This is a genomic window from Micromonospora sp. USAFONa4 (genome assembly GCF_057197825.1).
In genome coordinates this window covers 3,919,888-3,975,012 of record NZ_CM170072.1, presented here as the reverse complement: position 1 = coordinate 3,975,012, position 55,125 = coordinate 3,919,888, and the positions used below count along the sequence as shown (strand labels likewise).

General features: G+C 75.1%; 58 protein-coding genes and 1 riboswitch (2 of these 59 cut by a window edge). Of the genes, 26 read left to right on the top strand and 32 right to left on the bottom strand.

The annotated features are described in order from the left end of the window. From AC0OO9_RS17615 to AC0OO9_RS17605, 3 genes are all read left to right on the top strand, one after another. A protein-coding gene (locus AC0OO9_RS17615; RefSeq protein WP_484511179.1) for a zf-HC2 domain-containing protein crosses the window boundary here: on the top strand, positions 1-104 show its end. It extends 658 nt beyond the left edge of the window; the window shows 104 of its 762 coding nt (coding positions 659-762); its start codon lies off the left edge, out of view; its stop codon occupies positions 102-104. Between the two features lie 36 nt (positions 105-140). Then, positions 141-800, top strand: coding sequence for a copper resistance CopC family protein (locus AC0OO9_RS17610; RefSeq protein ID WP_484511178.1), 660 nt, complete (start codon positions 141-143; stop codon positions 798-800). Positions 801-891: 91 nt separating this feature from the next. After that, complete coding sequence (locus AC0OO9_RS17605) at positions 892-3,036, top strand: bifunctional copper resistance protein CopD/cytochrome c oxidase assembly protein (RefSeq protein ID WP_484511177.1); 2,145 nt, start codon at positions 892-894, stop codon at positions 3,034-3,036. A 32-nt stretch (positions 3,037-3,068) separates the two neighbouring features. Here AC0OO9_RS17605 and AC0OO9_RS17600 read toward each other — a convergent pair whose 3' ends face one another. From AC0OO9_RS17600 to AC0OO9_RS17565, 8 genes are all read right to left on the bottom strand, one after another. Beyond that, positions 3,069-3,794 (bottom strand): ABC transporter ATP-binding protein, encoded by a 726-nt coding sequence (locus AC0OO9_RS17600; protein WP_484511176.1) that lies wholly within the window; start codon positions 3,792-3,794, stop codon positions 3,069-3,071. Positions 3,795-3,816: 22 nt separating this feature from the next. Further along, positions 3,817-4,905: an ABC transporter ATP-binding protein gene (locus AC0OO9_RS17595; RefSeq protein WP_484511175.1), complete on the bottom strand. Its 1,089-nt coding sequence runs from the start codon at positions 4,903-4,905 to the stop codon at positions 3,817-3,819. Beyond that, on the bottom strand, positions 4,902-5,771 hold the full coding sequence (locus AC0OO9_RS17590; RefSeq protein WP_421457045.1) for an ABC transporter permease: 870 nt from the start codon (positions 5,769-5,771) through the stop codon (positions 4,902-4,904). The genes AC0OO9_RS17595 and AC0OO9_RS17590 overlap by 4 nt, the downstream gene beginning before the upstream one ends. Next, entirely contained in the window at positions 5,764-6,828 is a 1,065-nt protein-coding gene (locus AC0OO9_RS17585; RefSeq protein ID WP_484511174.1) for an ABC transporter permease, read from the bottom strand. The genes AC0OO9_RS17590 and AC0OO9_RS17585 overlap by 8 nt, the downstream gene beginning before the upstream one ends. Then, entirely contained in the window at positions 6,825-8,420 is a 1,596-nt protein-coding gene (locus AC0OO9_RS17580) for an ABC transporter substrate-binding protein (RefSeq protein ID WP_484511173.1), read from the bottom strand. The genes AC0OO9_RS17585 and AC0OO9_RS17580 overlap by 4 nt, the downstream gene beginning before the upstream one ends. A 470-nt stretch (positions 8,421-8,890) precedes the next feature. Continuing rightward, on the bottom strand, positions 8,891-9,646 hold the full coding sequence (locus AC0OO9_RS17575; RefSeq protein ID WP_484511172.1) for an SRPBCC family protein: 756 nt from the start codon (positions 9,644-9,646) through the stop codon (positions 8,891-8,893). A gap of 1 nt (position 9,647) precedes the next feature. Then, the gene (locus tag AC0OO9_RS17570; RefSeq protein WP_484511171.1) at positions 9,648-10,256 is read right to left on the bottom strand and encodes an ArsR/SmtB family transcription factor; all 609 of its coding nucleotides are present in this window, start codon (positions 10,254-10,256) and stop codon (positions 9,648-9,650) included. A gap of 65 nt (positions 10,257-10,321) precedes the next feature. Beyond that, positions 10,322-12,430 (bottom strand): heavy metal translocating P-type ATPase, encoded by a 2,109-nt coding sequence (locus AC0OO9_RS17565; protein WP_484511170.1) that lies wholly within the window; start codon positions 12,428-12,430, stop codon positions 10,322-10,324. A gap of 138 nt (positions 12,431-12,568) precedes the next feature. On the opposite strand from AC0OO9_RS17565, the gene AC0OO9_RS17560 reads away from it, so the two are divergent. Further along, positions 12,569-13,660, top strand: a complete 1,092-nt coding sequence (locus AC0OO9_RS17560; RefSeq protein WP_484511169.1) for an L-dopachrome tautomerase-related protein — start codon at positions 12,569-12,571, stop codon at positions 13,658-13,660. Positions 13,661-13,727: 67 nt separating this feature from the next. On the opposite strand, the gene AC0OO9_RS17555 is transcribed toward AC0OO9_RS17560, so the two are convergent. Then, complete coding sequence (locus tag AC0OO9_RS17555) at positions 13,728-14,135, bottom strand: four-helix bundle copper-binding protein (protein ID WP_225852248.1); 408 nt, start codon at positions 14,133-14,135, stop codon at positions 13,728-13,730. Positions 14,136-14,323: 188 nt separating this feature from the next. On the opposite strand from AC0OO9_RS17555, the gene yidD reads away from it, so the two are divergent. The 4 genes from yidD (at position 14,324) to AC0OO9_RS17535 (ending at position 17,199) form a co-directional block, all read left to right on the top strand. After that, positions 14,324-14,740, top strand: coding sequence for a membrane protein insertion efficiency factor YidD (yidD, locus tag AC0OO9_RS17550; RefSeq protein ID WP_225852250.1), 417 nt, complete (start codon positions 14,324-14,326; stop codon positions 14,738-14,740). A 9-nt stretch (positions 14,741-14,749) separates the two neighbouring features. After that, the gene (locus tag AC0OO9_RS17545) at positions 14,750-15,205 is read left to right on the top strand and encodes an ATP-binding protein (protein WP_484511168.1); all 456 of its coding nucleotides are present in this window, start codon (positions 14,750-14,752) and stop codon (positions 15,203-15,205) included. Positions 15,206-15,409: 204 nt separating this feature from the next. Further along, positions 15,410-16,243, top strand: a complete 834-nt coding sequence (locus AC0OO9_RS17540; protein ID WP_484511167.1) for an MEDS domain-containing protein — start codon at positions 15,410-15,412, stop codon at positions 16,241-16,243. Next, complete coding sequence (locus AC0OO9_RS17535) at positions 16,240-17,199, top strand: anti-sigma factor RsbA family regulatory protein (RefSeq protein ID WP_484511166.1); 960 nt, start codon at positions 16,240-16,242, stop codon at positions 17,197-17,199. The genes AC0OO9_RS17540 and AC0OO9_RS17535 overlap by 4 nt, the downstream gene beginning before the upstream one ends. Here AC0OO9_RS17535 and AC0OO9_RS17530 read toward each other — a convergent pair. Together AC0OO9_RS17530 and AC0OO9_RS17525 are read right to left on the bottom strand one after the other, a co-directional pair. Next, entirely contained in the window at positions 17,159-18,061 is a 903-nt protein-coding gene (locus AC0OO9_RS17530) for a cytochrome c oxidase assembly protein (RefSeq protein ID WP_484511165.1), read from the bottom strand. The two genes, AC0OO9_RS17535 and AC0OO9_RS17530, sit on opposite strands and share 41 nt — an antisense overlap. Next, positions 18,013-18,498, bottom strand: a complete 486-nt coding sequence (locus tag AC0OO9_RS17525) for a DUF2243 domain-containing protein (RefSeq protein WP_484511164.1) — start codon at positions 18,496-18,498, stop codon at positions 18,013-18,015. The genes AC0OO9_RS17530 and AC0OO9_RS17525 overlap by 49 nt, the downstream gene beginning before the upstream one ends. A gap of 209 nt (positions 18,499-18,707) precedes the next feature. Here AC0OO9_RS17525 and AC0OO9_RS17520 point away from each other — a divergent pair, with 209 nt between their 5' ends. The 3 genes from AC0OO9_RS17520 (at position 18,708) to AC0OO9_RS17510 (ending at position 21,681) form a co-directional block, all read left to right on the top strand. Further along, the gene (locus tag AC0OO9_RS17520; protein ID WP_484511163.1) at positions 18,708-19,946 is read left to right on the top strand and encodes a DUF2786 domain-containing protein; all 1,239 of its coding nucleotides are present in this window, start codon (positions 18,708-18,710) and stop codon (positions 19,944-19,946) included. 98 nt (positions 19,947-20,044) lie between these two features. Then, the gene (locus AC0OO9_RS17515) at positions 20,045-20,413 is read left to right on the top strand and encodes a YciI family protein (protein WP_484511162.1); all 369 of its coding nucleotides are present in this window, start codon (positions 20,045-20,047) and stop codon (positions 20,411-20,413) included. Further along, the gene (locus AC0OO9_RS17510) at positions 20,410-21,681 is read left to right on the top strand and encodes an RNA polymerase sigma factor (protein ID WP_484511161.1); all 1,272 of its coding nucleotides are present in this window, start codon (positions 20,410-20,412) and stop codon (positions 21,679-21,681) included. The genes AC0OO9_RS17515 and AC0OO9_RS17510 overlap by 4 nt, the downstream gene beginning before the upstream one ends. A gap of 94 nt (positions 21,682-21,775) precedes the next feature. Here the strand turns inward: AC0OO9_RS17510 and AC0OO9_RS17505 are convergent, their stop codons facing one another. From AC0OO9_RS17505 to AC0OO9_RS17485, 5 genes are all read right to left on the bottom strand, one after another. Beyond that, positions 21,776-22,273, bottom strand: a complete 498-nt coding sequence (locus AC0OO9_RS17505) for a hypothetical protein (RefSeq protein ID WP_484511160.1) — start codon at positions 22,271-22,273, stop codon at positions 21,776-21,778. Between the two features lie 182 nt (positions 22,274-22,455). Further along, positions 22,456-22,629 (bottom strand): CsbD family protein, encoded by a 174-nt coding sequence (locus tag AC0OO9_RS17500; protein ID WP_132231820.1) that lies wholly within the window; start codon positions 22,627-22,629, stop codon positions 22,456-22,458. Positions 22,630-22,804: 175 nt separating this feature from the next. Continuing rightward, on the bottom strand, positions 22,805-25,057 hold the full coding sequence (locus tag AC0OO9_RS17495; RefSeq protein WP_484511159.1) for a heavy metal translocating P-type ATPase: 2,253 nt from the start codon (positions 25,055-25,057) through the stop codon (positions 22,805-22,807). A gap of 8 nt (positions 25,058-25,065) precedes the next feature. Beyond that, complete coding sequence (locus tag AC0OO9_RS17490) at positions 25,066-26,064, bottom strand: hypothetical protein (protein ID WP_484511158.1); 999 nt, start codon at positions 26,062-26,064, stop codon at positions 25,066-25,068. Positions 26,065-26,093: 29 nt separating this feature from the next. Continuing rightward, complete coding sequence (locus tag AC0OO9_RS17485) at positions 26,094-26,303, bottom strand: heavy-metal-associated domain-containing protein (protein ID WP_132231826.1); 210 nt, start codon at positions 26,301-26,303, stop codon at positions 26,094-26,096. A gap of 150 nt (positions 26,304-26,453) precedes the next feature. Here AC0OO9_RS17485 and AC0OO9_RS17480 point away from each other — a divergent pair, with 150 nt between their 5' ends. After that, positions 26,454-26,756: a metal-sensitive transcriptional regulator gene (locus AC0OO9_RS17480; RefSeq protein WP_132231828.1), complete on the top strand. Its 303-nt coding sequence runs from the start codon at positions 26,454-26,456 to the stop codon at positions 26,754-26,756. 171 nt (positions 26,757-26,927) lie between these two features. Here the strand turns inward: AC0OO9_RS17480 and AC0OO9_RS17475 are convergent, their stop codons facing one another. Both AC0OO9_RS17475 and AC0OO9_RS17470 read right to left on the bottom strand, forming a co-directional pair. Further along, the gene (locus AC0OO9_RS17475; protein ID WP_484511157.1) at positions 26,928-27,554 is read right to left on the bottom strand and encodes a DUF305 domain-containing protein; all 627 of its coding nucleotides are present in this window, start codon (positions 27,552-27,554) and stop codon (positions 26,928-26,930) included. An 81-nt stretch (positions 27,555-27,635) separates the two neighbouring features. Further along, on the bottom strand, positions 27,636-28,148 hold the full coding sequence (locus AC0OO9_RS17470; protein ID WP_484511156.1) for a hypothetical protein: 513 nt from the start codon (positions 28,146-28,148) through the stop codon (positions 27,636-27,638). A 368-nt stretch (positions 28,149-28,516) separates the two neighbouring features. On the opposite strand from AC0OO9_RS17470, the gene AC0OO9_RS17465 reads away from it, so the two are divergent. Beyond that, complete coding sequence (locus AC0OO9_RS17465) at positions 28,517-29,866, top strand: YibE/F family protein (protein ID WP_484511155.1); 1,350 nt, start codon at positions 28,517-28,519, stop codon at positions 29,864-29,866. A gap of 166 nt (positions 29,867-30,032) precedes the next feature. Then, positions 30,033-30,164: riboswitch (cyclic di-AMP (ydaO/yuaA leader) on the top strand. A gap of 3 nt (positions 30,165-30,167) precedes the next feature. Next, complete coding sequence (locus AC0OO9_RS17460; RefSeq protein WP_484511154.1) at positions 30,168-31,184, top strand: coiled-coil domain-containing protein; 1,017 nt, start codon at positions 30,168-30,170, stop codon at positions 31,182-31,184. Positions 31,185-31,284: 100 nt separating this feature from the next. Here the strand turns inward: AC0OO9_RS17460 and AC0OO9_RS17455 are convergent, their stop codons facing one another. Next, entirely contained in the window at positions 31,285-32,037 is a 753-nt protein-coding gene (locus AC0OO9_RS17455; protein ID WP_484511153.1) for a carbonic anhydrase, read from the bottom strand. Between the two features lie 208 nt (positions 32,038-32,245). Here AC0OO9_RS17455 and AC0OO9_RS17450 point away from each other — a divergent pair, with 208 nt between their 5' ends. After that, positions 32,246-32,587, top strand: a complete 342-nt coding sequence (locus tag AC0OO9_RS17450) for a helix-turn-helix transcriptional regulator (RefSeq protein ID WP_484511152.1) — start codon at positions 32,246-32,248, stop codon at positions 32,585-32,587. Positions 32,588-32,640: 53 nt separating this feature from the next. Then, the gene (mycP, locus tag AC0OO9_RS17445) at positions 32,641-33,888 is read left to right on the top strand and encodes a type VII secretion-associated serine protease mycosin (RefSeq protein ID WP_484511151.1); all 1,248 of its coding nucleotides are present in this window, start codon (positions 32,641-32,643) and stop codon (positions 33,886-33,888) included. 77 nt (positions 33,889-33,965) lie between these two features. Here mycP and AC0OO9_RS17440 read toward each other — a convergent pair whose 3' ends face one another. The 10 genes from AC0OO9_RS17440 to eccCa all read right to left on the bottom strand — a co-directional run bounded on the left by AC0OO9_RS17440 (position 33,966) and on the right by eccCa (position 44,137). Continuing rightward, positions 33,966-35,288 carry a WXG100 family type VII secretion target gene (locus AC0OO9_RS17440; RefSeq protein ID WP_484511150.1) on the bottom strand — a complete coding sequence of 441 codons (1,323 nt, stop codon included), beginning with the start codon at positions 35,286-35,288 and terminating at the stop codon, positions 33,966-33,968. Between the two features lie 16 nt (positions 35,289-35,304). Beyond that, a complete protein-coding gene (locus tag AC0OO9_RS17435; protein ID WP_132231850.1) occupies positions 35,305-35,865 on the bottom strand; it encodes a hypothetical protein in 561 nt (186 codons plus the stop codon). A 33-nt stretch (positions 35,866-35,898) separates the two neighbouring features. After that, positions 35,899-37,428: a S8 family serine peptidase gene (locus tag AC0OO9_RS17430; protein ID WP_484511149.1), complete on the bottom strand. Its 1,530-nt coding sequence runs from the start codon at positions 37,426-37,428 to the stop codon at positions 35,899-35,901. An 82-nt stretch (positions 37,429-37,510) separates the two neighbouring features. Next, positions 37,511-37,789, bottom strand: a complete 279-nt coding sequence (locus tag AC0OO9_RS17425; RefSeq protein ID WP_101413905.1) for a WXG100 family type VII secretion target — start codon at positions 37,787-37,789, stop codon at positions 37,511-37,513. A 28-nt stretch (positions 37,790-37,817) separates the two neighbouring features. Further along, entirely contained in the window at positions 37,818-38,126 is a 309-nt protein-coding gene (locus tag AC0OO9_RS17420; RefSeq protein ID WP_089002280.1) for a WXG100 family type VII secretion target, read from the bottom strand. Positions 38,127-38,296: 170 nt separating this feature from the next. Next, the gene (locus tag AC0OO9_RS17415) at positions 38,297-38,557 is read right to left on the bottom strand and encodes a hypothetical protein (RefSeq protein WP_484511148.1); all 261 of its coding nucleotides are present in this window, start codon (positions 38,555-38,557) and stop codon (positions 38,297-38,299) included. Positions 38,558-38,585: 28 nt separating this feature from the next. Next, entirely contained in the window at positions 38,586-39,314 is a 729-nt protein-coding gene (locus AC0OO9_RS17410; protein ID WP_484511147.1) for a hypothetical protein, read from the bottom strand. A gap of 31 nt (positions 39,315-39,345) precedes the next feature. Beyond that, on the bottom strand, positions 39,346-39,639 hold the full coding sequence (locus AC0OO9_RS17405) for a hypothetical protein (protein ID WP_484511146.1): 294 nt from the start codon (positions 39,637-39,639) through the stop codon (positions 39,346-39,348). Positions 39,640-39,656: 17 nt separating this feature from the next. Further along, positions 39,657-40,079 carry a YbaB/EbfC family nucleoid-associated protein gene (locus tag AC0OO9_RS17400; RefSeq protein ID WP_421457021.1) on the bottom strand — a complete coding sequence of 141 codons (423 nt, stop codon included), beginning with the start codon at positions 40,077-40,079 and terminating at the stop codon, positions 39,657-39,659. A gap of 95 nt (positions 40,080-40,174) precedes the next feature. Beyond that, a complete protein-coding gene (eccCa, locus tag AC0OO9_RS17395) occupies positions 40,175-44,137 on the bottom strand; it encodes a type VII secretion protein EccCa (protein WP_484511145.1) in 3,963 nt (1,320 codons plus the stop codon). A gap of 168 nt (positions 44,138-44,305) precedes the next feature. On the opposite strand from eccCa, the gene eccD reads away from it, so the two are divergent. Then, positions 44,306-45,703 (top strand): type VII secretion integral membrane protein EccD, encoded by a 1,398-nt coding sequence (gene eccD, locus AC0OO9_RS17390; RefSeq protein WP_357580319.1) that lies wholly within the window; start codon positions 44,306-44,308, stop codon positions 45,701-45,703. Between the two features lie 23 nt (positions 45,704-45,726). On the opposite strand, the gene AC0OO9_RS17385 is transcribed toward eccD, so the two are convergent. After that, positions 45,727-46,800 (bottom strand): type VII secretion protein EccE, encoded by a 1,074-nt coding sequence (locus AC0OO9_RS17385; protein ID WP_484511144.1) that lies wholly within the window; start codon positions 46,798-46,800, stop codon positions 45,727-45,729. A gap of 259 nt (positions 46,801-47,059) precedes the next feature. Between AC0OO9_RS17385 and eccB the strand changes: the two genes are divergently transcribed. From eccB to AC0OO9_RS17340, 9 genes are all read left to right on the top strand, one after another. Then, positions 47,060-48,616 carry a type VII secretion protein EccB gene (eccB, locus tag AC0OO9_RS17380; protein ID WP_484511143.1) on the top strand — a complete coding sequence of 519 codons (1,557 nt, stop codon included), beginning with the start codon at positions 47,060-47,062 and terminating at the stop codon, positions 48,614-48,616. Positions 48,617-48,749: 133 nt separating this feature from the next. Beyond that, positions 48,750-49,118, top strand: coding sequence for a hypothetical protein (locus AC0OO9_RS17375; RefSeq protein WP_484511142.1), 369 nt, complete (start codon positions 48,750-48,752; stop codon positions 49,116-49,118). Then, positions 49,111-50,361 (top strand): WXG100 family type VII secretion target, encoded by a 1,251-nt coding sequence (locus AC0OO9_RS17370; protein ID WP_484511141.1) that lies wholly within the window; start codon positions 49,111-49,113, stop codon positions 50,359-50,361. Before AC0OO9_RS17375 ends, AC0OO9_RS17370 begins: the two co-directional genes overlap by 8 nt. A 190-nt stretch (positions 50,362-50,551) precedes the next feature. Then, on the top strand, positions 50,552-50,947 hold the full coding sequence (locus AC0OO9_RS17365; RefSeq protein ID WP_484511140.1) for a hypothetical protein: 396 nt from the start codon (positions 50,552-50,554) through the stop codon (positions 50,945-50,947). Between the two features lie 207 nt (positions 50,948-51,154). Further along, positions 51,155-51,973 (top strand): hypothetical protein, encoded by an 819-nt coding sequence (locus AC0OO9_RS17360; protein ID WP_421457015.1) that lies wholly within the window; start codon positions 51,155-51,157, stop codon positions 51,971-51,973. A gap of 46 nt (positions 51,974-52,019) precedes the next feature. After that, positions 52,020-52,352 (top strand): DUF1232 domain-containing protein, encoded by a 333-nt coding sequence (locus AC0OO9_RS17355; RefSeq protein ID WP_484511139.1) that lies wholly within the window; start codon positions 52,020-52,022, stop codon positions 52,350-52,352. Between the two features lie 31 nt (positions 52,353-52,383). After that, positions 52,384-52,791, top strand: coding sequence for a pyridoxamine 5'-phosphate oxidase family protein (locus AC0OO9_RS17350; protein WP_484511138.1), 408 nt, complete (start codon positions 52,384-52,386; stop codon positions 52,789-52,791). A gap of 300 nt (positions 52,792-53,091) precedes the next feature. After that, on the top strand, positions 53,092-53,763 hold the full coding sequence (locus AC0OO9_RS17345) for a C39 family peptidase (protein ID WP_484511137.1): 672 nt from the start codon (positions 53,092-53,094) through the stop codon (positions 53,761-53,763). A gap of 175 nt (positions 53,764-53,938) precedes the next feature. Beyond that, complete coding sequence (locus tag AC0OO9_RS17340) at positions 53,939-54,541, top strand: hemerythrin domain-containing protein (protein ID WP_484511136.1); 603 nt, start codon at positions 53,939-53,941, stop codon at positions 54,539-54,541. Positions 54,542-54,673: 132 nt separating this feature from the next. Here the strand turns inward: AC0OO9_RS17340 and AC0OO9_RS17335 are convergent, their stop codons facing one another. Then, positions 54,674-54,910 (bottom strand): ferredoxin, encoded by a 237-nt coding sequence (locus AC0OO9_RS17335; protein WP_132231878.1) that lies wholly within the window; start codon positions 54,908-54,910, stop codon positions 54,674-54,676. Between the two features lie 4 nt (positions 54,911-54,914). Continuing rightward, positions 54,915-55,125, bottom strand: partial view of a cytochrome P450 gene (locus AC0OO9_RS17330; protein WP_484511135.1) — the end only. It continues 992 nt past the right edge of the window; 211 of the gene's 1,203 nt are visible here — the last part of the coding sequence; the start codon falls outside the window, past its right edge — the gene reads right to left on this strand; it ends in the stop codon at positions 54,915-54,917.

Genomic DNA, 55,125 nt, shown 5'->3' with positions numbered 1-55,125 from the left:
GCTGGAGCCTGCCCGCCGACGAGCCCACGGAGTCGCCGGGGCTGCGGCTGCTCCCGTCGCCGTATCCCGGCTCCGCCCGCGTCTCCGACCGCCGCGCGGCCTGACCGGCCGACCACCACCAACCAGGAGAAGCGCCAGACATGCACACCCCGTCCCGCCGCCCGACCGTCGCGGCCCTCGTCGCCGCCGCGCTGGCCGCCGCCGCGCTGCTGCTCGTACCGGCCGCCCCCGCCGCCGCGCACAACACGCTGCGGGCCGCCAGCCCCGCCGACGGCGAGCGCCTGACGACGCCGCCGACGCGGGTCACGCTGGAGTTCGCGCAGCGGCTCGACCCGACCTTCACCACCATCGCGCTGACCGATGCCGCCCGACGGAAGATCCCCACCGGTGGGCCCACCGTCGAGGGGACGAAGGGCACGGTGACCGTCGACGAGACGCTGGGCGAGGGCACCTACACCGTCGCCTACCGGATCGTCTCCGCCGACGGGCATCCGGTGCAGGGGTCGTACCGGTTCACCGTCGCCGCCGGCGGGGCGAGCACGGCGACGGGGGCGGTCGCCGATCCGCCGGCCGCCGCCGCGTCTGCCGCCGCCGCGCCGACCGCTGCCGCGGCCCCGTCCGCCGCCGCCACGCCGCCGACCGCTGCCGCCGCCTCGCCGGCCGCCGGGTCGGTCGACCCCGCCGCCGCGACCGGCTCCGGCGGCCTCCGGACGGGCGGCGTGCTGCTGGCCGTCGGGGTCCTGGTGGCCGTCCTCGGCGGGACCGTACTGCTGCTGCGCCGGCGCCGCGAGACCCGCTGACCGGCAGCACCCGACCCCAACCCTTCCGGCGCCGCGCCCGGGCCACCCCGGACGCGAGCCGCCGCCCTCCCCGAACCCAAGGGACACCGACGTGCCAGACACCACCTCCCGCCCCGCCCAGCCCGCCCGGGGCCCGGGCGCCGACTCCGTGGCGACGACGGCGGCCGGTGACCCCGGGCCGGTCGCGGGCCCGCCCGGCGCCGGCGTCCGTCCCGCCTCCCGGGGGCGTGGCGCATGGCTCGTACCCGTCGCGGCCGTGGCGTCGGCGGTGGCCGTACTCCTGCTCGGCCTGCGGGCCGGCGACGCGCTCGCGGTCGCGATCCCCGGGCTGCCGGACCCGGGGCCGGTCACGGCGTGGGCGCTGCCCGTGGTCCGGCTGCTCGCCGACGGCCTCGCCACCCTGACGGTCGGGATGCTGGTAACGGCGGCCTTCCTCCTGCCCGGCGACGGGCGGAGCGTCTCGGCGTACGGCTGGCTGCTGCTGCGCCGCGCGGGCACGGCGGCGGCGGGCTGGGCGGTGGCCGCGGTGACGCTGATCGTGCTGACGGTCTCGGACCTGCTCGGCGTCCCCGTGGACGGGCTCGGCGTCCCCACCGTGGTCAGCTTCGCCACCTCGATCTCGCAGGGGCAGGCGCTGCTGCTCCAGGCGGGGCTGGCGCTGGCGGTGGCGGTGCTGGCCCGGACGGGCGTGTCGCGCGGGCTCGCCGCCGTGACGGCGCTGGTCGCGCTGGTCGGGGTGCTGCCGCCGGCGTTCACCGGGCACGCCGCCGGGGCGGGCAACCACCAGATCGCGGTGTCCAGCCTCGCCCTGCACGTGCTGGCCGCCGCCCTCTGGGTCGGCGGGCTGGTGGCGCTGCTGATGGTCCGCCGCAGCCGGCAGCTCGCCGACGCCGCCCACCGGTACGGCCGCCTCGCCCTGGGCTGCTTCGTGGCCGTCGCGGTGAGCGGATCGGCCAACGCGGCCGTACGCCTCGGCGACGTGGCCCAGCTCTGGCAGTCCCGGTACGGCTGGCTGGTCCTCGGCAAGCTCGTCGCCCTGGCGGTCCTGGGCACCCTGGGCGCCGTGCACCGGTCGCGGACCCTGCCGGCCCTGCGCGCGGGTCGACGCGGCGCGTTCGCCCGGCTGGCCGCCGGCGAGGTGGTCGTGTTCGCCGCCACCGTCGGGCTGGCGGTGGCGTTGTCCCGCAGCCCCACCCCGGTGACGCAGGACCCGCTCGACGCCGATCCGATCACCGAGCTGCTCGGCTTCCCGATGCCCGCCGCGCCGACCCCGGAACGCCTGGTGGGCCAGCCGCTGCCGGACATGTTCTTCCTGACCCTCACCGTCCTCGGCATCGGCGGCTACCTGGCCGGGGTGTGGCGGCTGCACCGGGCCGGGCACCGCTGGCCGCTGGCCCGGACCGCGAGCTGGTCGGCCGGCCTGCTGCTGCTGGCCGCCGTCACCAACCTGGGCGTGGCCCGCTACGCGTACGTGCTGTTCAGCGCCCACATGGTGCAGCACATGGTGCTGTCGATGCTGGTGCCGATCCTGCTCGTCGGCGGCGCCCCGGTCACCCTCGCGCTGCGCGCCCTGCGTCGCCCCGCCGATCCGCAGGTCCGTGGTGCCCGGGAGTGGCTGCTGCTGGCGCTGCACAGCCGGCCCGCGAGGCTGCTCACCCATCCCCTGGTCGCACTGGGCATCTACGCCGGCAGCCTCTTCGGCCTCTACCTCAGCGACCTGCTCGGCACGCTGATGCGCTCCCACCTCGGCCACCTGGCCATGCTCACGCACTTCGTGGTCGCCGGATACCTGCTGTTCTGGGTGCTCATCGGGGTCGACCCGGGCCGACCGAGGCTCCCCCACCCCATCCTGGTGATCATCCACCTCGCGGCGATGATGGCGCACGGCTTCTTCGGCCTCGTGCTGATGCAGACCACCAGCCTCATCGCCCCGGACTGGTACGTCGCCGTCCACCCCGACTGGGCGTCGTCGCTGCTGGAGGACCAGCGGCTGGGCGCGGGCATCGCCTGGGCGTTCGGGGAGATCCCCGCCGCGATCGTCCTGGTCGTGCTGGTCCGCCAGTGGATCCGCGCCGACCGGCGGGAGCAGGCCCGCCTCGACCGGGCCGCCGCCCGCGCCGAGGCCACCGGCGAGCCGGACGACCTGGCCCGCTACAACTCGTTCCTCGCCGCCGCCGGCCGCGCCGACGCCACCGAGTCCGGTGGTCCCGCCGCGACGTCGGGCCGTACCCCGTAGTCGTCGGCGCGCCGCCCTGGGGAGCGGGCCGGTCAGGGCTGCGGCGGGGGCGGCAGGTCGACCACCCGGGTGGCCCAGCGGGCCATCAGCGCCGGGTCGTGGGTGATGAGCAGGACCCCGGCGGCGTGCTCCCGCTGGTAGTCGGTGATGACGGCCGCGAGGTGCGCCTGGGTGGAGGCGTCGAGCATGGCGGTGGCCTCGTCGCAGAGCAGGTAGTCGGGCCGGTGCACGAGCGCGCGGGCGAGGCAGGCGCGTTGCAGCTGCCCGTCGCTGACGGCGTGGGGGCGGCGGGCGAGCAGGTCGGGCGTGAGGCCGACGAGGTCGGCCAGCTCCGCCGCGCGGGCCCGCGCCGGCGCCTCGGGCGTGCCGGTGGCGCGCAGCGGTTCGGCGATGATGTCGGCGAGGCCCAGCCGGGGGTCGGTGGCCGCGCGGGGGCTCTGGAACAGGATCGCGACGCGGGTACGGACGGCGGCGGGCAGCCGGTGCCGGGCCCCCGCCACCCGCTGACCGTCGAGGGTGACGTGCCCGGCCTCGGGGGCGTGCAGCAGGGCCAGCACCCGGGCGAGGCTGGACTTTCCGCTGCCCGAGGGCCCCCGCAGGCCGACCGTCTCGCCGGGGGCGACGCGCAGGTCGACGCCGTCGAGGACACGCCGGCCGCCGTAGGAGACGGCGACCCCGTGGGCGGCGAGCGCGGTGGTGGTCATGCCGGCGGTGTCGGTCGTTCCGGCGGTACCGGTCGTGCCGGCGGTGCTGGTCATGCCGGCGCTCCGGCGGTGCTGGTCATGCCGGCGCTCCGAGGGTCAGCGGGTGGTGACAGGCGATCCGGGCCGGGGCGCCCGCCGAGGGCGCGGGCGGGGTGCGGCAGACGTCGGTGGCGCGGTCGCAGCGCGGGGCGAAGGCGCAGCCGGGAGGCAGGTCGGTGAGCATCGGCGGATGGCCGGGGACCGGCCGGAAGGCCCGCTCGGGCAGGGCGTCGAGCAGGCCGGCGGTGTAGGGGTGGGCGGGTGCCGCGAAGAGTTCGGCCGTCGGCCGCCGTTCCACGATCCGGCTCGCGTACATGACGGCGACCGTGTCGGCGACCCGGCGGGCGGCGGCCAGGTCGTGGGTGATGAGCAGGACGGCGCCGCCGGCGTCGCAGCGGCGGCGCAGCAGGTCGAGGGTGTGGTCGACCAGGGGCCGGTCGAGGCCCGTGGTGGGTTCGTCGGCGAGCAGCAGCGGCGGGTCGGGGGCGAGGGCGAGGGCGGTGGCCAGGCGTTGGGCCATGCCGCCGGAGAGCTCGTGGGGGTAGCGGTCGAGGTCGGCGGGGTCGAGCCCGACGTCGTCGGCGACCCGCTCGGCCGCCGCGGGCGCCTCGCGCCGGGTGCGCCCGTGGGCGCGCAGGGTCTCCTCCAGCAGCCGCCGGCCCGTCCGTACGGGGGTGAGGGCGGTGGCGGGGCTCTGCGGCACCAGCCCGACCGCGCGGCCGCGTACGGCGCGGGCGAGGTGTCGCTCCGAGGAGTTCACCAGGTCGACCTGCGCCCCGGTGGGCGGGCGCAGGCGGGCGTGACCCGTGACGGTGGCGTTGCCGGGGAGCAGGCCGAGCAGGGCGTGCGCGAGCACCGACTTGCCGCAGCCGGACTCCCCGACCACCGCCAGGAGTTCGCCCGGGTGGACGGTCAGGTGCAGGTCGGTGACGGCCTGCACGACGGCGTCGCGGAGCTGGAAGCGGACGGTCAGCCCGTCGACCTCCAACAGGCCCGGCCGACCGTCGGCGGCTCCACCGGCGGGGGCGACGGCGTCGCCCGTGGCGGCGCTGCCGGCGGTGTCGGTCGGGGCGGCGCTGCCGGCGGTGTCGGCGGGGGCGGCGGTGGGCTCGCGGGTGGTGGTCACAGGTGCAGCTCCGCTCGTACGCGCGGGTCGAGGCGGTCGCGCCACCGGCCGGTGAGGGCGGCCAGGGCCAGCGTGACGACGACGAGGAGCAGGCCGGGCACGATGCTGGCCCACCAGGCGCCGGTGAGCAGGGACCGCTGCCCGTCGTTGATCATGTTGCCGATCGAGGCCAGGTGCGGGGGCAGGCCCAGGCCGAGGAAGGACAGCGCGGTCTCGTGCCAGACGGCGTGCGGCACCATCAGCGTGGTGGCCAGCGCCAACCGGGGCAGCACGTGCGGGAGCAGGTGCCGGGTGATCACCCGGGCGCGGCTCGCGCCGCCGGAGATCGCGGCGTCGATGAACGGCCGGGTGCGCAGGCTGAGCAGCTCCGACCGGACGATGCGGGCGGTGGAAAGCCAGTGCGTCAACCCGATCGACAGGATCACCGCGCCCAGGCTCGGGCGCAGCATCGCGACGATGAAGATGCCCAGCAGCAGGTGCGGCAGCGCCGCGATGGTGTCGACCACCCGCATCAGCACGCGGTCGACCCAGCCGCCGAGGGTGCCGGCCACCGCGCCGACGAGGCCGCCGATCACGGTGGCGACGAGCGCGGCGACCGCGCCGACGAGCAGCGAGACCCGCAGGCCGTAGAGGCTGCGGTGGGCCACGTCGCGGCCCAGGTCGTCGGTGCCGGCCGGGTCCGCCCAGGAGGGCGCCAGCCGGGTACGCGCCAGGTCCACCGCGCTCTCGTCGAGCGGCCAGAGGACGGGGGCGAGGAGGCAGGCCAGGCCCGCGCCGACGAGCACGGCCCAGGCGAGGGCGGCACCGACCCGGCCCGTACGCGGCTTCGGCCGCCGGACCCGGGCGGGCAGGGCGAGGTCAGTCATCGAGGCGTACCCGGGGATCGGCGGCGGCGTAGGCGAGGTCGGTGCCCAGGTTCGCGGCCAGCACCACGACGGTGGTGGCCAGGGTCGTGGCGGCCAGCAGCGGGAAGTCGCTGCCCAGCGCGGCCTGTACGGTCACCGCGCCGAGGCCGGGCAGGGAGAACACGGTCTCCACCAGGACGGCCCCGCCGATCAGCTCGGGCAGGTGGGTGCCGACGAGGGTGAGGAACGGCAGCAGGGCGGTACGCAGGGCGTGGCCGAACAGGACGGTGCGGCCGGGTAGTCCCCGGGCCCGGGCGGCGAGGACGTGGTCGTCGCGGAGGCTGTCGGCGACGGCGTCCCGGATGAACAGCACGAACCACGGCGTCTGGGCGATCGCCAGCACCCCCACCGGCAGGATCAGGTGCCGGGCCACGTCGGCGGGGTCGGTGCCGGTGGCGGTGATGTCGGTGAGCCCGCCCGCCGGCAGCCACCCGAGGGTGAGGGCGAACAGGGCGATCGCGGCCAGCCCGATCCAGAACACCGGCATCGACTGCACGGCGTACGCGGTGGCGCGCAGCGCCCGGTCGAACCAGCCGCCCCGCCGGTACGCGGCCAGCGTGCCCAGCAGCAGGCTCGCCACGAGGACGAGGGCCAGGGCGGCGCCGACGAGCAGCAGGGTCCAGCCGGCGCGGGCGGCGAGCACGGAAGTAACCGGTTCGTGGCGGCTGGTGGACCAGCCGAGGTCGCCCTGGAGCAGGTTGCCGACCCAGCGCAGGTACTGCACCGGCAGCGGGTCGTCGACGCCCCAGTTGGCGCGGATCTGCGCCAGGTTCTCCTCGGTGGCGGTGAACGCCGCCGCGCCCGCGTACTGCTGGGCGGGGTCGATGGGCGAGGCCGCGCCGAGGGCGAACATGCCGACGCTGGTGGCGGCGAGGATGGGCACGGCCACCAGCAGCCGCCGGCGGACCACCTTGCCGGCTCCCGCCAGCCGCCGCGGCCGGCGCCGGCCGGTGGTCCTCGCGGGGGGCGGCGCGGCGGCCGGGGCGGGGGTCTCCGCTGTCGGGGCGGGCGTCGTCACGACTTCCGCGTCCAGGTGTGGATGTTCCACCAGAGGCTGTTGGCGACGTCGTGCTCGTGCGGCTCCACCCGGGGGGTCACCCCGGCGACCGCGTCCTTCACCACGTAGGTGTGCTGGAGGTAGGTGAGGAACACCCACGGCATGTCGGTGGCGAGCTGCTTCTGGAACGTGGCGTACGCGGCCTTGCGGGCGGCCGGATCGGCGTTGGCGCGGCCGTCCTGCAACGCCTTGTCCACCACGGGCGACCGGTAGGAGCCGGGGTTGAAGAAGCCCTGGCCGGCGAAGGCGGAGCCGAACAGCTTGTAGGAGACGAAGTCCGGGTCGTACGGGGTGCCGTAGCCCATCATGAGCGCGTCGCTGCCCATCCTGGGGGTGATCGCGTCCCAGGTCAGCCCCTCGGGGGTGATCTTGATGCCGACCTTCTTCGCGTCGGCGGTCACCGCGAGGGCGAGTTCCTTGCGGAGGCTGTCCGTGGCCGGGTACATCAGCGCGAACGCCGCCTGCCGGCCGTCCTTGGCACGGATCCCGTCCGGGCCCGGCTTCCAGCCGGCGGCGTCGAGGGCGGCGGTCGCGGCGGCCGGGTCGGCGGCGGGCCTGCCCACGATCGACGGCTCGGCGAACTCCGACGTCGGCGGGACCGGCCCGAACGCGGGCTCGCCGGCACCCCCGAGCAGCCCGGTGACCATCGCCGCGCGGTCCACCGCCGCGTTCAGTGCCCGCCGCACCGCGAGGTCGGCGGTGACCGGGTTGCCCATCGGCAGCATCACGCCCCGGTAGTCGGCGGTGGGCACCCGTTCCACCCGGTAGCCGGCCTGCCCGTCGAAGCCGGTGGTCAGCTTCGGCGCAAGCTCCGCCGCGTCGAACTCCCCCGCCCGCATCCGCTGCGCGCGCACGTTGTCGTCGGCGACGAACGCCACCACCACGCCGCCGTTGGCGGGCTTGCCGCCCCACCAGCTCTCGTTGGCCGCGAGCACGAGCCGGTCGCCCGGGGTCCACGACGTCACGCGGTACGGGCCGGTGCCCACCGGCTTGCGGTTGAACTCGGCCTTGTTGATGTCCTGCCCGGTCAGCGCCTTGGCCGGCACGATCCCGAGGGCCAGCCGCTGCGCGAAGGGTGCGTAGGCGTACTTCAGGGTGAACACCACGGTCGACGGGTCGGGCGCGGTGACCGAGGCGAGCATGTCCAGGTCGGAGCGGAGCGTGGAGTCGACCTTCGGGTCCAGCACCGCCTGGTAGGTGAAGACCACGTCCTGGGCGGTGAACGGGCTGCCGTCGTGGAACAGCACGCCGTCACGCAGCTTCGCGGTGACGGTCCTGCCGTCGGGCGAGACGGTCGGCAGCTCGCGCGCCAGCGCCGGCACGAGCTGGTTGCGGGCGTCGCGGGCGACCAGCCCGTCGAAGATCAGGGAGCCGCCGTCGACGCCGTAGTTCAGCACCGGGTTCAGCGCGTCCGGCTCGCCCGCCGTCGCCACGATGAGCGTGCCGGCGCCGGCCGCGCCCGTCGAGGTGGTCGTCGGCGAGGAACAGCCGGCCACGGCGAGGACACCGGCGACGGCCATCGCCGCCACGCGCTTGGACACAGGCGTACCCATCACATGCTCCCGGGGCTGTTCTCCGCACGACAGCCCGGCGTCGCACCCGGGCCGGCGTCCTGATCTTGGCCGACGTGCCCGCAGCGGTCCACGGTCACGAGCGGGCGGACGCCCCGGCGATGGTCTGGATCATCGCGCCCGGGCAGCCGGCCACTAACGCCAGCATTCCGCAATTGCCAATCTCGTGCAACAAGCGCCAGGCGGCCATGTAGCCCAGGCCACACCCCGTCCACGTCGGAGCGCGACTGTCAGCCGCAGGGTACGGCCCGGCGCGGGTGATCTCGTAATCGACGCGCACCGGCACCGGCGGCGGGACGGCTCCGGCGCCTCGTCCGCACGCCCCGACCACACCCGGACGCCCGGCGGGGCCGGCCCGGCTCCCACCGGGCACAGCCTGCCGGGCGTCCGGATCGGCCCCCGTTCACCGGGCGTCCGGCCGGGCCGGTCCGCCGGGCGTTCTCGTCGTCGGGTCAGCCGACGGGCAGGGCGGCCAGCCAGTCCTGCCAGGCCCGCTCGGTCGGGGCCGGGTCCTGCCCCGCGAAGACGTGGTGGCCGAGGACCAGGGCGTCGCCGCGCTCGGCACCGGAGTACAGGAACCGGTAGAGCGCGTCGGAGGTGCGGACACCGACGTAGGTCGGCAGGCCGGCCAGGTCGACGACGCCCTCGATCGGCGGCAGCCCGGCGACGGTGAACTGGACGCGCTCCCCCTCGGCGAGCGGACCGGCCACGCCGAGGGCGTCGGCCACGGCCGGCCACACCCGGTCCACGCCGCCCACGCCCGGGCGGAAGGCCGATACCGGGGTCGCGGTCCGGCCGGGGAAGTGGGCGAGGTACGCGGCCAGCGTCCCGAGGTACATGTCCCAGCCGATCCCCATGGCCTCGTACTCGGTCTCCCAGTCGTCCCCGAGGACGCCGCTCTGCACGAGCCGCAGGGTCGTGCTGCCCCGCTCGCGGCCCTCGATCAGATATTCCATGGCCATGAACGTGCCGTCCGGGGCCGGTTCGGTGCGGTCGGCGAGCCGCTTGCCGGGCTCCCACGCGGTGATCGTCGACTCCTCGACGTGGCCGGCCATCGTCAGGCGGGTCCGGCCGCCCTCGCCCGGCTCGACCTCGGTGCGGCCCATGAACCAGGAGTCGATGCCCGGACCGGTGGCGATGGCCTCCCACACCTGCTCGGGCGTGGCTGCCAGCTCGACGTCCTTGCGCAGCTCGAAGTGGTGTCCCATGTCAGTGCTCCTCGTTCGCGGTTCTGTCGTCGGGGTCGGCGCTGGGGTGCAGGGCGACCACCACCCGGTGTTCGCGCCCGCCGGGGGCGTTCTCGTCGTGGTACCTGCCGACCAGGGCGGTGACGGTGGCCGCCAGTTCCTCGGCGAAGGCCGCCCGGTCGCGCGCCGAGGCGAACCGGACAGTGCCGTCGACGGCGAACGTCGCCACCGGCCGCTTCGCCCGCTCCGCGCCGGTGACGAGCGCGCCGACGTCCTGCACCAGGCGGGCGGCCAGCGCCAGCAGCCACCGCGCCGACAGCCGGTCCGGCGACTGCGCCGGGTCGGGCCGGACGGCGGCGAGGGCGGCGGGCGAGATCACGTACGACGCTGCGGTGGCCCGCATGACCCGCTCGGTCACGTTGCCCTTGCGGCGTTCCTCCACCAGCTCGACCAGGCCGTGCTGCTCCAGCGCCCGGAGGTGGTAGTTGACCTTCTGCCGGGGCAGGCCGACGCGGGCGGCGAGCATCGTCGCCGAGGCCGGCTCGGCGAGCGCGGCCAGCAGCCGGGCCCGCATCGGGTCCAGCGACGCCTCAGCCGCCGCCGGGTCCTCGATCACTGCGATGTCGAACATGGGAACAGCGTCCCACCGACAAGTTTTCTTGTCAAGACAATCGGATTGGTCGGCAGGACCGCCGCTCACTCCTCCCGAGGGCGCAGGCGTACACGGCGCAGCAGTTGGGCGTTGAGCGCCACCACGATCGTCGAGGCGGACATCAGGACCGCGCCGACCGCCGGGCTGAGCGTCACCCCGGCCCACGCCAGCACGCCAGCCGCCAGCGGGAGGGCGACGACGTTGTAGCCGGCCGCCCAGCCCAGGTTCTGGAGCATCTTGCGGTACGAGGCCCGGGACAGCCGGATCACGCCGGTGACGCCCCGCGGGTCGGACGAGGCGAGCACCACCCCGGCGGACTCGATCGCCACGTCGGTGCCGGCGCCGATGGCGATGCCCACGTCGGCCCTGGCCAGGGCGGGGGCGTCGTTCACCCCGTCGCCGACCATCGCCACCCGCAGCCCGCGCCGTTGCAGGTCGGCCACGGCGTCGTCCTTGTCGGCGGGCAGCACCTCGGCGAAGACCTCGTCGACGCCGGGACGGAAACCGAGGTCGGCGGCGACCGCCTCGGCGACCGGCCGGGCGTCCCCGGTGATCATCACGATCTTGCCGACGCCCTGCTCCCGCAGCTCGGCGATCGCCTCGCGGGCCTCGGGGCGGACCTGGTCCTCCAGTGCCAGGGCGCCGAGGACGGTGGCCGTGTCGCCGTCGAGGCGCAGCAGGTGCAGCACCGCCGCGCCCCGGCGCGACCACTCCGCCTGCCGGTCGGCCAGGTCGTCAGGCGTCCGCGCGCCCAGCTCGCGCAGCAGGGCGGGCCCCCCGACGGCGTACGCCGTGCCGTCGACCTCGGCGCGGACGCCGCGCCCGGTCAACGAGCGGAACCCCGTCGCCCGCCGGGCCACGCCGCGCCCGGCCCCGGCGGTCACGATGGCCCGGGCCAACGGATGCTCGCTGTCCGCCTCCACCGCCGCCGCCAGGGCGAGCACCTCGTCCTCGCTGCCGCCCCGCGTGACCGCCACCCCCGACACCACGTGCTCGCCCCGGGTCAGGGTGCCGGTCTTGTCGAACAGCACCGCGTCGACCGTGCGCATCCGCTCCAGCGCCAGCCGGTCCTTGACCAGGATCCCGCCCCTGGCCGCCACGGCGGTCGACAGCGCGATCACCAGCGGGATGGCCAGACCCAGCGCGTGCGGGCAGGCGATCACCAGCACGGTGACGGTACGCACCACGGCCGCACCGAGGTCGCCGAGGACCGCCCAGGTCACCAGGGTCGCCAGGGCCACCACTGTCGCGACGTAGAACAGCCAGGCGGCGAAGCGGTCGGCGAGCACCTGCGCGCGACCGCTGGACTGCTGGGCCTGGGCCACGAGGCGCTGGATGCCGGCCAGCGCGGTGTCCTCGCCGACCGCCTCCACGCGTACCCGGATCGCCGCGTCGGTGGCCACCGTGCCGGCGACCACCCGGTCCCCGACGCCCCGGGAGACCGGCCGCGACTCGCCGGTCACCATGGACTCGTCCAGCTCGGCGCCGCCCTCGACGATCCGGCCGTCGGCCGGCACCCGCGCGCCGGGCCGGACCAGTACCAGGTCGTCGACCCGCAGGTCCGCCACGGACACCCGCTCGACCCCGCCGTCCGCCGCCACCCGCTCGGCGTCGTCGGGCAGCAGCGCCGCCAGGGCGGACAGCGCGCCCTGTGCCTGCCCGATGGCCTTCATCTCCTGCCAGTGCCCGAGCAGCATGATCGTGACCAGGGCGGCGAGTTCCCACCAGAAGTCCAGGTCGAAGACGCCGAGCGCGGTGGCCGCCGAGGCGACGTACGCCACCGTGATGGCCATCGCGATGAGCAGCATCATGCCGGGCGCCCGGTCGCGCACCTCCCGCACGGCCCCGACCAGGAACGGCCAGCCACCGTAGAGGAAGACGACGGTGCCGAGGACCGGGCCGACCCAGGTCACGCCCGGGAACTCCAGCCGGTAGCCGAACCAGTCCATCACCATGTCGCTGGTCAGCACGATCGGCACCGTCAGCGCCAGGCTCAGCCAGAACTTCCTGCGGAACATCTCCGGGTCGTGCCCGGCGTGCTTGTCGTGCCCGGCGTGCCCGCCCGCGCCCGGAGCGTGCTGGCCGGCGTGCGTGTCGGCGGTACCCGTCGCGCGGGGCGGGTGGGCGTCGTGGTGGTGCGTCTCCTGGGGCATCTGCGCCTCCTCACGACCACCATACATACCCCCACCGGGTATCAGCCGGCGGATCGGCCCGGCGCGGGGAAACGGGGGTTTGCGGCGGTGGGCGCCGGGAAGCCCGACGGTCGACCCCGCGCGAGAGGGAGATGACGCATGCACGTGCGCGAGCCGGTCGGTGAGCTGGAACTCGTCCACGCCTTCACCGGCCCGATGCCCACCGGCGTGAGCGTCTCGCACACCGGCCGGATCTTCGTCAACTTCCCGAAGTGGGGCGACGAGGTGCCCGCCACGGTGGTCGAGCTGCGCGACGGTCGCGAGGTGCCCTTCCCCGACGAACGGTGGAACAGCCCGTCGGGCGACGACGACGCGGAGGCGTTCGTGTCGGTGCAGAGCGTCGTCGTCGACCCCGCCGACCGGCTCTGGGTCCTCGACACCGGCAGCCCGATGTTCCGCCCCACCACGCCCGGCGGCCCGAAACTGGTCCGCGTCGACCTGGACACCGACGCCGTCGCCCAGGTGATCACCTTCCCGACCGACGTCGCCCTGCCCAGCACCTACCTCAACGACGTGCGCTTCGACCTGCGCCGCGGCGAGGCGGGCACCGCCTACGTCACCGACTCCTCCGACTCCGGCCCGAACGGGATCATCGTGGTGGACCTGGCCAGCGGCGCGTCCTGGCGGCGGCTGCACGACCATCCGTCCACGAAGGCCGAGCCGCTGGAGACGTTCCGGCCCGTGGTCGAGGGCCGGCCGTTCCTGGAGCGCCCCGCCGACGGGCCGCCGAAGCCGGTGACGATGGGCGCGGACGGCGTCGCCATCTCCGCCGACGGAACCCGGCTCCACTACTGCCCGCTCGCCTCCCGCCGCTGGTACAGCGTGTCCGTCGACGCGCTCACCGACCGCTCGACGGCCGACGACCGGGTCGCCGCGTCGGTGGTGGACGAGGGCGACAAGGGCGGCGCCTCCGACGGCCTGGAGACGGACGACGCCGGGCGGCTCTACCTCACGTCGTACGAGCACGACGCGGTGCTGCGCCGCCTCCCCGACGGCGGGTACGAGACCGTGGCGCACGACCCCCGGCTGCTGTGGCCCGACACCATGTCCGTGGCGAGCGACGGGCACCTGTACGTGACCGCCAACCAGTTGCACCGCCAGGCGAAGTACCAGCGCGGGCAGGACCTCCGGCGCAAGCCGTACGCCCTGTTCCGCGTCCGGATCGACGCCGGCCCGGTCCGGTTGCGCTGACCGTCGCCGCGGACGGCACGGCGCCGGCACCCACGCGGGATGCCGGCGCCGTGTCGTCCGGGGACGGTCAGCTCATGGTGGCGAGCAGGTCCCGGCAGGCCCGCTCGCACGCGCGGCAGGCCTCGGCACAGATCCGGCAGTGCTCGTGCATGCCCGCGTGGCCGGCGCACTCGTCGCCGCAGGACTTGCAGGCGGTGGCGCACGCCTCCAGCAGCGTGCGGGTGATGTTGGCGTCGTAGCCGGTGTGCCGGGACAGCACCCGGGCGGTCGTCGTGCAGATGTCCGCGCAGTCCAGGTTCGTCCGTACGCACTTCGTCAGCTCGGCGACCATGTCCTCGCTCAGGCAGGCGTCGGCACAGGCGGTGCACGCCTGGGCGCAGGTGTTGAGCGCCTCGACGACGGCGGCCAGCTTGGCCCGGTCCAGGTTGATCGACTTCGGGTACGTCTCGAGCATCGGCATCGTGGTGCTTGGCACGGCGTTCTCCTCTCGGTCATTGCCTGTGCACTACCCGCGACCGTCGCCGGGCATGCGGCCACCGGCGGTACCGGTCGCGTCCGGTCGAAACCGCGTCCGGGCCGACATCGATGTCCGGGTCCCACCGGCCGGTCGGCTCCGGGGGCGACGGCGCGTCGGTCGTCGCGCTGGCCGATGATCGGACCGTGATGTTCAGACGCCTCCGGGAGACGGCCCGCGAGAACCGCCGGCAGCAACGGCTCATGTCGAAGTCGAAGAACCCCGACGGCTGCTGCGACTGCTGCGACCTGGGACTGTTCTCCACCCTGCTGACGCTCGGCGCGGCGACGGCGGCGGCGACCCGGGCGCCGGTGCTGGACCGGGCGGGGGTGGCGGCGATCCGGGGCTACCGCCGGTGGCTGTCGCCGCACTGGCCGGGACGGTGCCGCTTCACGCCGACCTGCGGGGCGTACGGGCTGACGGCGGTGGAGCGGCACGGGTTGGCGGTGGGCGGACGGATGGCCGCCGAGCGGGTGCGTCGCTGCCGTCCGGGTGTGCCCCGGGGCACCCACGATCCGGTGCGCCGACCGATGAGCCCTGGAGTGAGCCGGCCGGAGATCGGGTAGAACGGAACCATGGGCCAGCTGAGCAGTTCCACACCCCCGGCGCAGGCCGTTGAGCTGCGGCGGTGGACGTTGCAGGAGCCGGTGGACCTGCGTGCCCTGCGGGCGTCCCTGCACGAGGAACTGACCGGCGACGTGCTCGGTGAGGGCGAGGCCCTGGCGGAGGTCCCCGAGCTCGTCGCGCTGATCGCCACGGAGCTGGCGACGAACGCCCTGCGCCACGGGATCCCGCCGACCATCGTCCGGCTGCTCGCGACCGACGACTACCTCATCCTCGACGTCGCCGACCACGACCTGGGCTCCCTGCCGCAGCTCGCCGAGGCCCGGCCCGTCGGCGACGGCGGACGCGGCCTGGAGCTGGCCCGCGCCCTCTCCCTCGACGTCGGCTGGTACGCCACGGGCACCACCAAGAACATCTGGGCGTCCTTTCCGCGCACCGAGCGCCTCAGTGGCGCGCGGAGCGCCTGACCGGGCACGGTCTGCCCGACCGGGCGGGTGATGGCGGCGGCCACCCGGTCGCGGCGCGGCGGCGCAGACCCCGGGGCGGAACGGCCGGCAGGCCCAAGCCGGGCGACGAACCGGTCGAAAGCCCCCGTCCCCGGCGTCCCGGCAGGTCGCGGGCCCGGCGTCCGTTCCGGGGCGGCCTACACTGGTCGGCGTGAGGCGACCAGCATGATCAGCAGCGAACGGCGGGCCGCGCCGGGCAGTCACATCTGCTGGTCGTACGACGACCTGGAGTCCCTCGCCGACCAGGCGGAGCGCCACCTCGCCGCGGCCCTCGCGGCCGGCGAGCGCTTCTGGTACGTGACACCGCGTCCCTCGGATCTGGTGGCCGAGCGGCTGCACGCGCTGCCGAGCTTCACCGACGCGGTGCGCCGGGGCGCCGCCGCGGTGGTCCCCCTGGTCTCCACCTACTCGCCCGACCAGGTCGTCGACCCGACGACGCAGGTCGCCGCCTACGCGGCCGCCACGGACGAGGCACTGGCCGCCGGCCACACCGGGCTGCGCGTGGTCGCGGAGGCCACCGAACTCGTCCGCACCCCGGCCCAGCTCGACGTCTTCACCCGCTACGAGCACCAGATCGACCGCTACATGCGCACCCGGCCGTTCAAGGCCATGTGCGCCTACCACCGGCTGAAGCTGGGCGACCGGGCGGTCACCGAGCTGGCCTGCATGCACCCGCGGACCAACGTCGAGGACCTGCTGTTCCGGTTGTACGCCGTGGCGCCCGCCGACGGGCACGCCGCGCTCGCCGGCGAGCTGGACATGTCCAACCACGACCTGTTCCGCACCGCCCTGGACCGCGCCGACCTGCGGCCCACCGACGGCGAGCTGGTGCTGTCGGCGGCCGACCTGCGTTTCGTGGACCACCGCGCCCTGGCCCACCTGGCCGAGTACGCGCACCGCCGCGGCGCGACCGCCGTGCTGCGCACCCCCCGCTCGGCTGCGGCCCGCCTGGTGGAGCTGCTGGACCTGCCCGGCGTGCGGGTGGAGGTCACACCATGAGGACGGGTGCGGCCGCCCAGCACCACGGCTACTACCACGAGGCCGTGCGCTACGACTCCGACGACGAGCTGCTCGCCGTGGCGGTGCCGTTCCTGCTCGGTGGCGTCGAGGCGGGCGAGCCGACCTTCGTGGCCCTGGGCGAGCGCACCGGCGGGCTGGTCCGCTCGGCACTGCCGGCCGGTGCCGGGGTCGAGTTCCTGCCCGGCGGCGACGTCTACGCCCGGCCCGCCGCCGCCATCCGCTCCTACCGTCAGCTCCTCGCCGAGCAGGTGGCCGCCGGCGCCGGGCAGATCCGGATCATCGGTGAGGTGCCCCCGGTCTCGTTCGGGGCGACCTGGGACTGGTGGGCCCGCTACGAGTCGGCGATAAACCACGCGTACGACGACTTCCCGCTGTGGAGCATGTGCGCGTACGACAACCGGATCACGCCGCCGGAGGTGCTGGCGGACGTGGCCCGGACGCACCCCCGGTTCGCCACCCCCGACGGGCGGCACGTGCCCAGCCCGACCTGGACGCCGCCGACGGAATACCTGCGGCGGAGCCGCCGGATCGTGCCCGACCCCCTCCAGGCCCAGCCGCCGGCCGTGGAGCTGACGGACCCGACGGCGGCCGAGGCGCGGGCCGCCGTGCACAAGGTCGACCAGGGCCAGGTGCCGGTCGACGACGTGGAGGATCTGGTCGTCGCGGTGAGCGAGATCGTCACCAACGCGCTGCGCCACGGCAGGCCGCCGGTCCGACTGCGCGTGTGGGCCGGCGACGACCGCATCGTGGCGACGGTCAACGACGGCGGCGACGGGCCGGGCGACCCGTTCTGCGGGCTGCTCCCCGTGTCCGACGACGCCCCCGGCGGGCTCGGCCTCTGGATCACCTACCAGTCCTGCAACCACGTCACCTGGCAGCGCGACGACGCCGGGTTCACGCTCCGGCTGACGGCCGGGAAGGCGTACACCGGCTGATTGGGACGGCCTCGCCGCCGGGCGGGCCCGCGCCGGCGGCGGATGCCGGTCGGCGGGGCCGGCGCCGGTGGTACCAGGCCGCGAAGAGGGCGGTGGCGAGCAGCAGTTCGGCGACGTCGCCGCCGTAGTACATCAACCGGGCTGCCGCGCGCAGCGCGTCGACGTCCCGCTCGGGCAGCCCGGGCGGCAGGGTGGCGGCGTGCGCGTAGAGGTACTTCGCCAGCACGGCGTGCCCGGCCCCCGCCGCGAGCAGAGCGCCGACCCGCACCGCCGGGCCCGGCCGGCGCGGCGCCGGGTCCGGGCCGGCCACCGACCAGGCGAACAGGTAGCCGGCGGCGACGTAGTGCACGTGCAGGGCGTGGTGCAGCACGGGGTTCCGCTCGGCCGCCGCGTAGAGCGGCGTGAGCAGCACCAGCGCCAGCCCGCCGGTGGTGAGCAGCGCCGCCGTCACCGGATGGGCGAGCACGTGCACTGGCCGGGCCCGCAGGAACCGGCCCACCCGGCGGCCGGCCGCCGGCGGCAGGACCCGCAGCAGCAGGGTCACCGGCGCGCCGAGGGCCAGCGCGAGCGGCGCGACCATGCCCAGCAGCAGGTGCTGGGCCATGTGCACGCGCGGGTCGCCGGGCCCGCCCGCCAGCGGGCCGAGGGCTACCGCGAGCACCGCGCAGCCGGCCAGCCAGGCGACCGTGCGCCGGCGACGCCAGCCGCGCCGGTCCCGGGACACGGCCAGCAGATAGCCGGCGGCGAGCAGCGCGACCGCCGCGAGCGGCAGCGGGGCGGGCCCCGCAGCGGCACCGGTGTGCGCGAGCGCCGTCACCGGGCGTCGCGGCCGGAGCGGGACCGCGTCCGCCAGGTCACCCACGCGCCGAGCAGCAGCAGCGCCACCGCCGCCACGTTCCACACCACGTCGTACGGGAGCAGGTGCACCCCGTAGCGGATCTGGTGCAGCCGCAGCACCTTGTGGTCGACGATCCCGTCGAAGAGCTGGAACGCTCCCGCGCCGAGCAGGAACCCGCCCCAGGCGGCCCGGGGCACCAGGGCGCCCCGGCGGTGCAGGTCGGCGAACCAGAAGAAGCCGCCGACCAGGGCGAGCAGCTCGGCCGAGTGCAGCAGCCCGTCGGAGAGCAGCCCGACGGAGAGGGTGGACCGGTCGTAGAAGTGGTGCCAGCCGAGGATCTGGTGGAAGACGATCTCGTCGACGGCGGCCATCACCGCCACCCCGATCACCGCGGCGGCGAGGACCGACCGACGAAGATCAGGTGCGCCGGAGCCGTCGCCCGGCAACCGCGATCCCGCCATCCCACCACCCCGCATCGACCGTCACCCCCGAACTACCCGGGACCGGCCGAACCATGCGGAAGTTCCCCGCCGACGGGACGGCCGGGCCGGGGCCTTCCGGTGGCACGGGTCACGACCGGCGGACGGCGCGCGGGCCCGGCGGTACCTTCGGCGGGCGGGCGACGATCGTTTCCCGGCACGGAAGAAGCAGACCCCAGGAGGACACGGCCGTGCCGGACGCCGAGGAACTGGTCAACGACGCGCTCGCGGCGGTACGCGGCACCGACGTACGCCTCGCGGAGCGGCAGCTGGACCGGCTGATGATCGGGACGGGCGCCGCGGACGGCGCGGCGGCGGTGGACGCCGCGCTCCTGCGCCGCCTGGCGCGGGGCGTGGGGCGGCTGGTCCAGCGCGGCTGGCAGCCGGTGGACCTCGGCCGGCTCGCCGCCCGCCGGCTCGACCCCCGGGCGGCCGGGCTGGTCACCGACGCGCTCGCCGCGCAGCGCCGCGAGCTGGCCGACCCGGTGCCGCCGTGGTGGGACGACCAGCTGCGCGACCTGGGTGCCGGGGTGTGGTGGGACGCTGACGAGGGCCACCTGACCGCCTGGTCCGCCCGCGCCGGGTGCGACCGGTTCACCGCGCTGCGGGCGGCGGTCGACGCGCTGGCCCTGATCGAGGGGCTCCCGCCGATCGCCGTGCTGCGCCCGCCGCCCGGCTCGCCTGGGACGGCCGTCGCGCGCGGCGGGTCGGGCAGCGGCTCCCGGATGCTCGACCGGGTGCGGGCGCTGCTGGCCAAGGCGGAGTCGACCACCTACCCGGCCGAGGCGGAGGCGCTGACCGGCAAGGCCCAGGAGCTGATCGCCCGGCACAGCATCGACCAGGCGCTGCTGGCGGGCGCGGCCGAGCCCGCCGACCGGCCCGGCGGGATGCGCCTCGGCACCGAGCCCCCGTACGCGGGCGCGAAGGCGCTGCTGGCGCAGGAGGTGGCGGCGGCGAACCGCTGCGAGGCCGTCTGGTCCGACGACCTCGGCTTCACCACCGTGCTGGGCTGGCCGGCCGACCTGGAGGCGGTCGAGCTGCTCTACACCTCGCTGCTGGTGCAGGCCACCACCGCGATGCTGCGCGGCCGGGGCGAACGGCGGGCCAGGAGCACCGGCCGGCGGACCCGGGACTACGACGAGTCCTTCCTCAACGCCTTCGCGCTGCGGATCGGCGAGCGGCTGCGGGCCGCCACGGACGCGGCCGACCGGGAGGCGACGGCGCAGGCCGGGCCGGAACGGCTGCTGCCGGTGCTCGCCACCCGCGCCGAGGCGGTACGCGAACGCCTCGACACGCTCTTCCCCGGCGTCGTCCGGGGACGGCTCACGGTGCGCGACGCCGAGGGCTGGTCGTCGGGCACCTCCGCCGCCGACCGCGCCTCGCTCGGCGCCGGCCCCGCCCCGAAGCGCCAGGTACGCGGCCGGCGCTGAGATTCCGTACCGCCGGCTGTCGGAACCGGCGGGTCGGCTCCGACCCCTCACCGGAAACGCGCCACCATGGGCTCGGCCGAGGAAACGAGGAGCACCCGATGAAGTACATGCTGCTGATCTGGAACCGCCCGGGGTTCGTGGACGGGCTGTCGGAGCAGGAGCGCAGCGCGCTCTTCGGCGAGGTCGACGAGCTCATGCGGGAACTGACCGAGTCGGGCGAGTTCCTCGGCGGCCAGGCCCTGGCCGACCCGTCGCAGGCGCGTACGGTCCGGCTGGCCGGTGACCGGCCGGAGGTGACCGACGGACCGTACATGGAGAGCAAGGAGCAGTTCGCCGGCTACCTGATGGTCGACTGCGACAGCCCCGAGCGGGCCACCGAGATCGCCGCCGGCTGGCCGGACGTGCGGCGGGGCTTCGGCGTGCTGGAGGTGCGGGCGATCATGGACGAGGCCGGGACGGAAATGTGAGCGGAGGGCACCTGGAGGACCTGCTGCGCGACCTGGCGCCGCAGGTCCTCGGCCTGCTCGTCCGCCGGCACGGCCAGTTCGACGCCGCCGAGGACGCCGTGCAGGAGGCGTTGCTCGCCGCCGCCGTGCAGTGGCCGCAACAGGGCGTGCCGGACAACCCGCGGGCGTGGTTGCTCACCGTCGCCACGCGCCGGCTGACCGACGAGTGGCGCAGCGAGCGCGCCCGGCGCACCCGGGAGGCCGCAGTGGCCGCCCGCGAGCCGGCGTACGCGACGGTCGCGCCGGCCGTCGACGAACAGCCACCGGCGGGGGACGACACGCTGGCCCTGCTGTTCCTCTGCTGCCATCCGGCGCTTGCCCGGTCGGCTCAGGTCGCGCTGACGCTACGGGCGGTCGGCGGCCTCACCACCGCGCAGATCGCGCGGGCGTACCTCGTGCCCGAGGCGACGATGAGCCAGCGCATCCGCCGGGCCAAGCAGCGGATCGAGGCCGCCGGGGCGCGGTTCACGATGCCCGCCCCCGGGGACCGGGACGAGCGGCTACGGGCCGTGCTCCAGGTGCTCTACCTGATCTTCAACGAGGGGTACACCGCGTCCAGCGGGCCGGACCTGCACCGGGCCGACCTGACCACCGAGGCGATCCGGCTGGCCCGGCTGGTGCACCGGCTGCTTCCGGGCGACGGCGAGGTGACCGGGCTGCTGGCGTTGATGCTGCTCACCGACGCGCACCGGGCCGCCCGCACCGGGCCCGCCGGGGAGCTGGTCCCGCTCGCCGAGCAGGACCGCGACCGCTGGGACCACGAGGCGATCGGCGAGGGGACCGCGCTGGTCACCGAGGCGTTGACCTGGTCACCGCCCGGCCCGTACCAGCTCCAGGCGGCGATCGCCGCCGTGCACGCCGAGGCCCCGTCCGCCGGGCGCACCGACTGGCGACAGATCCTGGCGCTCTACCGGCTGCTCGCCCGGACCGCCCCGAGCCCGATGGTCACCCTGAACCAGGCCGTCGCGGTGGCCATGGTGGACGGTCCCCGCGCCGGCCTGGCCCTGCTCGCCCCGCTCGACGACGACGACCGCACGGCCGGGCACCATCGGCTCGCCGCCGTCCGCGCCCACCTGCTGGAGCTGGCCGGCGAACCGGAGCGGGCGCGGGCGGCGTACCTGGCTGCGGCCCGGGGGACGACGAGCCTGCCGGAGCAGCGCTACCTGGAGTTGCGGGCCGCGCGGCTGACGGGGACCGACGAGTCCCGGCGGCTGCGGGAGCCGCACTGACGGACGCCGGCCGGCGTGCGGCACGGGGGTGCATGCCGGCCGGCGTCCCGAGTCAGGTGTCCATGCGGGTTCCCGGGCGACGTGCCCGTCGGCCTCAGGCGCGGCACTCGCGGGTCAGCTTCGGTGGGATCGCGGTGAAGGTGGAGTCCATCCAGGCGGCCGGCCGGGACGCCCGGGAACCGGCGTCGATCCGGTCGGCGGTGTCCTGGATCAGGGCGCGGATCTCCGGGTCGGCGGCGCGGCGGGCCTGCGCACGTACGTCGTCCGCCAGCCCCGCCAGGTTGCGCCGGAGCTGGTCGGCGACCTGCTCACCGGTCAGGTCGCGGGTGACCGAGGCCGCCGAGTCGGTGGCGATCCTCCGGCTGCCGGCGAGGATGAGCTTGTCGACCTGGCGGCAGACCTCGACGGTGTTGGCGGCGGTCGTGGCGACCGGGGAGGGGCTCGGGGAGGCGCTCGCCGGGGCCGTCGGGCTCGGCGGGGCCGCGCCGGGCGGGGCGGTCTCCTCCCGCGCGGTGTCCTGGCATCCCACGGCCAGCACCCCGAGCGCCACCGTGGCGGCGGCGCGGCGCGCGTAGACGACGGATCGGGACACGGGACCTCCCGTTCGGGGTCTCGGCCTTCCGGGGCTGACGGCACGGGTGCGGCCGGCGCCGGGCGGCGGGACGTCGACCTGCCAACGAGCGGCGCCTGCCGGGGGAAACGTCCGCCGGACGCGCCAGTACGCCCTCCGCCGGCCCGGTTGGAGACCGGTCCGGCGGAGGGCGCGTACGCGGGTCAGCTCTTGAAGGCGTCCTTGATCTTCTCGCCGGCCTGCTTGAGCTTGGCGCTGGCCTGGTCGTTACGCCCCTCGGCCTCGAGCCGCTCGTTGTCGGTGGCCCGGCCGGCGCCTTCCTTCAGCTTGCCGGCCGCATCCTCGGTCGTGTTGTTGATCTTGTCTTCGAAACCCATGTCAACCTCCGGATTGGCGGTGCCGGTACGCCCCTCGAATACCCCGCACCGCCACCGTCCAACCGTCCGGTCACCCACCGCCGGCGGACGGGACCCTGCCGGCAGGCCGCCGGGCCCGCCACGACCGGTGCCGCCGGCCCCTGACGGACGGGGCCGGCGGCATGGTGCGCAGGGGTCAGGAGACCGGGCGGAAGCCCCGCAGCCGGAGGCTGTTGGCGACCACGAAGACCGAGGAGAAGGCCATCGCGGCGCCGGCGATCATCGGGTTCAGCAGGCCGGCGGCGGCCAGCGGCAGGGCCGCCACGTTGTAGGCGAAGGCCCAGAACAGGTTGCCCTTGATGATGCCGAGGGTGCGCCGGGCGAGCCGGATCGCGTCCACGGCGGCCATCAGGTCACCCCGGACCAGGGTCAGGTCGGACGCCTCGATCGCCACGTCCGTGCCGGTGCCCATCGCCAGGCCGAGGTCGGCCTGGGCCAGCGCGGCGGCGTCGTTGACCCCGTCGCCCACCATCGCCACCACCCGACCCTCGTCCTGGAGCTGCCGCACGACGTCGACCTTGTCGGCCGGCAGCACCTCGGCGACCACCTCGTCGATGCCCAACTCGGCTGCCACGGCGTGGGCGACGGTGGTGTTGTCGCCAGTCAGCAGCACCGGCGTCAGGCCGAGCGCGCGCAGCTGTGCGATCGCCGCCCGGCTCGTCGGTCGGACCACGTCGGCCACCGCGAGGACCCCGCGGGCCCGGCCGTCCCAGCCGGCCAGCACCGCCGTCCGCCCCTGGGCCTCCGCCGTGGCCGCCGCCCGCGCGACCTCCTCCGGTACGTCGAGCCCGTGCTCGCGCAGCATTCGGGGCCGACCGATGAGCACCTCCCGGCCGTCGACCGTCCCGCTCACGCCGAGCCCCTCGGCGTTGGCGAAACCGGTCACCGGCGGCAGCACGCCCACCTCGGCCGCCCCCGCGGCGACGGCCCGGGCGATCGGGTGCTCGGACGCGGACTCCAGCGCCCCGGCGAGCCGCAGCAGCTCCGCGCGGTCCTCGCCGGCCGCTGGGACCACGTCCACCAGCGTCATCCGACCGGTGGTGACGGTGCCGGTCTTGTCCAGCACGACCGTGTCGACCTGCTTCGTGGACTCCAGCACCTCCGGGCCCTTGATCAGGACGCCGAGCTGCGCGCCCCGGCCGGTGCCGACCAGCAGGGCGGTCGGCGTGGCCAGCCCGAGGGCGCACGGGCAGGCGATGATCAGCACCGCCACGGCGGCGGTGAACGCGGCGGTCCCGCCCGACCCGTTGCCGAGCCACCAGCCGAGGGTGCCCACCGCGAGGGCGATCACGATCGGCACGAAGACGCCGGAGATCCGGTCGGCCAGCCGCTGCACCGCCGCCTTGCCGGTCTGCGCCTGCTCGACCAGCCGGGCCATCTGGGCCAGTTGGGTGTCGCCGCCGATGCGGGTGGCCGTGACCACCAGCCGGCCGCCCGCGTTGACGGTCGCGCCGACCACGGGCTCGCCCGGGCCGACCTCGACCGGGACGGACTCGCCGGTGAGCATGCTGGCGTCGACCGCCGAGGTGCCCTCGTCGACCACGCCGTCCGTGGCGATCTTCTCACCGGGCCGCACCACGAACCGGTCCCCCACCACGAGCTGGTCCACCGGGATCCGGGTCTCCGTGCCGCCGCGCAGCACGGCGACGTCCTTGGCGCCGAGTTCGAGCAGGGCCCGCAGCGCCGCGCCGGCGGTCCGCTTCGCCCGCGCCTCGAAGTAGCGGCCGGCGAGGATGAACACGGTCACCCCGGCCGCCGCCTCCAGGTAGATGTTGCCGGCGCCGTCGGAGCGGTTGATGGCGAGGCTGAACGGGTGGGTCATCCCCGGGGTCCCGGCGGTGCCGAGGAAGAGCGCCCAGACCGACCAGCCGAACGCCGCCAGGGTGCCGAGCGAGACCAGGGTGTCCATGGTCGCCGCGCCGTGCCGCAGGTTGATCCAGGCCGCCCGGTGGAAGGGCAGCCCGCCGTAGGCCACGACCGGGGCGGCCAGGGTGAGCGACAGCCACTGCCAGAAGTCGAACTGCCAGGCGGGCACCATCGCCAGCACGATCACCGGCACGGTGAGCACGGCCGAGACCCACAGCCGGGTACGCAGGCCGCGCAACTCGTCCACCGGCTCGGCGGCCGGTTCGCCACCGGCGGGCGTGGGCGGGGGCGGCAGGGCCGCCGTGTAGCCGGTCTTCTCCACGGTGGCGATCAGCTCGTCCGGGGTGACCTCGTCGGCGTACCGGACGGTGGCCTTCTCCGTGGCGTAGTTGACGGTGGCGGTCACCCCGTCCATCCGGTTCAGCTTCTTCTCGATCCGGGCCGCGCAGGAGGCGCAGGTCATCCCGCCGATCGCCAGCTCGATCTGGTTCGGCGCCGTCAGCAAGGGCTTGGTGGTCATCATGCTTCCCGTCAGTCGTGCCCGTGACCGGGGACGCCATGGTCGGCGCCGGCGGTCGGGGAGCTCGTGGCGGCGGGCGTGCCCGCCGTCGGTGAGCTGGTCGCCGCCGGGACACCCGGCGCGGTCGGGCTGCCGGCGACGACGGTGAACTCGGCGGTACGCACCACGCCGCCGTGCTTGAAGTCCAGGTAGAGGCGGTAGGCCCCGGCCGACGGCATCTCCGCCGAGAAGCTCACCTCGGGGCCGGGCCGCGTCCGCCCGTCGCCCGGCTCGCCGTGCGGGTGCACGTGCAGGTACGCCAGGTCGCCCTGGCGCAGCGCCACCAGGTGGCCGTACGCGCCCAGGTAGGGCTCCAGGTCGGTGACCGGCGCGCCGGCGCGGCTCACGGTCAGGGTCAGCTCGGCGGTGCGGCCGGGCTCCGGGGCGCCGGCGAGCGTGACGGTGTAGCCGTCGACCGTGGTGCTGGTCGCCGGGGCGGGCAGGGGCCGCCCGGTCAGCGCGCCGGGGACGGTCACGTCGACGCCGAGCGTCAGCGCCTCGCCCCCGGTCGGGGTGAAGTCGGCGAACGCCCGCCAGACGCCTGGCCCGGCGAGCGGCGAGTCGACCCGCCAGGTGCCGTCCGGCGCCATCTCCGGGTGCACGTGCCGGAAACCGGAGAGGTCGCGGCGGGCCACGATCAGGTGCATGCGCTTGTCGTGCGCCACGTCGTACGCGGTCACCGCCCGGCCGTCCGGGCCGGTGACCTGGAAGGCGAACTGCCCGGCCGGGGCGTCCACCGGGCGCAGGGTGTAGCCGCGGTCGGAGACGAGCAGGCCGCCGGGCAGGTGCGCCGCCGCGCCGTTGTCGCCCCCGTGTCCGTCCTCGCCGTCGTTCCCGTGCCCCCCGGTGGCGTCGTGCGGGGCTTCGGCGGGCGGCGCCACGGGGTCGGCCACCCGGCCGACCCCGTACGTCGCGCCGAACACCACCGCGAGGCCGAGGGCGAAACCGCTCAGCTTCGTCGCCGTGTTCATGATGTGCCTCGTCTCCCCCGTGCCCGCCGTCAGGCGCCGACGAGGTCGTAGCCGGCCTCGTCGACGGCGGAGCGCACGGTGTCGGTTTCCAACGGACCTTCGCTGGTGACGGTGACCTGACCGGCGGCGACGTCGACCTGGACGTCGCTGACGCCCGGGATCGCGCCGACCTCGGTGCTGACCGCGGTGGCGCAGTGCCCACAGGTCATGCCCTGCACCTGGTACGTCGTGGTGATCATGGAACTCTCCTCTCGACGCCTCCAGCCTATACCCCCCAGGGGTAAACCGGAGGCGGACCGGTGCCTGCGTCATGTACCGGTACCCGGTGGGGGTATCCCGGCTGGAAGCGAACGTACCATACCCCCGAGGGGTACGGTATCCTCGACCCCATGACCACACCGACGCCCACCCCGACCAGGGGCTACACCGCCACCAAGGATCAGCTGCTCGCGCGGCTGCGCCGCGTCGAGGGGCAGGTCCGTGGCATCGAGAAGATGGTCGACGAGGATCGCTACTGCATCGACGTGCTCACCCAGATCTCCGCGATCCAGGCCGCCCTGGACAAGGTCGCGCTGGGCCTGCTCGACGGGCACGCCCGGCACTGCATGCGCGAGGGCGCGGCCGAGGGCCGGGCCGACGAGATGGCCACCGAGATGATGGCCGCCGTCGGCCGCCTCATGAAGCGCGGCTGACCACCGGCAGGCTCCTTCGCCCGTCGGCGCACCGGTTCCGCGCGCCGGGGCCCTCACGGCCGGATCCGCGCGCCGGGCCCTCCAGGCCGGGTCCGCGCACCGGGCCCCTCCGGGCCGGATCCGGTGGCGGCGCCCCGGCGCCCCCGGATCCGGGACGCCGGGGCGGGCGGCTCAGAACCGGCCGAGGATCTTGCGCATCGTGTCGATCTCCGCCTGCTGGGTGCTGACGATCTGCTGGGCCATTGCCTTGGCCTCCGCGTTCACGCCCCGGGCCAGCTCGTCGCGCGCCATGGTGATCGCGCCCTCGTGGTGGGCGATCATCATGGTCAGGAACTGCCGGTCGAACTCCCGGCCGGTGGCAGCCGCCAGCTTCGCCATGTCGGCGTCGGACATCATGCCGGGCATGCCGTGGTCCATGTGCGGCATGCCGCCCGGCGACGGCACCGGCCGCCCCCAGGCCGCCAGCCAGCCGCTCATCGTGGCGATCTCGGGCCCCTGGGCGGCCTTGATCTCCGTGGCGAGCCGCTTGACCTCCGGATCCGCCGCCCGCGTCGGCGCCAGTTCGGCCATCTCCACCGCCTGCTGGTGGTGCGGAATCATCATCTGGGCGAACATCACGTCCGCATCGCCGAACGCGGCCGCACCGGTGGCGGTGGCGGCCGGCCCGCCGGTGCCGGGGGTGCCGTGCCCCGCCCCCGGCGACGAGTGGTCGTCGCCGCCGCAGGCGGCGAGGGCGAGGGCGGTGGTGACGGCGACGCCGGCCAGGGCGGCACGGCGCGCGAGGGTACGAGTGGTCATGGTGGAGCCTTTCGGTGTCGGAACGTACGCGGCATGACGGGGACGCGGAACGGCGTGCAACCGCACCGCGTCGAACGCGTCCTACCTGCGCAGCACCGAGACCGTGGCGAGCCGCAGACCGACCGGCCGGGGCGGCGGGGCCCGGGGCGGTGGGAAGGCCCGGACCGGACCGCCCCCGGTCGGGCCGACGGCGCGTAGGCGGACCGACAGCAGCGCCGCCAGCAGCAGCGCGGCCGTGAACACGCCCAGCACCGCCAGGCACACGCCCCACCCGGGCAGCCCTCCCCCCGTGCGACCGCCAGCGGACAGGAGTTCCTCGGAGACGCAGCCCCCGGGACAGCCCACGACGGTCTGGAGGGCCAACCCGGCGGTGTGCGGGCCGGGCGCGGCGGCGTGCGGGCCGGGCACGGCGGCGTGCGGGCCGGGCACGGCGGCGTGCGGGCCGGGCGCGGCGGCGGCGTGCGCCGACGGGTTCGCGGGATGACCCGTCTGGTGCGAGTCGTGGCCGATCGTGTGCATCGCGGCCAGCCCGAGCAGCGTGCCGACGAGCAGCAGGAGCCGCGCGCCCCGCGCCGCCGTCACCGTCGTCCGCACGTCCCTCACGCTAGCGCGTCGGCCCGTGCCGCACGGGCACCACCCACGACCGGCGCGCGCAGGTCCCGCGCGTGGGCGTGCCGGGGCGGGCGTGGCGAAGGTCCGCGCCGCGACACCACCCGCACGACCTGCGCCCCGATGCCGGGGTGGCTACCATTCGGCCGGTGGCCCTCCGGACTCCGCACCGCCCGCGCCGCGCCCTCCGCCGGGCGACGGCGCCGACCACCCGTCGGCGGACGGGAGCCGACGACCACGGCACGTGACCACAGCGCCACGTGGAGGCGGTTCCCGCCCCCGAGCCCGTGGCGACGCTGAACCGACCGGCCCGCCGGCCCGTACCCCGCCCTGGATTCGTAGGGAGACACACGTTGGGCGCCGACCACACCCGTCCCGCTCCGTCCGCCCCGCCGAGGGTGCGGCGGATCCTCGTCGCGACGGTGGTGCCCCTCTTCGTCGCCACGCTGATCGCGGCCCTGGTGCTGTGGCCGTGGGACGCGCCCGACCCGGCGACCGGCACCGACGCACCCCGCTACCACGGCACGGTGACACGGGTGGTGACGGAGCCCTGCCCGCCCGCCCCGGAGGCCCCGGAGGGGAGCCCCGACGCGCCGCAGGGCCCCTGCGGCACGGTCACCGTACGGGTGCAGGACGGCCCCGACGCCGGCCAGCAGATCCAGACGCCGATCCCGGCCGGGCCCGGTGCGCCGACCATCGCCGTGGACGACGAGATCATCCTGGTCGAGCTCACCGACCCCGCCGACCCCACGGCCAGCACCTACAACATCGCCGAGCACCAGCGCGGCAAGCCGCTGGTCTGGCTGGTGGCGCTCTTCGCGGCCGCCATCGTCGCCTTCGGGCGGTGGCGCGGGCTGGCCGCGCTGGGCGGCCTGGCGGCGAGCTTCGCCATCCTGCTGACCTTCGTGCTGCCGGGCATCAGCGCCGGGAACCCGCCCCTGCTGGTCGCGGTCGTCGGCGCCGCTCTGATCATGTTCGTGGTGCTCTACCTGACCCACGGCGTGACGGCGCAGACCTCGGTCGCCGTGCTCGGCACGCTGGGCAGCCTGGTGCTGACCGGTGTCCTCGGCACGATCGCCACCGCCGCGACCCACCTGACCGGGTTCGGCTCCGAGGACGCCACCACGCTGTCGATGTACCAGGCCGACGTCGACCTGCACGGGCTGCTGCTGGCCGGGATCATCATCGGCTCCCTCGGCGTGCTGGACGACGTCACGGTGACCCAGGCCGCCACGGTCACCGAGCTGGCGCACGCCAACCCCGGGCTGTCCCGGACGCAGCTCTACCGGGCGGCGACCCGGGTCGGCCGGGCGCACATCGCCTCGACGGTGAACACCATCGTGCTGGCGTACGCGGGCGCCTCCCTGCCGGTGCTGCTCCTGCTGACCGCCGACTCGCGGGCGGTGACCCAACTTCTCACCAGCGAGTTCCTCGCCCAGGAGATCGTCCGCAGCGCGGTCGCCACCCTGGGCCTGATCGCCGCCGTGCCGCTGACCACCGCGCTCGCGGCCCTGGTGACCACGGCCGGCCGACGCGGCGGGGACGCCACCGACCGCGCCGCGCCCGCGACCGCGCCGACACCCCGGCCGGCGACCGACCGATCCGAGGCGCTGGAGGCCCTCAGCGGGCCGCGTGGGGACACGCCGTCCGCCACTCCCGCCGGATGGCCCGACGGGCGCAGAAGTACGGACACCGCATGGTGACGCTGCTCAGCGTGACCGAACAGGACGTTCGTCCTGATAAACGCGTCACTGGTCACCGTCCGCCATTACGAAATAACGCATCTAGTCGGCTTAGGGACGTAGATCCCCGGGAGCGTTCTCGGGTAACCTCGCTGCCGGTCACCGCCGAAGGCGCGCAGCGGCGCCTGCGGTGCCGCCGCCCAATCGCCGCGAGGCGAACCGGGGACCCAGGTACGTGGGGTGAATCCGCGACAGCGGTAGGGGCCACTTCCGCCCCGAACCCGTCAGCTAACCCGGTCGGCGGTCGACGGAAGGGAAAACTGTGACGGCACCCCTACGCCGCTGGTTGACGCCCGTGGTGGCCGTACTCGCCGCTCTGGCGGTCTTCGCCGGGCCTCTCCCGGCGGCGGCCGCGCCCACCCCGCCCAAGCCCTCCGGGCACGGGGACGACGAGCCCAAGCTGCTCGACGACCTCATCGAGGCCCGGAACCGGTCCTACGTGCAGGCCAAGGCGAAGCTGGCGAAGTCGAAGAAGCGCCAGCTCGAACTGGCCCTGGAGGTCTCCCGGGCGCAGGCCGAACTGAGCGCGCTGGCCCCCCAGGTCAGCCAGATCGCCGCCCAGTCCTACCGCACCGGGCGGATCGGCGCGGTGTCCATGCTGCTGGACACCGCCAGCCCCGACTCGTTCGTCAAGCGCGCCGCCGCCCTCGACGAGCTCAACCTGGTCAACTCCAAGAAGCTCGCCGAGGTGAACGCGGTCAAGGACCGCGCCGAGCAGGCCAAGCTGGCGCTCGACACCGAGGTCCGCGAACAGCAGAAGCTGACGAACGAGATGGCGCGCGGCAAGCGGGAGGCGGAGAAGGCGCTCGCGCTGGTCGGCGGCAGAGGGCTGACCAGTGGCAAGGTGGTCGCCACCTCGCCGGTGGCGAAGATCGCGCCGGGACGGACGGCCGACGGCGACTGGACGCCGCTGTCACCCACCGAGGACGACCCCACCACCTCCGGCCGCATCACCGCGCGCACCCTGCACATGTACAAGGAGGTCAAGCGGGCCGGCTTCAACCGGTTCGTCGGCTGTTACCGCCCCGGCGGGCCGTACGAGCACCCGAAGGGCCGGGCCTGCGACTGGTCGCTGCAGAAGAGCGGCTTCTCCCCCTGGCACAACGACGACACCTACATGTACGGCAACAACCTGACCGCGTTCCTGGTCCGCAACGCCGACCGGCTCGGCATCTACTACGTGATCTGGAACAGACAGATCTGGTTCCCGGCGACGGGCTGGAGTTCCTACAGCGGTCCGTCGAACCACACCGACCACGTCCACGTGTCACTGCTCTAGCCGGGACCACACGTACACACAGAGGGCCGCCCCGCCGGACGCGGGAGCGGCCCTCTGCCGTCGTGCGGGCCCGCCGCGACGACCTGCCGGGCGGACGGAGTCAGGCGAGCGCGGCGCTGGCCGCCGCCTCCGGCGCGTCGGCCGTGCGGGCGGGCACCTCGGCCACCGTCCGCACCTCGCCGGCGGTCAGCCGGTACGACATGCCGACCACCCCGCAGCGGCCGGCGGCCACCTCCGCGGCGAGGACGGCGGAGCGGCCCAGCATCGCCTCGACGGTGTGCGCGATGTGGATGTCGACGATGCCGTCGATGTCGTGCACGCCCTCGGCGGCGGCCCGGCGCAGGCTGGGCACCACGGCGTCCACCACGGCGCACAGGTGCCCGACCGGAGGGGTGCCGGTGGCGTCCGCCGCACGAGCCGCCTGGACGGCCCCGCAGGAGTCGTGACCGAGCACCACCACCAGCGGCGTGCCCAGGACCGTGACGGCGTACTCCACGCTGCCCAGCACCTCGGGACCGATGGTGTGCCCGGCGGTGCGGACCACGAAGAGGTCACCGAGGCCGCGGTCGAAGATGATCTCGGCGGCGAGCCGGGAGTCGGAGCAACCGACGATAACCGCGAAGGGGTGCTGCCCGTCGGCGACCGCGGCGCGGTGCCCGGCGTCCTGGTTGGGGTGGCGCGGGGCGCCGGTCACGAACCGCCGGTTGCCGGCGTGCAGCTCGGCGAGCGCCTGCCCGGGACTCGCGGGGACGGCGATCGCGGTGCCGACGTCGGCCGGGGCCCCGCCCGTGGCCGGCACCGGGAGCGTCCGCTCCGGGCCCGGTTGGCTTCCTGGCGATCCGGGACGACTCATCCCACACCTCGCTACCTCACGTGAACGGCCTGGTCACCCGGGCCGACGCTGGACGCGGGCTGCCACCACCGTCACACGCACTGCAAGATACGTCAAGGGATGCGTGATATGCATTTCATATGTTCGGCGGCCCCGGCGCGGCGGCCGGGGCTCCACGCGTCCGTCGGCCGCGAGGGCGCGCAGGAAAACACGAAGCAGGGGCCATACGATGGCGGGCATGGCGACGACAGGGGAGAACGGGAGCACCCGCAACTGGACCTTCCTCACCAACCACGGGCACGTGCTGCTCGCCATCGCCCGCAATCCCACCGCCCGGCTCCGCGACCTCGCCGACGAGGTGGGCGTCACCGAGCGGGCCGCGCAGGCGATCGTCGCCGACCTGGAGGCCGGCGGCTACCTGAACCGCACCCGGGTGGGCCGACGCAACGAGTACACGCTCAACCCCGCCGGGCGGTTCCGGCACCCCGCCGAAGCGGACCGGCAGGTCGGCGCCCTCCTCACCCTGTTCGCCGACGATCAGGAGCCGGCCGAGGCCACCGAGCGTTCCTGACGAGGGGCTGGGCGGCGGCACGCCGCTCGGGCCCCCGGCGGTAATCTCACCGCGTGCGCGAGAGTTTCCGACCGGGCGGGACCGGGCCGGCCCGCCGAGGCGGGCGCGGTGCCCGCGCGGTCCTCGGTGGAGCGGCCGCGGTCCTGCTCGGCACCGCCGTCATCGCCCCGTCGCCCGCCTCGGCGGCGGTCCCCCGCTGCGGGCCCCCCGGCGTCGCCGCCCCCGCCGAGACGCCGTGGCCGCTGAGGAGACTCGAACCCTCGTCGGCCTGGCGGATCTCCCGGGGCGCCGGCGTCACGGTGGCGGTCATCGACTCCGGCGTCTCCGCCCTCCATCCCGCCCTGAAGGGCCAGGTCAAGGCGGGCCGGGACTTCAACGGCCTGCCGCAGCAGCAGGGCCGCTGCGACCTCGCCGGCCACGGCACCATCGTCGGCGGCATCATCGCCGGGAAGGAGGGCACCGGCGCGTCGTTCAGCGGCATCGCGCCGCAGGCCAGGATCCTTCCGGTACGCGTCCTGCCCGACACCAGGACCACCGTCGACGAGGGGCTGCCGGGGCAGATCGCCGAGGCGATCCGGTGGTCGGTGCAGAACGGCGCCGACGTGATCAACCTGTCGCTGGTGACCCTGGACCGGCAGGATCTCGCCGACGCCGTCCGCTACGCCCTCGACGAGGGGGTGGTCGTGGTGGCCGCCGCCGGCAACCGCCAGGAGAACCAGCAGGACAGGCCGGCGTTCCCGGCCGCCTACCCGGGAGTGATCGCGGTCGCCGGGGTCGACGAGGAAGGCGGTCACGTGGGCAGCTCGGTCAGCGGGGACTACGTCGACCTCGCGGCGCCCGGGCTGAACATCCTCGGCCCGGCCCCCGGGGGCGAGGGCTTCCTCGCCGAGCCGCAGGGCGGCACCAGCTTCGCCGCCGCGTACGTCTCGGGGGTGGCCGCGCTGGTCCGGGCTGCCCACCCCGACCTCGACCCGGAGCAGGTCGCCGACCGGCTGATCCGGACGGCCGACAGCCCGCCCGAGGGGAAGAACGCCGAGGTCGGCCACGGGGTGGTGAACCCGTACCGGGCGGTGGCGACCGTGCTCGGCACCCGTACCGACCCGCCGGCCGGCGCGATGCCGGCACCGCCCTCCACCGAGGACCCGCTCGCCTGGCAGGGCACCGTCGCGGTCTGGACCGCCGTCGTCGGCGCGCTCGTCGCCGCGCTGCTGCTGTCAGTCAAGCCGATCCTGATCCGCGGGCGACGCCGGGGCTGGCGCCCGGGCCGCCGCCCGTCCGCAACGGACGCCACGACCGGCTGACGCCCTTCTCCCGCACCCGCCCGGACAGCGTCGAGCGCCGCCCACCGGTGCGGTGGACGGCGCTCGGCGTGACTGCGTCAGCGCAGGATGCCCGGCGTACCGCCGCCGTCCGCGCCCCAGACGTCCTCGTCCTCCTCCAGCCAGGTGTTGCGAGGGGTCTCCTCCTCGCCGTAGCCGGCGCCCATGCCGGCCATGCCACCGACGCCCCGCGCACCCGCACCGACGCCCTTGGCGCCCACGCCAGCGGCACCCGCGCGCCCGCCGCCACGGCCGGCCCCACCGGCCGCACCGCCCATCATCGGGCCCATGCCACCCGCACCGAGCTTGCCGCCGGCGCCGAGCTTGCCACCAGCGCCCCGGCCGCCACCGCGATTGGCGCCGGCCGCGCCGCCGCCCATCATCGGGCCCATGTTGGGGCTCACCGGCCGGCCAAGCGAGCCACCGCCCGGGATGACACCACCGCCGCCCAGCCCGCCACCGCCACCGCCGCCGAGCCCGGTGGTGCCGGGCAGGCCGCCGCCACCGCCACCGCCGAGCGCGGGGACCGTCGGGGCGCCGGCACCGGCCAGACCGCTGCCGTAGTCGTCGGCGAGGCTGCCCGTGCTCGGGTCGTAGCCACCGCTGGGGTCGTAACCACCGCTCGGGTCGTAGCCGCCAGTGGTCAGGCCGGGGTGCGCGGTGGAGCCGATCCCGGTGGTCCCGGTCTCGGGCACGCCGGCCCCGCTGAGCGACGGCATGCCACCGCCCGGCATGCCACCGGTCGAGGGCATCCCGCCCATGCTGGGCGCACCGCCCATCGGGCCGGCACCCGGGCCACCGCCCAGGTTCGGGGTCTCCACGTTCGGCGACTGGGTGGTGCCCGGCGTGGTCTGGCCGGGCGTGCCCGAGTCGATGGTCACGTACTCGCCGCTGACCTGGTTGTAGACCTTGGCCGCCTCGTCCGACTTGTCGTTGAGCCAGTCGGCGAGCGAGGTGAGCGGGTCGAGCAGGCCCAGGAAGTCAGGCTTGACCTTCATCTCGAACAGGCCCGTGTCGATCACGATGCGGCCGTTGCGCGCCTCCAGCACGTCGTTGACGCAGCTCGCGGGGATGGGGAACTCTGCCTGCGCGGCGCTCAGCTTGTCGGCGGCGGTCTTCAGCGACTGGACGATGCCGTTGTGCTTCTCGGCGTCGTCGACGACCCGGCCCGTGTCCGTGGCGATCTGCTTGATGTGGGTCTTGAAGGACTCGTACGCCGGGCCCTTCCACACCTCACCGAGATCGGCGACGTTCGTCTCCAGGCTCTCCTTGACGGAGTTCAGGTTCTTCAGCAGCTGCTCCCAGCCCAGGGCGGCGCTGGTGACGTCGCCCGGCCTGCCCGCGACGACGATCTGCTGGCACATCTCTTCCCAGCTCGGCATCCTGTCACCCTCCCGATCAGCCGTTGGATCCGTTGGTGGCGGCTTGGCTGAAGGCGCGCTCCATCTCGGCGGCGGACATGGCGTTCGCCTTCTCCGCCGTCTCGTAGTTCTCCTTGACCTCGCGCAGCGCGTTGGCGGCCTGGTAGAGGTCCTCGGCGAGCTTGCGGACGCTCTGCTGCGTGGTGGTGAAGAGGCTGCCGTGCTTGCGGGCCAGGTCGCCCGCCCGGTCGAAGGCGCCGAGCGGGCTCGTCGCCCCGCCCCCCACGCCGTTCATGCCGCCCGACGCCGCCGCGCCGCCCATCCGGTCCTGGATCTCGACCATCGTGTACGACTGCTTGTTGAGAAACGAGGCGTGCGACTCCAACCACTCGATGGCCTTGTCCAGGCTGGACGCGTCCCACTCCGTGTTGTCGCCGCTCTCGCCCGACCCCGGCACCAGGCCGGAGGGGGTCTGCGCCCGGTTGACGTTGTCCATCGTGATGCCGCTGACGTGCACGGTGGGTGCCAGCGGGGTGATGGGCATGTATGGGGTGTCCACCCGGATTTCCTCCGGCTGGTCCGTCCTGTCGTCCGTCATCGGTTCCTCCCCGTCGCCGACTGACAATGTGGCTTACTGCTGGTGTCCGCCGGGGGTCGGCGGAGGTGGTGCCGGCGGCGCACCGTACGGGTGGGTTCCGCCGGTGGGCGTCGGGCCGTACCCGGGCGGAGGTCCCGCCTGGGGCGGTGCGGGCGTGCCCGGTGCCCCGCCGGGCGGCGGATAGCCGGGCGCGCCGAACTGCGGGTTGCCGTGCGACCCTCCCGGCGCGCCGCCGGACGGCAGGTGGCCGGGGTGCGGCGGGTACCCGGGCGGACCGGCCTGCGGGCCGGGCGACGGATAGCCCGGCGGCGGATAGCCGGGCGGGCCGCCGGGCGGCGGGTAACCGGGCGGGCCGGGCCGGACGACGGCCGCCTTCCGGCGGGACCGGCGCACCAGCACGATCACGAGGATCAGCAACGCGACGGGCACGAGCAGGCAGAGCGCCCCCTGCACCAGCGCGCCCGTGTCCTTCTTCATGCTGATCGACACCGCCGGCCCGTCGTCCTTCTGCGGCGTGGCCGCGCCCGCGGACGGGGCGGCGCCGTCCGGGGCGCCGGCGAGCAGCGGGTGCGCGTCGACCGCCGGCACCGATCGCGTCAGCGCGGCGACCGGGTCGACCGCGCCGAAGCCGTGCTGGCTGTCGCGGCCGGCCGGGCCCAGGTCGCGGGCGGTGCGGATCAGCCGGTTCACCACGTTGGCCGCGTCGAGGTCCGGGTACTTGGCGCGGACCAGCGCCGCCACCCCGGAGGTGATGGCGGCGGCGTCGCTCGTGCCGCTGCCGATGCCGTAGCCGTTGGACGACACGGACGCGGACCGGGGAGAGATGATCTCCTGCATCGGCGCGGCGAGCACGGCCTCCCGACCGGTGGCGCTCTGCGCGAAGAACTCCCCGTTCTTCGCCAGCCCGGTCACCGCGATGACGCCGGGGATGTTCGCGGGGCTGGTGACGACGCGGTCGTTCTGCAGCCGGTTGCCGGCCGAGGCGATCAGCACGACGTCCTTGTCCAGGGCGTAGCGAACAGCGGCGATCTCGTCGGGGGTCGCCGCCGTGCCCGTCCCGACGGACATGTTGATCACGTCGGCGCCGGCGTCGGCCGCCCAGCGGATGCCCTTCGAGAGGTCTGCCGAATCGAAGGAGTCACCCATCGCGACGGGCAGGATCTTCGCCTCCGGGGCGACGCCCAGGTGCCGCATCGCGCCACCGCCCCGGGACGCGATGATCCCGGCCATCGCCGAACCGTGGGCCTTCCTGGCGTCGTCGTCGCGGCGACCGTCGGCCGCCGTCCCGGAGCCGATGCCCTTGCCCGGCAGGACCTGACCGCGCAGGTCCGGCAGGTTGGGGTTGACCCCGGTGTCGATGACCGCGACGGTCACGCCCCTGCCCTTGGTGAGCTTGTGGGCCTGCGGGATCTTCAGGGTGTCGAGGTACCACTGGAGGCCGCGCACCGTGTCGGCGCGGGCCGGGGCCGGCGCGGCCAGTGGACCGGAACCGGCGCCGACGACCACCGCCAGCGCCGCGACGGCCAGCCGGAGCTTGGACCGCGAAGGCTTGCCCGCACGCATGATTCTCCCAGGACCTATCGGCACACAACGCGACGCGGCTCCGGCCCGGTCGAACCGGACCGGAGCCGCGTCGGCGACTGTGTCAGTTCCACGCCTTGGCGTTGCTCATCTCGGTGCTGACGTAGTTCTCGCGGGCGATGCCCACGGCGCCACCGATGTCGTTCAGGATCTTGTTGATGTCCCGGACGGCGGCGTCCCACTGCGCCTGGTGCTGCTCGTAGGCGGCACGGTCCTCGCCGTCCCACTGGAGCTTCGACAGCATCGAACGCAGCGTGTCCAGCTTCTCGTCGATGGTCTTCGAGATGGCCATCATCTGCTGGTTGCTGCTCTCGAGGACCGCGTAGTCGACCTTGATGCTCATGAGTTCCTCCTCTGCTCGGCTCGGCGGATCACGGGTTGAGTGCAGAGTGGAACTTGTCCAGCATCTGCTGCTGCTCTTCGTCGTTGACCTGGTGCGTCGTACCCGACTTGTCGAGCAGGTCGGCGATGTTGTCCATCGCCGTCAGCAGCTTGCCCGTGTCCTCGTTCCAGCGCTGCATGAGCGACTGGAAGCCGGTGGACGCCTGCCCCTTCCAGGCGATGGCCAGGTCGTCGACCACGTTCCACAGCTTCTTCAGCTCGCCGTCGACATCGCTGCGCGTGGAGCGCACGTCACCCGCGGCGGTATGCAGAGTCGCTGCTTCGACCTCGAACGCCATGCTTCACACCCTTCCGTCTTCTTGTGGCGGCGCAGTCGCCGCGTCCTCCCCCGCCGCAAGGCAATCACCCCACCGACGGACACTCAGTCAAGACCGTAGCGGACGGTGTCCATGCCCCGCAGCCCTGCCCCGAGCGGTCGCCCGACCGCCGCCGCAGCGGCCCCTCGCACCTATGCGGAGCGGGAGTACGAGCGCACGTGCAGCACCACCCCGACCACGAAGATCAGGGCGAGCATCGACACGAGCACCCACTGCACCGCGTCGTCGGCGAGGGTGCCGAGGGCCACCGCGAATGCCGCCACCCCGCTGAGCAGGACGAGTTCCATCGCCCTGCGAGCCAGGCGCGACCGGGTGAGCTGCGCGACCAACCCCAGGACGATGAAGACCGGGATGGTCACCAGCGCGTACCCGAAGAACATGCTCTGCCACACGGTGGCACCCACCTCTCGGCCCGGCCGCTCAGGCCCGGTAGAAGCCCGGGTCCTGCACCCAGTCGATCTGGATGTCCTGGATGTCGGGGTCGGCGTCGCCGGTCGCCCAGCCCGGACGGGAGTCCGAGACGAAGTTGTACTGACTGTTACCGCGGAACGCCGACGCCACCGTGGAGAACAGCGCGCCGATGTCCGTGAAGATGAGCCCGAGGACCGCCGCGGTGGCGGTGAGGCCGGCCACCCCGATCGCCTGCGCCAGCGGCGCGGTCGCGGGGAACGCCTGGAGGGCCACGGCCGCGATGACCGCGATGAGGATCGGCACCAACGCGCCGACCAGGGCGTCGATCGAGGCGTTGAAGTGGTCGCGGACGGCCGTCAGCGCGTCCTTGTTGGCGTTGAGCGCCTCCGCGAGCGCCCCGATCTCGGCGTTGAGCTTCTGCACGAAGGCGTCGAACGCGTCCCGGTCGTCGAAGTCCCACTCCTCGCTGGACGGGATCACGCTCTCCAGCGCCGCGCCGAACTGGTCGCCGCCCAGGAAGCGGGCCGCGTCGCCCCACTCCTTGATGGACTGGTTGACCTCGTCGTTGTCGAACGTCTCGAGGTGGATGATGGCGGCGGTCAGGAAGGCGGCGCCGACCAGCCACACCCAGTTGGCCCGGGCCGCCCCGGCCAGCGAGCGGACCGGCGCGGTCTGCGCGGCGACGCTGTGCGTCCCCACCACCGAGCCCGAGGAATTCGCGATCAGGATCTCCGGCATCGAGCCCTCCCTGCGTCCCGCACCCGCGAGGTCACTTGACCACCCAGGGCTGGTCCGACTTCTCCCAGTTGAGCGCGCTCTGTTCGAGGTTGGCGGCGGCCCTCTCCAGGTGCTCGACGCCGGTGCGCAGGTTGTCGAGGTGGCCGTCGACGGCATCGTTGTGCGCGCTGACGGCGGACAGGCCGAGCAGCGTCATGGACATGCCCGACAGCTTGACGCCCTCCAGCGCCCGCTGCGCGTTGCGCAGGTAGGCCATCGGGCCGTCGGCGGCCGCGAGCTTCTGCCCGGCCTTGCGGATGGCGTCGACGTCGGCGACGTTGGCCACGGGACCCTCTCCTCTCGTCAGCCGCGCAGCCGGCGCAGCGGGTCGTTGAGATCGACCCCGAACTGCTGGAACCACTCCTCGGGGGTGACCTTGCCCGCCTCGGCCCGCCGGACCAGGTCGGCACCGCCGAGCATCTCCTCCAGCAGCTCGCGCTGCCGCTCGGCGTGCGCCTCGTAGGCGGCGTCGATGGCGGCCTGGAGCGACTCGGCCAGGCTGAAGCTGTCCAGCCGCATCGCCCGGGCGTCGATCTGGATGTCGCCGACCTTCATGTCGCCGTCGACGGTCACCTGGACCAGGCCGTCCGGGCTCTCCCCGACGACCCGCAGCTCGGCGCGCTGCCGCTGGAAGTCCGCGAGCCGGCGCTGCTGCTCCTGCGCCTGGCGCAGGATGCCCTCCAGGCCGGCCCCGCCCATGCCGCCGGGCGTCCACGATGTGCTCACAACGGTCCTCTCGTCGGCTGCGACGCTCGTGCCGCAGGTTACCGGATGCCGTCACACCCGGGCGGTCCCGCCGACCGCCGCATCGGCGGACGACCTCAGGCCGGCTCCGACCAGGCCGTCTGGATGAGCTGCTGGCCGTCGCGGCGGCGCACCAGGGTGCCCCGGCCGGGCGGCTGCGGGCTCGGCCGCAGCGTGCCGAAGACCGCGCCCTCCTCCCGGTTGCCGGACATCAGCAGGCCGGGCTGGTCCAGCTCGCGCAGGCGTTGCAGGACCGGCTCGTAGAGCGCCCGCGCCACGCCACCCGCCCGCCGGGTGACGATCAGGTGCAGGCCGATGTCGCGGGCCTGGGGCAGCAGCTCGTGCAGGGCGCTGAGCGGGTTGCTCCCGCCCGAGGCGACCAGGTCGTAGTCGTCGACCAGGATGTAGAGGTCCGGCCCCTTCCACCAGCTGCGGTCGCGCAGCTGCGCGGTGGTGACGTCCGGGCCGGGCAGCCGGTTGGACAGCGCGCTGCGGATCGAGGCGAGCCCCTGCGCGAACACCTGGTTCGACGGCGCGTAGTCGAGCAGGTGGTCCCCCTCGACCGCACCGAGCAGCCCGCGCCGGTAGTCGGCGATGACCAGCCGGGCCTGCGCCGGCGTGTACCGCTCCGTGATGCCCCGCGCGATCAGCCGCAGCAGGTTGGTCTTGCCGCACTCGGCGTCGCCGAAGACCGTCAGGTGCGGCTCGTTGGCGAGGTCGAGGTAGACCGGGGCCAGCGCCGACTCGTTGACGCCGATCGGCAGGCCCGGCGCCGAGCGGTCCACGACCCGGGCCAGCTCGCTGAGGGACAGCCTGCGCGGCAGCAGCCGTACCTTCGGCGCCGGCTGGCCCTTCCATGCCTCCGCGACGTGCCGGGACAGGGCGATGGACGCCTCGGTCAGGTCGTCGATGTCGCGCCGGCCGTCGATCCGGGAGATGGCGGTCAGGAAGTGCAGCTTGTCGCGGGTCAGGCCGCGGCCGGGCGAGCCGGTCGGGACGTTCGCCGCCGCCCGCCGGTCGATCTCCGACTCGTTGGCGTCACCGAGACGCAGCTCCAGCTTCGTGCCGAGCAGGTCCCGCATGTTGATCCGGATCTCCGCCCACCGCACGGCGGTCAGCACCACGTGCACGCCGAAGCCCAGGCCACGGTTGGCGAGGGTGGTGATCGTCTGCTCCAGCTCCTCGTACTCCTGGCGCAGGGTGTTCCAGCCGTCGACGACGAGGAAGACGTCGCCGAACGGGTCGTCGGCGAACTCGCCGGCCGCCCGGCGCCGGCGGTAGCTCGCCACCGAGTCGATGCCGTGCTGGGCGAACCGGTTCTCCCGCTCGTCCAGGACGGCCACCACCTCGGCCACCGTACGGCGTACCGCCTCGGTGTCCCGCCGCCCGGCCACGCCGGCCGTGTGCGGCAGCCCGTCCAGGCTGCGCAGCGCGCCGCCACCGAAGTCCAGGCAGAAGAACTGCACCTCGCGCGGCGTGTGGGTGAGCGCGAGCGAGGCGAGCATGGAGCGCAGCATCGTGCTCTTGCCGCTGAGCGAGGCGCCGACGATCACCACGTTGCCGCCCGCGCCGGCCAGGTCCACGAGCATCGGGTCACGGCGCTGCTCGTACGGCCGGTCCACGATGCCGACCGGGGCGGCCAGCCGCCCGCGACCACGCCACGAGGCGGTGCAGAGGCCGTACCTCGGGTCGACGCTCAGCGGCGGCAGCAGCTCGCCCAGGCCCGGCGGCTCCGCCAGCGGCGGCAGCCAGACCTGGTGCGCCGGGCGGCCCCGCCCCTTCAGCCGGTCGATCAGCACGTCCAGCATCGCCACGGCCTTGCCGTCGGCGGGCTGCTCCGGCTCGGGCGCGTCCGGCACCGGCAGGGTCGGGTTCTGTACCGGTACGAAGTCCACCCCGTACCGGACGATCCGGCGCTGCACCAGCGCCCGCGACGACGCGGCGGCCTGCCCCGGGGCCCGGTACGGCCCGGACACGTACGCGGCCCGGAACCGCAGCATGGTGCTGGTGTCGGTCTTCAGGTAGCCGTGGCCGGGGGCGTTGGGCAGCTCGTACGCGTCGGGCACGCCGAGCACGATCCGGCTCTCCACCGCCGAGAAGGTACGCAGACCGATCCGGTACGACAGGTGGGTGTCGAGGCCGCGCAGCTTGCCCTCCTCCAGCCGCTGGCTGGCCAGCAGCAGGTGCACGCCGAGCGACCGGCCCAGCCGCCCGATCATCACGAAGAGGTCGATGAAGTCGGGCTTCGCGGCGAGCAGCTCGCTGAACTCGTCGCAGATGATGAGCAGGCTGGGCATCGGGTCCAGCGGCTCGCCGGCCGCCCGGGCCTTCTCGTAGTCGTAGCGGGAGACGTAGTTGCCGGCGGCCCGCAGCACCTCCTGGCGGCGGGTCATCTCGCCGGCCAGCGCGTCCTTCATGCGGTCGACAAGCGGCAGCTCGTCGGCCAGGTTGGTGATCACGGCGCTGGTGTGCGGCAGCGCGTCCAGCGAGGCGAAGGTGGCGCCGCCCTTGAAGTCGACGAGGACGAAGTTGAGCTCCTCGGAGGAGTGCGTCACCGCCAGCGCGCCGACGATCGTACGCAGCAGCTCGCTCTTGCCGGAGCCGGTCGCGCCGATGATCAGGCCGTGCGGGCCCATGCCCTCGTGCGCGGACTCCTTGAAGTCCAGCTCGACCACGTTGCCGTCCGGCCCGACGCCGAGCGGGATGCGCAGCCGGTCGCGGTGGCTGCGCGGGCGCCACGTCTGCTGCACGTCGACGGCGGCGGCGTCGCCGACGCCGAGGAGGTCCGGCAGCTCCATGCTCTTCGCCAGCGGCTCCTCCGACGTGGTCTGCTGCTGCGACAGCCGGTACGGGGCGATCTGCCGGGCCAGCCCCTCGGCGGCGGACTCGGTGAGCCGGTCCGGGCGGCCGAGCCGCGACGAGGACGTGCCGCGGACCAGTTCGAGGGAGCTGCCGTCGCCCACGTCCAGGCAGAGCAGCCAGCGCCCGGCGTCCCGGGGCACGGTGCCGGAGAGGTCGATCACGGTCGCGCCGAGCAGCCCCGGCCCCATGAGCTGGCAGGCCGCCGAGACCTCGCCACCGTCGATCACCACCACGAGGTGCGCCGCGCTGGTCAGCGGCTTCGCCTCCGGCGCGAACCGGGGCCGGCCGGCCAGCTCGCCGGCGAGCGCCTCCTCGGCCTCGGCGAGGCTCGCGAAGACCATCCGGCGGGCGCCCGCCGCGTCGGTCCGGGCGCTGTGGTGGTTGTGCGGCAGCCACTTCACCCAGTCCCAGGACGGCTGCCGGTCGGGCGCGGCGACGATCGCGACGACCATGTCGTCCGGGGCGTGGAAGGTGGCGAGCTGGCCGAGCGCGGCCCGCGTCAGGTCGAGCACCGGCTCCCGGTCGCCGCGCAGCACCACCCGGCTGAACGCCCGCACGGAGAGCGCGGTCGGCAGGTCCGGCACGCTCGAGTGGGCGCGGACGAAGCGCCGCAGCGCGATGGCGCTCATCGGCTCCAGGTCCTCGACCGGCTTGGTCTCCGGCGGGACGATCTCCACGGCCAGACGCTGCGGGCCGGTGGCGATCCGGGTCTCGCCGAAGTCGTCCTCGGTGATCCGCCGCTCCCACAGCCGCCGGGAGGCGGCGATCGACCAGAGCGCGTCGGGCTCCGGGTGCCGCCAGGCCATCGCCGCCCGCTGCTGCTCGGCGGCGCGCCGGGTGCGCTTGCGCATCTGGGCCAGGTAGCGCATGTAGTCGCGCCGATCGGCGTTGAGCTCCGCCTTGTCGTTGTTGCCGTTGCTCAGCGACCCGATCGCCATGCCCAGCATCGAGACACCGAAGAGGCCGCCGGCGATGTACGTCATGGTGCCGCCGCCCCGGCCGGCGTAGAGGAACGCCATGGCGCCCACGCCGCACACCATCGGCAGGATCATCAGCAGCTGCCCCATCCCGCGCGGGGTGGGCTCGGGCAGCTCCGGAGGCGACTCCAGCAGCACCTCGCCTCGCGGCAGCGCAGGCCCCGGCTGACGCGGGAGCCGGCGGAACACCACCGTGCTCACGGCTGTCTCCTCCCCAGAAGCGGCCCTGATGAAGTTCGGCGAGCGACCGGAGTCGTCGGGTGGGCATCGTACGTGCCCGCCATCGTAGGTAATCTCCCGTGGGCGTCAGGAACCCGTGCGTCGGCACCGCCGGCCAGGGGTGATCGTAGAGAGCGCGAGGAGGCCACTGTGGCGACGAAGACGGCGACCGGCGGCCTGAGCCGGATCACCATCGTGGCGCCCCGCACCCGGATGGACCTCGCGCTGCCGTCGGACGTACCGCTCGCCGACCTGCTGCCGACCCTGCTCCGTTACGCGGGTGAGGACCTGGCCGACGAGGGGGTGCGGCACGGCGGTTGGAGCCTGGCCCGGCTGGGCGGCCAGCCGCTGGACGGCGGCCGGACCGCCACGCAGCTCGGCGTCCGCGACGGTGAGGTGCTCTACTTCAACCCCCGGTCGGCCACCGCGCCGGAGATCGTCTTCGACGACGTGGTCGACGCCGTGGCCACCGCCACCAACCAGCGCCCGGGCGCCTGGCAGGTCGGCACCACCCGTTCCTTCGCGGTGCTCTTCGCCGCCGCGGCGCTCGGCGCCGGCGCGCTGGCGGCGCTGTTCACCGGGCCGCCACACCTGCCGGGCGCGCTGGCCGCGCTGGTCGTCGCGGTCGCCCTGGTGGTCTCCGCGGCCGTGTTGTCCCGGGCCGCCGCCGACAGCGCGACCGGGTCGGTGCTGGGGGTCGTCGGCCTGGCGTACGCGGGCGTCGGCGGCCTGCTGCTGCTCGCAGGCGACCGCCCGCTGACCGGGCTGGGCGCCCCGCACGTGCTTCTCGGCGCCACGGCGGTGGTGCTCTGCGCGGCGGTGGCCGCGCTGGCCGTCGGCGACCGGCTTCCGCTCTTCTTCGGCGCGGTCGCGGTCGGCGCGGGCACCGGCCTCGGCGCGGTGGTCAGCCTGGCCTTCGACACCGACGCGCCGGCGGCGGCGGCCGTCGTCGCCGCGGTCGCGTTCGGCGCGGTGCCGGCGCTGCCGATGGCGGCGTACCGGCTGGCCCGGCTGCCGGTGCCGTCCATCCCGACCGGCCCCGACGACCTGAAGAGCGACACCGAGTCGGTGGACGGCCGGCAGGTCCTCCAGCTCAGCGAGCGGGCCGACGGGTTCCTGACGGGGCTGCTCTGGACGGTGTCGCTGCTGGTGCTCGGCGCCCAGGTCGTGCTCGCGCTGCACGGCAGCCTGCCGGCGGTGCTGCTCTGCCTCGTGCTGGCCCTGCTGTCGCTGCTGCGGGCCCGGCCGTTCCTGGGCCGCGCCCAGCGCACCCCGGTGCTCTTCGCCGGCACGGCCGGGCTCGGCCTGACCGCCGCCGCCACGTTCGGCAACGGCTCGACGGCGGTACGCCTCGGCCTGATCCTCGGCGGCCTGGTGCTCGCGGCCGTGGTGAGCCTGATCTACGGGCTCACCGTGGCCGGCAAGCGGATCTCCCCGGTCTGGGGCCGGCTGCTCGACATCGTGGAGATCATGCTGATCATCGCGCTGGTCCCGCTGGCCTTCTGGGTCGTCGGCCTCTACGGCTGGATCGTCAACCTGCGGCCCTGACCCGCGCTCGGCGTTCCCGGTCCTCAGTCGGTCGGATGCAGGGTCGTGATCGTGGTGGCGGCCGGGGCGGTCGCGTAGACGCCGGGGCCGTGCTGGCCGTCCACGGGGCGGGCCGGGGCGCCGGATCGGCGGGCCACCTCCCGTACCGCCTTGACCAGCGCCTCCACGTGGTCGTCGGGCGCCGCCACCCGGAGCATCGGCGGGGCGACGCGCCCGCCCGGCTGCACCACGACGGCCAGGGTGTGCGAGGGGGCGGACGTCGCCGTCACCGCGTCCACCAGCGGGCCGAACGGCGCGTCGGCCCGGGGCCGCAGGACCAGGCAACGCTGGGTCCAGCCGCCGCCGCGCAGCCCCGTCCAGGTCTCCGCCGGCGGCGTCGGCGCCAGGTCCAGCCCGGCCGCCGAGACGACCGCCGCGCGCAGCTCGTCGCGGCTGAGGGGGCGGTGGGCGAGCCCGGCCGCGGTCAACGCCTTGCCCAGCCGGCCGATGCCGGCGGAGAGCGTGCGGTGCACGCCGGGCATGCCGCCGCCCCGGCTGACGGTCTCGACGCGGGCGTCGCGTACGGAGAGCCGCAGCGCCAGCCAGACCGTCCGGTGGGCCGCGGGCGGCGCCCCCGGCGCCGGGTACCAGACGAGGGTGTGCGAGACGACCTGGGCGCGGGTGACCGGGCCGGTGAAGTCGGCGAGCACGCGCAGCGCCCGGTCCAGCACCGACGCGTCGACCGATCCGGCGGGCGCCCCGGCGTGGCCCTGCAACGCCACCGCCGCGAACCAGCCCTGCGCGTCCTGCCCGATGCCGAGGCGGGTGCCGCGGTCCGTGAGCTCGGTCACAGTCAGCTCCGGGGCCAGCGGCGCCAGCCTGGGGTCGGCCCCGCCGCCCGCCGCGACGGTGCTCCTGGCCGCCTCCCGACGCCGCCGCAGCCGCCGGCGCAGCAGCAGGTCCTCGTACCACCAGCGGCCACCCCGGCGGGCGAAGACCGCGCCCACCACCGCCAGCGACAGCACCCCGACGGTGGGGGCCAGCCAGACCGGCCCGCCCAGCGCCGCCCAGACGGCCAGGGCGCAGAGTTCCAGCACCACGAGCTGCCCCACGGCCACGGGCCCGATCCGACCACGGCCGCGCCGGTCGGCCGGGACGACCGGCCGCTGGGCGCCGCCGGACGGCTGCGGTGCCGGACGACCGGGTGGCGCCTGAACCTGCGTCATCGCTGACAGTCCCTTTCTGGACGGCGGAGCGTCCGCCGGATCGGGTCGGGCGCTGGTCCCGGTGACCCGTCGACGGCCCCTTATCGTAGGGAAGCCCGCGACACCGACTCGGACCTGCTCGTCGCGGACCCACCCCCGCCGGAGGTAAGTCATGCGGACCCGCCGCGACCAGGTGCAGGCGTACCGCTTCGTCACCCGCCGGATCGTCTCGGCGCTGCTGTCGGGCGACCCCGAGACCAGCAACCTGCCGATGCGGCGGCTCGGCATGGCGGTCTTCGGCAGCGTCATCGCCGCGGCCGTGGTGCTCGGTGGCGTCGGCGCGTACGGGCAGTTCACCGGCAACACGGCGCCGCTGGAGCCGAACACCCTGGTGATCGAGCGGGAGACCGGGGCGACGTACGTCTTCGTCGACGGGCAGCTGCACCCCACCCTCAACTACGCCTCCGCCCGACTGATCATCAACGAGCCGGCCCCGCAGGTCCGCACGATGTCCCAGGCGTCGATCCGGGACCGGCCCCGGGGTCGTACGGTCGGCATCGTCGGGGCCCCCGACGCGCTGCCGGACCGCAAGTCCCTGACGGGCCTGCCCTGGTCCGTCTGCGACGTCCCGGACCCGGCCGATCCCCGCCGCTCCGGCACGCGGGTGGTGATCGACCGCCCGCTGCCCGGTGGTGCGCCGCTCGGCGACCGGGCCGTGCTGGTGGAGGCCGACGGCCAGCGGCACCTGCTCACCGGCGACCGGCGGTTGCAGGTGACGGGCGGCGACTCCGCGCTCGCCGCGCTGCGGATGGCCAACGCGCCCCGCCTGCCCGTGGGGCAGCAGCTGCTCAACGCCGTGCCGGCCGGGCCGGTCATGCGGCAGCCGACCATCGCCGGCGAGGACGAGGCCAGCACCCTGACCGAACGCCCGGCCAAGGTCGGTCAGGTCTTCCGGGCGGCGGGCCAGCACTACGTGCTCACCCGGGAGGGCCTCTCCGCGATCGGCGAGATCAGCGCGCTGCTGCTGCTGCGCGACGGCGGCCAGGTCACCGACATCACCCCGGCGCAGGCCGGCAAGCTGCTGACCGACCAGCGGGCGGAGGAGGCCGGGATGCCGCAGGCCCTGCCCGCGCTGCACCCGGTCACCGCGGGCCGGACGGCGGTCTGCGCGACCTACCGGGCGGGCGCCGACGGCGGGCCGCCCACCACCACGCTGGAGGTCTTCGACCGGGTGCCGGCGGAGCTGGCCGCGCCCGGTGGGGTGCCCGTGCGGCAGAGCGCGCGCGACGGTGTGCGTACCGCCGAGGGCGTGCTGCTGCCCGGCGGCAAGGGCGTGCTCGTGCAGGCCACGCCCGGGGCCGGCGAGAGCGGCGCGGCCACCCCCGGCGCCACCGTCCACCTGATCAGCGCCCAGGGCGTCCGCTACCCGCTCGGCGTCGGCGCCATGTCGGCGCTGGGCTACGAGGGGGTCACCCCGCTGGCCGTACCGGCGTCGCTGCTGGCCCTCGTGCCCACGGGGCCGACGCTCTCGCGGGACGACGCGCTCGCCCACTTCGCGCCCGGCCCCGCGCCGTCGGCCCCGGCGAAGCCGCCGGCCGGCGCGGCGAAGCCGACGGGCAGCCCCGGGCCGGAGCGGTCCGAAACGCCGGTGACGCCCTCCGGGCAACCGGCGTCGGACGCGCCGGCCTCGCCGGACGGCTCGTCCGCCAGCCCGGGAGCGGACGGCTGAGTCGGCCCGCCCGCGAGCGGGGCCGGCCCCGCGCGTGACGGATCGACGCCGGTGGCGGGTCGCCCGCGTCGCACCCGTCGACTAACCTGAGCCCTGCCAACGGTTATCGACGATGACGTACGGGGATGCTGCCATGACCGGGCGCACGACAGTCGACCTGCTGTCCCTGGAAGACTTCCACCAGAAGTTGGCCAACCGGCTGACCGAGGCGGAGAAGGCGTTGCGGAAGCTGAGCACCGAGATGCAGTGCCGGCCCCCGGCGCTGGGCTCGTTCGCCGACGCCACCGAGAACTCCCGCCGCTACTCCGAGATCCACCAGTCCTACGTGGACCAGGTCGACCGGCTGCGTGCGGCGGTGAAGGCCGCGCAGAGCGCCACCGCGACGATCCTGGCCAACTACCGCACCGCCGAGGAGCGCAACGCGGCCAACTCCGCCGACATCGCCGCCGCGCTGGCCGGGGTGGACGACGCGTTGAAGCGGAAGGAGGATCCGCGTGTCTGAATACACGCAGCGCTACCAGCACGTCAGCCACCAGCAGCTCTACGACGCGGTGATGGCCGGGCAGCCGGGCCAGATCGACGGCGTCGCCGCGCAGTGGACGGCGCTCAAGGGCATGCTCGACGGGCTGTCCCGCGAGCTCAGCGGCGACCTCGACAAGCTCGCCAACACCTGGACGGGCTCGGCCTCGCAGGAGTTCCAGCGGCGGTTGACGCTCGTCACCGACTACGCCGACAAGCTCGGCGAGGGCATGGCGGACGTGAGCCGGGGCCTGACCCTGATGTCCGGCGAGCTGCGCACCGCCCGCGAGCAGGCGGAGAGTCCGGCCGAGACCGACGACCACGACCAGGCGCTCTCCGGCGCGGCCAAGGGCGCCGTGTTCGGCGTGCCGGGCATCGTGGTCGGCGGGCTGCTGGGGCACCAGCAGGACAAGGCCGAGCAGGAGAAGGCCCACCAGCGCATGGTCAACGTGGTGGCCGAGCTGGCCGCCGGCTACGACCTCTCGGCGTACGGCCGGCTCGTCCCACCGCCCCAGCCGCATCCGGACATCCCGGGCACGACCAGCCGCGATTCGACGCCCCTGCGCAGCGGCCCGGGCGCCAGCACGCCGACGGCCGCGCCGAGGACCTCAGGCCTCGCCGGGCAGCCCGGCGGCGCCACCGTCGCGGCCCCCGACCGGCCGAGCTCCGGACCGGACGGCGGCGCGACCGGGACGCTCATCCCGGGCGCCGTCGGCGGCGGGCAGCCGGGCGGCGGCGTGACCGGCGGCGTGACCGACGGCGTTCCCGGCGGCGTCCCGGCCGGCACCTCCCTCGCCGGCGCCACGGTGCTGACCGGCCCGCCCCCCACGACGGGTCCCGTCGGGCTGGGCGGCACCTCGACGGCCTCGGCCGGTGGGCCGGGTCTCCAGTTCGGACCGGCGGGCGGCGTGCTCGGCACCGGGGCCCTCGCCGCGAGCGGCACCGCACCGGCCTCGGCGGTCCGGTCCGCCGGCGGCACTCCGGTGGCGGACAACCGGTCCGCGACCGGGATGGGCCGACGCTTCGACAACGGCGCACGACAGGGCGGCGACCGGGCGGCCAGCGGGACGGGACGCGGCGGGGCGGGACGCCCCGGCGTCCTGGGCGGCACCCGGGGCACCCACGACGACGACGCCGACGGCCGCCTGACCTGGCTGACGGAGGACGACATGGTCTGGGGCGACGGCACCGCCGCCGCTCCGCCCGTGCTCGGCACCGACAGCTGACGCGCACCAGCACGACGACGGCCCACCCGGCGGGCGTACCAACGGGTGGGCCGTCGCACGTGCGGCGTCGGTCGCGGCGGGCGCGGTCGCACCCGCCGCGACGATCCTTTTCGGACATCGTGGCGGCGGTCACCCGATCCCGGGTCGTCGGTGCGCTGCACGAGCCCGGCCCGGGCGATAGGTTGGACGGGTGCCCTCCGTAGCGTCCGTCGACCCGTTCTGGTCGGTGACGCTGCGCTCCCTGCGTGAGCTGACCCGGCTGGCGGTCGCCGCGCTGGTGCTCGCCGTGGGCCTCGGCGGCGCGACCGCCGCACCGGCACCGTTCGCCGCCGGCCCGGCCGCCGTCACCGCCCCCGTTCCGGCCGCCGTCACGGCCGCTGGTCCCGCCGTCGCGGGCGCCCGGCTCACCCCACCGCTGTCGCGCCGCGAGCCGGTGGCCGAGCGGGCAGACGGCTTCGCCGCCCCGCCGGCAGTCCGGCGCGACGACACTCCGGCCGCCGCCGCCGTGGCGGTCGCCCGCCCGGACGGCCCCGCCCGCGACCCCGGCAGGGGCGTCCCCGCCCGGCGCGGTCCGCCCGCCGCCTGAACCGTCGGCCACCGGCTCCGCATCCCGGGCGACGGACGGCGACGGACCGCCGGCACGCGCGTCCGTCCGCCCCGTGCCCCCGGCAAACACCCGTCGCCGGAGCGGCCACCGCCGCGGTACGCCCGCACGCGCGCCCACGATGCCCACCCGCCCGTACGCCGGGCACAGACCCTGTCGATTCCCTCGATCGACCGCGAGGTGCTGACCATGGAAAACGTGTTCTCGTCCGTCCTGCTCGACGTGCCCCGGGCCGCCGTGATCTGGCTGAGCCTGCTCGGGGTCGTCGCCGTCACCGTGGCCGGCCTGCTGCTGCGTCCCGGCCGCCTCCGCTTCGACGCCGGCTCCCGCATCCGGCGCGCCGCGATGCCGAGCGAGTTGGAACGGGTCGAGGAGGAGCGCGAACGTTCCCGGTACGCGGGGGAGGTCTCGGTCGCCGCCGAACGGGCCGCCACCACCGCCGCCCGCCTGCGGGCCGAGTGGCTGACCGCGCAGGAGGAGGTCGAGGCGGCCTGGCAGGCGTACGAGGCCGCCGAGGCGGACGTGCGCCGGCTGGCGGTCGCCGAGGCGATGCCCCTTCCGCGTACCGTCCGGACGCCCGCCGAGTATGCCGAGCGCGAGCGCTTCCTGCACCGGGCCGCCCTCGACGCGTACTGGCGCAAGGAGTTGTCGGTCGAACAGCTCAGCGACGTCTTCGCGCACCGCGACGGGTGGGACCCCCGGCTGCACCCGGTCGAGCAGGAACTGGTGCTGCGCCGGGCGGTACGCGACAACCTGCTCGCCCGGCAGCGGGCGGCCCGCGAGCGGGAGCAGGCGGCGTGGCGGGCGGCCGAGAACGCCGCCGAGGCGGCGCGCAGCCTGCGGGACGAGGCGTTCGCCGCGGTCAACCGCCGTCCCGAGGAGTCACAGTCGCTGCTGCCGCTGGTCGAGGGCGCCGGGGCGGCGGAGCAGACCCGGGAGTTCCCGGCGCTGACCGGCCGCGAGGTGCCATCGGTGGCCCGGGGCCGGGCGGCGGTTCCCGCGTACTGACCGGCATGGCCGGGCGGAACCGGTCCCGCTGGGCTAGCGTGACGGCATGTCCAGGGAGGCGTGGATCGTCGTCGGCGTCGTGGCGGTCGTCACGTTGGTCGGCGCGGTGGTGCTGGCCGTCCGTGTGATCCGCACCCGCCGCCTGCTCGGCACGCTCGGGCTGAACGGCAAGCTCGCCTTCTACGGGGCGCTGCTCTACACCGTCCTGCCGATCGACCTGCTTCCCGACCCCATCTACCTGGACGACATGGCGGTGCTGACCGGCGCGCTGCTCTACCTGGGTCGACTGGTCCGGCAGCGCCGCGCCGCGAGCGCGCCGCTGCCCGGGGCACCCGACGCGCCGTCCGGCGCCGACAGGGAGCACCGTCGCGTGCCATGATCGGTGCCGCGCCGCGAGACAGGGGACGGACATGCCCGGCGACCATCGGTTGGCGCCCCACGACGAGCGGGTCGTGGCGTTCTGCCGGGAACGGCACCTGGCCACGTTGACCACCCTGCGCCCGGACGGCACCCCGCACGTCGTACCGGTGGGGGTCACCTTCGACGCGTCGACCGGGCTGGCCCGCGTCATCACCGGCGGCGCGTCCCGCAAGGCCCGGCACGTCGCCGCCGCCGGCCCCGGGGGCGCCCCGGTGGCCGTCTGCCACGTCGACAGACGGCGCTGGCTCACCATCGAGGGGCGGGCCGTCGTGCGCTCCGACCGGCCGGCCGTCGCCGAGGCCGAGCGCCGGTACGCCGAGCGCTACCGGACGCCCCGCCCGAACCCGGACCGGGTGGTCATCGAGATCGCGGTGACGCGCCTGCTGGGCAGCCTGTGACCGGTTGACCGGTTCGTCCCGCCACGTGCCACCCGCGTACGCCTGACCGGTCCGGGGTGTGACGCGGCGCATCCGTACGCCGGAATCCTGCCGCCCGTGGCCCGGTTGAACCTCGACGTGCGGCCGGTATGCGTCCCCGGCCGCGGGCCCGGAATGCCCACCGGAGCAGGGCCGTTGCATCCCTGAGTACGCCCGTGGGCCGACCGCCCCGGGCCGTCGAGTTCCCCGAGCCGAGCGCCTCTCCCGGTGCTGCGCGCCGCCGGTCCCCCGGCGGCGTCGACCCCCGATTGGAGCCCGACCATGAATCCGATCGTCCAGAAGAGCGGTCTCTCCGTCGCCGGCCTGCTGGTGGCCGGCGGATGCCTCGCGGGTCCGGCGGTGACCGCCCAGGCGGCGCCGGCGGCGACCACCCCGGTCGGCGCGGTGCACACGGACGACCGCGCCGCCAAGAACGGCCGCGCCGACCGGCGTGCCGAGCGCGCCGTGGGCATCGAGTACCAGGCGCAGCCCAACTTCTACTACTGCGGTCCGGCCGCGACCCGGATCGCCCTGTCGGCGCTGGGCCGGGCGCTCCCCCAGGACGAGGTCGCGAAGAGGCTGGGCACCACCGAGGCCGGCACCGACTCGGCCCTCGACATCACGCGCGTGCTCAACGAGCTGACCGGCCGCGGGTACCGGACCACCGAGATCCCGGATCCGGTGGCCAGGCCGGAGCAGGTCGACCGGCTGCGCTCCGACGTCGTCGCGGCCCTCGACAAGGGCCGGCCGGTGGTGGCCAACATCAAGGGCACCGCCGTCGACACGGTCGGCAACCCGCACTCGTACGAGGGCGGGCACTACCTGACCCTGGTGGGCTACCGGGACGGCGGCGATTTGATCCGGATCGCCGACCCGGCCGCCCCCGAGGGCGAGTACTGGATGACCCTGGAAAAGGTCGCCAACTGGATCGCCGAGCGCGGCTACTCGTCCTGATCCGACCCGCCGAGGGCCGGCCTCCTGCGGGGGCCGGGCCTCGGCGTACCGGCGCGACGGGCGCGGCCGAGCGCGGGACGCGGGTCGGCGACACATTGATGACCGGTGGGTTCGGCGGACGGTTCCCGGGTACCAGGCCCACAACCGACCGATCCGCAACCGGTAAGGGGCAGACATGACCAACCCACAGGACATCAGGGGTCAGGACGTCGTGGACGTCCTGACCGCCGACCACCGTGAGGTCGAGGCACTCTTCGTGCAGTTGGAGAGCCGGCAGGGCACCCCCGAGCACCGCCGGCAGTTGGCCGACGTGGTGATCGCCGAGCTGGTCCGGCACGCCGTGGCCGAGGAGATGCACGTCTATCCGACCGCCCGCAAGGCGCTGCCGGACGGCGACCAGATCGCCGAGCACGAGATCTCCGAGCACGCCGACGCCGAGCGGACCATGAAGGAGCTGGAGTCGGTCGACCCGTCCGACCCGCGCTTCGACGAGCTGCTGGCGCACCTGACGGGCACGATCCGGCACCACGTCAAGGACGAGGAGTCGGACCTCTTCCCCCGCCTGCGCGCCGCGGTCGCCACCGAGGAGATGGTCGAGCTGGCCGGCAAGGTGGAGGCGACCAAAAAGACCGCCCCGACCCGGCCGCACCCGGCTGCGCCCGACCGGCCGCCGGCGAACCGGCTGCTCAACCCCGGCGCCGGCCTGGTGGACCGGATGCGGGACGCGCTCAGCGGCCGCGTCACGTCGACGGCGGAGCTGGGCCAGAAGCAGCGCTGACCGCCCCCGCTCATGGTGGCCACGCCCGGCCCGGGGCGTGGCCACCGGCATGTCACCGGCCGGCGCGGAAGGCGACCACCGGGCGGGCCACGCGACCCGCCCGGCCCAGGCCTCCGGCAGGACCCGCCCGGCTCAGGTCTCCGGGGCGATCCGGCGCAGGCCGTCCGCCTCGGACACGATGACCGCCTCCATCGGGCAGGAGTCCGCGGCGTCCACCAACGCGTCGTCGGGCGCCACCCGCTCGGCCAACGGGCGGGCCAACCCGTCCACCAGCACGAAGTGCCTCGGCGCGGTGCCCGCGCAGATTCCCGACCCGATGCACCGCGTCGGGTCCACGTGCACCCGCCACTGCTCGTCCGTCGCACTCATCCGTTCACCAACTCACCGGCATGGCGACGAGCCCCCGGACCAGCAGGCCGCTCTTCCAGGTCAGCTCGGATTCCGGCACGGCCAGCCTCAGGTCGGGCGTGCGGGCGATCAGCGTCTCCAGGACGACCTGGAGCTCCATCCGGGCGAGCTGTGCGCCGACGCAGTGGTGCACCCCGTGCCCGAAGCCGAGGTGCGGGTTGACCTGCCGGGTCAGG

Bases quoted from the DNA above. Each gene is read 5' to 3' on its own strand.
- AC0OO9_RS17610 (WP_484511178.1), top strand. From the start codon at position 141: ATGCACACCCCGTCCCGCCGCCCGACCGTCGCGGCCCTCGTCGCCGCC.
- AC0OO9_RS17600 (WP_484511176.1), bottom strand. From the start codon at position 3,794: ATGACCAGCACCGCCGGCACGACCGGTACCGCCGGAACGACCGACACC.
- AC0OO9_RS17590 (WP_421457045.1), bottom strand. From the start codon at position 5,771: ATGACTGACCTCGCCCTGCCCGCCCGGGTCCGGCGGCCGAAGCCGCGT.
- AC0OO9_RS17580 (WP_484511173.1), bottom strand. From the start codon at position 8,420: ATGGGTACGCCTGTGTCCAAGCGCGTGGCGGCGATGGCCGTCGCCGGT.
- AC0OO9_RS17575 (WP_484511172.1), bottom strand. From the start codon at position 9,646: ATGGGACACCACTTCGAGCTGCGCAAGGACGTCGAGCTGGCAGCCACG.
- AC0OO9_RS17570 (WP_484511171.1), bottom strand. From the start codon at position 10,256: ATGTTCGACATCGCAGTGATCGAGGACCCGGCGGCGGCTGAGGCGTCG.
- AC0OO9_RS17565 (WP_484511170.1), bottom strand. From the start codon at position 12,430: ATGCCCCAGGAGACGCACCACCACGACGCCCACCCGCCCCGCGCGACG.
- AC0OO9_RS17560 (WP_484511169.1), top strand. From the start codon at position 12,569: ATGCACGTGCGCGAGCCGGTCGGTGAGCTGGAACTCGTCCACGCCTTC.
- yidD (WP_225852250.1), top strand. From the start codon at position 14,324: ATGTTCAGACGCCTCCGGGAGACGGCCCGCGAGAACCGCCGGCAGCAA.
- AC0OO9_RS17545 (WP_484511168.1), top strand. From the start codon at position 14,750: ATGGGCCAGCTGAGCAGTTCCACACCCCCGGCGCAGGCCGTTGAGCTG.
- AC0OO9_RS17540 (WP_484511167.1), top strand. From the start codon at position 15,410: ATGATCAGCAGCGAACGGCGGGCCGCGCCGGGCAGTCACATCTGCTGG.
- AC0OO9_RS17535 (WP_484511166.1), top strand. From the start codon at position 16,240: ATGAGGACGGGTGCGGCCGCCCAGCACCACGGCTACTACCACGAGGCC.
- AC0OO9_RS17525 (WP_484511164.1), bottom strand. From the start codon at position 18,498: ATGGCGGGATCGCGGTTGCCGGGCGACGGCTCCGGCGCACCTGATCTT.
- AC0OO9_RS17515 (WP_484511162.1), top strand. From the start codon at position 20,045: ATGAAGTACATGCTGCTGATCTGGAACCGCCCGGGGTTCGTGGACGGG.
- AC0OO9_RS17500 (WP_132231820.1), bottom strand. From the start codon at position 22,629: ATGGGTTTCGAAGACAAGATCAACAACACGACCGAGGATGCGGCCGGC.
- AC0OO9_RS17495 (WP_484511159.1), bottom strand. From the start codon at position 25,057: ATGATGACCACCAAGCCCTTGCTGACGGCGCCGAACCAGATCGAGCTG.
- AC0OO9_RS17490 (WP_484511158.1), bottom strand. From the start codon at position 26,064: ATGAACACGGCGACGAAGCTGAGCGGTTTCGCCCTCGGCCTCGCGGTG.
- AC0OO9_RS17485 (WP_132231826.1), bottom strand. From the start codon at position 26,303: ATGATCACCACGACGTACCAGGTGCAGGGCATGACCTGTGGGCACTGC.
- AC0OO9_RS17480 (WP_132231828.1), top strand. From the start codon at position 26,454: ATGACCACACCGACGCCCACCCCGACCAGGGGCTACACCGCCACCAAG.
- AC0OO9_RS17475 (WP_484511157.1), bottom strand. From the start codon at position 27,554: ATGACCACTCGTACCCTCGCGCGCCGTGCCGCCCTGGCCGGCGTCGCC.
- AC0OO9_RS17455 (WP_484511153.1), bottom strand. From the start codon at position 32,037: ATGAGTCGTCCCGGATCGCCAGGAAGCCAACCGGGCCCGGAGCGGACG.
- AC0OO9_RS17450 (WP_484511152.1), top strand. From the start codon at position 32,246: ATGGCGGGCATGGCGACGACAGGGGAGAACGGGAGCACCCGCAACTGG.
- AC0OO9_RS17440 (WP_484511150.1), bottom strand. From the start codon at position 35,288: ATGCCGAGCTGGGAAGAGATGTGCCAGCAGATCGTCGTCGCGGGCAGG.
- AC0OO9_RS17435 (WP_132231850.1), bottom strand. From the start codon at position 35,865: ATGACGGACGACAGGACGGACCAGCCGGAGGAAATCCGGGTGGACACC.
- AC0OO9_RS17430 (WP_484511149.1), bottom strand. From the start codon at position 37,428: ATGCGTGCGGGCAAGCCTTCGCGGTCCAAGCTCCGGCTGGCCGTCGCG.
- AC0OO9_RS17425 (WP_101413905.1), bottom strand. From the start codon at position 37,789: ATGAGCATCAAGGTCGACTACGCGGTCCTCGAGAGCAGCAACCAGCAG.
- AC0OO9_RS17420 (WP_089002280.1), bottom strand. From the start codon at position 38,126: ATGGCGTTCGAGGTCGAAGCAGCGACTCTGCATACCGCCGCGGGTGAC.
- AC0OO9_RS17410 (WP_484511147.1), bottom strand. From the start codon at position 39,314: ATGCCGGAGATCCTGATCGCGAATTCCTCGGGCTCGGTGGTGGGGACG.
- eccB (WP_484511143.1), top strand. From the start codon at position 47,060: ATGCGGACCCGCCGCGACCAGGTGCAGGCGTACCGCTTCGTCACCCGC.
- AC0OO9_RS17375 (WP_484511142.1), top strand. From the start codon at position 48,750: ATGACCGGGCGCACGACAGTCGACCTGCTGTCCCTGGAAGACTTCCAC.
- AC0OO9_RS17360 (WP_421457015.1), top strand. From the start codon at position 51,155: ATGGAAAACGTGTTCTCGTCCGTCCTGCTCGACGTGCCCCGGGCCGCC.
- AC0OO9_RS17355 (WP_484511139.1), top strand. From the start codon at position 52,020: ATGTCCAGGGAGGCGTGGATCGTCGTCGGCGTCGTGGCGGTCGTCACG.
- AC0OO9_RS17350 (WP_484511138.1), top strand. From the start codon at position 52,384: ATGCCCGGCGACCATCGGTTGGCGCCCCACGACGAGCGGGTCGTGGCG.
- AC0OO9_RS17345 (WP_484511137.1), top strand. From the start codon at position 53,092: ATGAATCCGATCGTCCAGAAGAGCGGTCTCTCCGTCGCCGGCCTGCTG.
- AC0OO9_RS17340 (WP_484511136.1), top strand. From the start codon at position 53,939: ATGACCAACCCACAGGACATCAGGGGTCAGGACGTCGTGGACGTCCTG.
- AC0OO9_RS17335 (WP_132231878.1), bottom strand. From the start codon at position 54,910: ATGAGTGCGACGGACGAGCAGTGGCGGGTGCACGTGGACCCGACGCGG.